At 67.0% G+C, this 57,088-nt stretch carries 49 protein-coding genes, 3 tRNA genes, 1 pseudogene and 1 riboswitch (1 of these 54 cut by a window edge); of the genes and pseudogenes, 12 read left to right on the top strand and 41 right to left on the bottom strand.

Annotation, left to right across the window (positions count from 1 at the left end; genetic code table 11):
- Positions 1-169: 169 nt before the first annotated feature.
- On the bottom strand, positions 170-1,063 hold the full coding sequence (gene rpsB / locus ACWF5H_RS15535) for a 30S ribosomal protein S2 (RefSeq protein ID WP_364652327.1): 894 nt from the start codon (positions 1,061-1,063) through the stop codon (positions 170-172).
- Between the two features lie 377 nt (positions 1,064-1,440).
- Here rpsB and ACWF5H_RS15540 point away from each other — a divergent pair, with 377 nt between their 5' ends.
- On the top strand, positions 1,441-1,950 hold the full coding sequence (locus ACWF5H_RS15540) for a murein hydrolase activator EnvC family protein (protein WP_452037944.1): 510 nt from the start codon (positions 1,441-1,443) through the stop codon (positions 1,948-1,950).
- Here ACWF5H_RS15540 and ACWF5H_RS15545 read toward each other — a convergent pair.
- From ACWF5H_RS15545 to ACWF5H_RS15575, 7 genes are all read right to left on the bottom strand, one after another.
- On the bottom strand, positions 1,947-3,137 hold the full coding sequence (locus ACWF5H_RS15545; RefSeq protein WP_452037945.1) for an acyl-CoA dehydrogenase family protein: 1,191 nt from the start codon (positions 3,135-3,137) through the stop codon (positions 1,947-1,949). The two genes, ACWF5H_RS15540 and ACWF5H_RS15545, sit on opposite strands and share 4 nt — an antisense overlap.
- A gap of 485 nt (positions 3,138-3,622) precedes the next feature.
- Complete coding sequence (locus tag ACWF5H_RS15550) at positions 3,623-3,973, bottom strand: hypothetical protein (protein WP_452037947.1); 351 nt, start codon at positions 3,971-3,973, stop codon at positions 3,623-3,625.
- Between the two features lie 247 nt (positions 3,974-4,220).
- Positions 4,221-4,294: transfer RNA gene (locus ACWF5H_RS15555), tRNA-Ile, on the bottom strand.
- A gap of 64 nt (positions 4,295-4,358) precedes the next feature.
- Complete coding sequence (locus tag ACWF5H_RS15560; protein WP_452037949.1) at positions 4,359-5,555, bottom strand: glycosyltransferase; 1,197 nt, start codon at positions 5,553-5,555, stop codon at positions 4,359-4,361.
- Positions 5,556-5,608: 53 nt separating this feature from the next.
- Positions 5,609-6,523 carry a DMT family transporter gene (locus ACWF5H_RS15565; protein WP_364652331.1) on the bottom strand — a complete coding sequence of 305 codons (915 nt, stop codon included), beginning with the start codon at positions 6,521-6,523 and terminating at the stop codon, positions 5,609-5,611.
- 42 nt (positions 6,524-6,565) lie between these two features.
- Positions 6,566-7,195 carry a CDP-alcohol phosphatidyltransferase family protein gene (locus ACWF5H_RS15570; protein WP_452037951.1) on the bottom strand — a complete coding sequence of 210 codons (630 nt, stop codon included), beginning with the start codon at positions 7,193-7,195 and terminating at the stop codon, positions 6,566-6,568.
- A 90-nt stretch (positions 7,196-7,285) separates the two neighbouring features.
- A complete protein-coding gene (locus tag ACWF5H_RS15575; RefSeq protein WP_452037953.1) occupies positions 7,286-8,068 on the bottom strand; it encodes a phage holin family protein in 783 nt (260 codons plus the stop codon).
- 204 nt (positions 8,069-8,272) lie between these two features.
- Here ACWF5H_RS15575 and ACWF5H_RS15580 point away from each other — a divergent pair, with 204 nt between their 5' ends.
- Positions 8,273-9,694: a GH1 family beta-glucosidase gene (locus ACWF5H_RS15580; protein ID WP_452037955.1), complete on the top strand. Its 1,422-nt coding sequence runs from the start codon at positions 8,273-8,275 to the stop codon at positions 9,692-9,694.
- A 47-nt stretch (positions 9,695-9,741) separates the two neighbouring features.
- Here ACWF5H_RS15580 and ACWF5H_RS15585 read toward each other — a convergent pair.
- The 10 genes and pseudogenes from ACWF5H_RS15585 to ACWF5H_RS15630 form a co-directional block, all read right to left on the bottom strand.
- Positions 9,742-9,814 (bottom strand) — tRNA-Asn (locus tag ACWF5H_RS15585).
- 190 nt (positions 9,815-10,004) lie between these two features.
- Positions 10,005-10,077 (bottom strand) — tRNA-Asn (locus ACWF5H_RS15590).
- 146 nt (positions 10,078-10,223) lie between these two features.
- On the bottom strand, positions 10,224-12,335 hold the full coding sequence (gene dnaG / locus ACWF5H_RS15595) for a DNA primase (protein ID WP_452037956.1): 2,112 nt from the start codon (positions 12,333-12,335) through the stop codon (positions 10,224-10,226).
- A gap of 107 nt (positions 12,336-12,442) precedes the next feature.
- Complete coding sequence (locus ACWF5H_RS15600) at positions 12,443-13,747, bottom strand: deoxyguanosinetriphosphate triphosphohydrolase (RefSeq protein WP_452037958.1); 1,305 nt, start codon at positions 13,745-13,747, stop codon at positions 12,443-12,445.
- Positions 13,731-14,912 (bottom strand): tRNA dihydrouridine synthase DusB, encoded by a 1,182-nt coding sequence (dusB, locus tag ACWF5H_RS15605; protein ID WP_452037960.1) that lies wholly within the window; start codon positions 14,910-14,912, stop codon positions 13,731-13,733. The genes ACWF5H_RS15600 and dusB overlap by 17 nt, the downstream gene beginning before the upstream one ends.
- Before the next feature lie 113 nt (positions 14,913-15,025).
- On the bottom strand, positions 15,026-15,694 hold the full coding sequence (locus ACWF5H_RS15610) for an HAD family hydrolase (protein WP_452037961.1): 669 nt from the start codon (positions 15,692-15,694) through the stop codon (positions 15,026-15,028).
- Positions 15,695-15,716: 22 nt separating this feature from the next.
- Positions 15,717-16,625 carry an N-acetyltransferase family protein gene (locus ACWF5H_RS15615; protein WP_452037963.1) on the bottom strand — a complete coding sequence of 303 codons (909 nt, stop codon included), beginning with the start codon at positions 16,623-16,625 and terminating at the stop codon, positions 15,717-15,719.
- 64 nt (positions 16,626-16,689) lie between these two features.
- Complete coding sequence (locus tag ACWF5H_RS15620) at positions 16,690-18,078, bottom strand: glycine--tRNA ligase (RefSeq protein WP_452037965.1); 1,389 nt, start codon at positions 18,076-18,078, stop codon at positions 16,690-16,692.
- 173 nt (positions 18,079-18,251) lie between these two features.
- A pseudogene (locus ACWF5H_RS15625) lies at positions 18,252-19,155 on the bottom strand (DMT family transporter).
- Positions 19,156-19,231: 76 nt separating this feature from the next.
- The gene (locus tag ACWF5H_RS15630; RefSeq protein ID WP_452037967.1) at positions 19,232-20,245 is read right to left on the bottom strand and encodes a DMT family transporter; all 1,014 of its coding nucleotides are present in this window, start codon (positions 20,243-20,245) and stop codon (positions 19,232-19,234) included.
- A 42-nt stretch (positions 20,246-20,287) separates the two neighbouring features.
- Here ACWF5H_RS15630 and ACWF5H_RS15635 point away from each other — a divergent pair, with 42 nt between their 5' ends.
- Positions 20,288-20,515 (top strand): RNA-binding S4 domain-containing protein, encoded by a 228-nt coding sequence (locus ACWF5H_RS15635; protein ID WP_364650838.1) that lies wholly within the window; start codon positions 20,288-20,290, stop codon positions 20,513-20,515.
- A gap of 76 nt (positions 20,516-20,591) precedes the next feature.
- Here ACWF5H_RS15635 and ACWF5H_RS15640 read toward each other — a convergent pair whose 3' ends face one another.
- Complete coding sequence (locus ACWF5H_RS15640) at positions 20,592-21,242, bottom strand: alpha/beta hydrolase (RefSeq protein WP_452037968.1); 651 nt, start codon at positions 21,240-21,242, stop codon at positions 20,592-20,594.
- 90 nt (positions 21,243-21,332) lie between these two features.
- Positions 21,333-22,397, bottom strand: coding sequence for an alpha/beta fold hydrolase (locus tag ACWF5H_RS15645; RefSeq protein WP_452037970.1), 1,065 nt, complete (start codon positions 22,395-22,397; stop codon positions 21,333-21,335).
- 153 nt (positions 22,398-22,550) lie between these two features.
- Here ACWF5H_RS15645 and ACWF5H_RS15650 point away from each other — a divergent pair, with 153 nt between their 5' ends.
- Both ACWF5H_RS15650 and ACWF5H_RS15655 read left to right on the top strand, forming a co-directional pair.
- Positions 22,551-23,393: an SGNH/GDSL hydrolase family protein gene (locus ACWF5H_RS15650; RefSeq protein WP_364650847.1), complete on the top strand. Its 843-nt coding sequence runs from the start codon at positions 22,551-22,553 to the stop codon at positions 23,391-23,393.
- Positions 23,394-23,403: 10 nt separating this feature from the next.
- Positions 23,404-24,567, top strand: a complete 1,164-nt coding sequence (locus ACWF5H_RS15655; protein ID WP_452037972.1) for a winged helix DNA-binding domain-containing protein — start codon at positions 23,404-23,406, stop codon at positions 24,565-24,567.
- Between the two features lie 10 nt (positions 24,568-24,577).
- Here ACWF5H_RS15655 and ACWF5H_RS15660 read toward each other — a convergent pair whose 3' ends face one another.
- From ACWF5H_RS15660 to ACWF5H_RS15685, 6 genes are all read right to left on the bottom strand, one after another.
- On the bottom strand, positions 24,578-27,661 hold the full coding sequence (locus tag ACWF5H_RS15660; RefSeq protein WP_452037973.1) for an alpha-mannosidase: 3,084 nt from the start codon (positions 27,659-27,661) through the stop codon (positions 24,578-24,580).
- A gap of 31 nt (positions 27,662-27,692) precedes the next feature.
- On the bottom strand, positions 27,693-28,547 hold the full coding sequence (locus tag ACWF5H_RS15665) for a carbohydrate ABC transporter permease (protein ID WP_452037975.1): 855 nt from the start codon (positions 28,545-28,547) through the stop codon (positions 27,693-27,695).
- 4 nt (positions 28,548-28,551) lie between these two features.
- A complete protein-coding gene (locus tag ACWF5H_RS15670) occupies positions 28,552-29,472 on the bottom strand; it encodes a carbohydrate ABC transporter permease (protein WP_452038132.1) in 921 nt (306 codons plus the stop codon).
- A gap of 23 nt (positions 29,473-29,495) precedes the next feature.
- Complete coding sequence (locus ACWF5H_RS15675) at positions 29,496-30,863, bottom strand: extracellular solute-binding protein (RefSeq protein WP_452037977.1); 1,368 nt, start codon at positions 30,861-30,863, stop codon at positions 29,496-29,498.
- A 131-nt stretch (positions 30,864-30,994) separates the two neighbouring features.
- Positions 30,995-32,065 (bottom strand): homoserine O-acetyltransferase MetX, encoded by a 1,071-nt coding sequence (gene metX / locus ACWF5H_RS15680; protein ID WP_452038133.1) that lies wholly within the window; start codon positions 32,063-32,065, stop codon positions 30,995-30,997.
- Between the two features lie 80 nt (positions 32,066-32,145).
- Positions 32,146-33,471, bottom strand: coding sequence for a bifunctional o-acetylhomoserine/o-acetylserine sulfhydrylase (locus tag ACWF5H_RS15685; RefSeq protein ID WP_452037978.1), 1,326 nt, complete (start codon positions 33,469-33,471; stop codon positions 32,146-32,148).
- A 67-nt stretch (positions 33,472-33,538) separates the two neighbouring features.
- Positions 33,539-33,653, bottom strand: a riboswitch (SAM riboswitch).
- A 193-nt stretch (positions 33,654-33,846) separates the two neighbouring features.
- On the opposite strand from ACWF5H_RS15685, the gene ACWF5H_RS15690 reads away from it, so the two are divergent.
- Entirely contained in the window at positions 33,847-34,494 is a 648-nt protein-coding gene (locus ACWF5H_RS15690) for a VOC family protein (protein ID WP_452037980.1), read from the top strand.
- Between the two features lie 159 nt (positions 34,495-34,653).
- Here ACWF5H_RS15690 and ACWF5H_RS15695 read toward each other — a convergent pair whose 3' ends face one another.
- From ACWF5H_RS15695 to ACWF5H_RS15725, 7 genes are all read right to left on the bottom strand, one after another.
- Entirely contained in the window at positions 34,654-35,433 is a 780-nt protein-coding gene (locus ACWF5H_RS15695; RefSeq protein WP_452037982.1) for a CPBP family intramembrane glutamic endopeptidase, read from the bottom strand.
- Positions 35,434-35,553: 120 nt separating this feature from the next.
- Positions 35,554-36,507, bottom strand: a complete 954-nt coding sequence (locus tag ACWF5H_RS15700) for a PDR/VanB family oxidoreductase (protein WP_452037983.1) — start codon at positions 36,505-36,507, stop codon at positions 35,554-35,556.
- A 21-nt stretch (positions 36,508-36,528) separates the two neighbouring features.
- Entirely contained in the window at positions 36,529-37,323 is a 795-nt protein-coding gene (locus ACWF5H_RS15705; RefSeq protein ID WP_452037985.1) for an amino acid ABC transporter ATP-binding protein, read from the bottom strand.
- The gene (locus ACWF5H_RS15710) at positions 37,320-38,258 is read right to left on the bottom strand and encodes an amino acid ABC transporter permease (protein WP_452037986.1); all 939 of its coding nucleotides are present in this window, start codon (positions 38,256-38,258) and stop codon (positions 37,320-37,322) included. Before ACWF5H_RS15710 ends, ACWF5H_RS15705 begins: the two co-directional genes overlap by 4 nt.
- Before the next feature lie 19 nt (positions 38,259-38,277).
- A complete protein-coding gene (locus ACWF5H_RS15715) occupies positions 38,278-39,222 on the bottom strand; it encodes an ABC transporter substrate-binding protein (RefSeq protein WP_452037987.1) in 945 nt (314 codons plus the stop codon).
- A 151-nt stretch (positions 39,223-39,373) separates the two neighbouring features.
- The gene (locus ACWF5H_RS15720) at positions 39,374-39,823 is read right to left on the bottom strand and encodes a hypothetical protein (RefSeq protein ID WP_452037989.1); all 450 of its coding nucleotides are present in this window, start codon (positions 39,821-39,823) and stop codon (positions 39,374-39,376) included.
- A gap of 9 nt (positions 39,824-39,832) precedes the next feature.
- The gene (locus ACWF5H_RS15725) at positions 39,833-40,912 is read right to left on the bottom strand and encodes a Rieske 2Fe-2S domain-containing protein (protein ID WP_452037991.1); all 1,080 of its coding nucleotides are present in this window, start codon (positions 40,910-40,912) and stop codon (positions 39,833-39,835) included.
- A gap of 157 nt (positions 40,913-41,069) precedes the next feature.
- Between ACWF5H_RS15725 and ACWF5H_RS15730 the strand changes: the two genes are divergently transcribed.
- Complete coding sequence (locus ACWF5H_RS15730) at positions 41,070-41,726, top strand: GntR family transcriptional regulator (RefSeq protein ID WP_452037993.1); 657 nt, start codon at positions 41,070-41,072, stop codon at positions 41,724-41,726.
- A gap of 40 nt (positions 41,727-41,766) precedes the next feature.
- Here the strand turns inward: ACWF5H_RS15730 and hutI are convergent, their stop codons facing one another.
- The 5 genes from hutI to ACWF5H_RS15755 form a co-directional block, all read right to left on the bottom strand.
- Entirely contained in the window at positions 41,767-42,996 is a 1,230-nt protein-coding gene (hutI, locus tag ACWF5H_RS15735) for an imidazolonepropionase (protein ID WP_452037995.1), read from the bottom strand.
- On the bottom strand, positions 42,993-44,384 hold the full coding sequence (locus ACWF5H_RS15740; RefSeq protein WP_452037997.1) for a formimidoylglutamate deiminase: 1,392 nt from the start codon (positions 44,382-44,384) through the stop codon (positions 42,993-42,995). The genes hutI and ACWF5H_RS15740 overlap by 4 nt, the downstream gene beginning before the upstream one ends.
- Complete coding sequence (locus ACWF5H_RS15745) at positions 44,381-45,580, bottom strand: allantoate amidohydrolase (RefSeq protein ID WP_452037999.1); 1,200 nt, start codon at positions 45,578-45,580, stop codon at positions 44,381-44,383. The genes ACWF5H_RS15740 and ACWF5H_RS15745 overlap by 4 nt, the downstream gene beginning before the upstream one ends.
- Before the next feature lie 182 nt (positions 45,581-45,762).
- On the bottom strand, positions 45,763-47,460 hold the full coding sequence (hutU, locus tag ACWF5H_RS15750) for a urocanate hydratase (protein ID WP_452038000.1): 1,698 nt from the start codon (positions 47,458-47,460) through the stop codon (positions 45,763-45,765).
- Between the two features lie 61 nt (positions 47,461-47,521).
- Positions 47,522-48,190, bottom strand: a complete 669-nt coding sequence (locus ACWF5H_RS15755; RefSeq protein ID WP_452038002.1) for an IclR family transcriptional regulator — start codon at positions 48,188-48,190, stop codon at positions 47,522-47,524.
- A 154-nt stretch (positions 48,191-48,344) separates the two neighbouring features.
- Here ACWF5H_RS15755 and ACWF5H_RS15760 point away from each other — a divergent pair, with 154 nt between their 5' ends.
- The 3 genes from ACWF5H_RS15760 to ACWF5H_RS15770 all read left to right on the top strand — a co-directional run bounded on the left by ACWF5H_RS15760 (position 48,345) and on the right by ACWF5H_RS15770 (position 52,169).
- A complete protein-coding gene (locus ACWF5H_RS15760) occupies positions 48,345-49,397 on the top strand; it encodes an ABC transporter substrate-binding protein (RefSeq protein ID WP_452038003.1) in 1,053 nt (350 codons plus the stop codon).
- 46 nt (positions 49,398-49,443) lie between these two features.
- Positions 49,444-51,024, top strand: coding sequence for a histidine ammonia-lyase (hutH, locus tag ACWF5H_RS15765; RefSeq protein ID WP_452038005.1), 1,581 nt, complete (start codon positions 49,444-49,446; stop codon positions 51,022-51,024).
- A 107-nt stretch (positions 51,025-51,131) separates the two neighbouring features.
- Entirely contained in the window at positions 51,132-52,169 is a 1,038-nt protein-coding gene (locus ACWF5H_RS15770) for a sialate O-acetylesterase (RefSeq protein ID WP_452038006.1), read from the top strand.
- A gap of 15 nt (positions 52,170-52,184) precedes the next feature.
- Here ACWF5H_RS15770 and ACWF5H_RS15775 read toward each other — a convergent pair whose 3' ends face one another.
- Genes ACWF5H_RS15775 through tdh form a run of 3 tightly spaced genes read right to left on the bottom strand, consistent with a single transcriptional unit; the run spans position 52,185 to position 55,548 of the window.
- The gene (locus ACWF5H_RS15775; protein WP_452038008.1) at positions 52,185-53,276 is read right to left on the bottom strand and encodes an NAD(P)/FAD-dependent oxidoreductase; all 1,092 of its coding nucleotides are present in this window, start codon (positions 53,274-53,276) and stop codon (positions 52,185-52,187) included.
- Positions 53,273-54,490 carry a glycine C-acetyltransferase gene (locus ACWF5H_RS15780; protein WP_452038009.1) on the bottom strand — a complete coding sequence of 406 codons (1,218 nt, stop codon included), beginning with the start codon at positions 54,488-54,490 and terminating at the stop codon, positions 53,273-53,275. Before ACWF5H_RS15780 ends, ACWF5H_RS15775 begins: the two co-directional genes overlap by 4 nt.
- An 11-nt stretch (positions 54,491-54,501) precedes the next feature.
- Entirely contained in the window at positions 54,502-55,548 is a 1,047-nt protein-coding gene (tdh, locus tag ACWF5H_RS15785; RefSeq protein WP_452038011.1) for an L-threonine 3-dehydrogenase, read from the bottom strand.
- Between the two features lie 189 nt (positions 55,549-55,737).
- Here tdh and ACWF5H_RS15790 point away from each other — a divergent pair, with 189 nt between their 5' ends.
- The gene (locus ACWF5H_RS15790; protein WP_452038013.1) at positions 55,738-56,943 is read left to right on the top strand and encodes a cytochrome P450; all 1,206 of its coding nucleotides are present in this window, start codon (positions 55,738-55,740) and stop codon (positions 56,941-56,943) included.
- 91 nt (positions 56,944-57,034) lie between these two features.
- On the top strand, positions 57,035-57,088 hold the beginning of the coding sequence (locus ACWF5H_RS15795) for a GAF domain-containing protein (RefSeq protein WP_452038014.1). 1,236 nt of this gene lie beyond the right edge of the window; only the first 54 of its 1,290 coding nucleotides appear in the window; it begins with the start codon at positions 57,035-57,037; the stop codon falls past the right edge of the window.

Consider the following 57,088-nt stretch of genomic DNA (forward strand, 5'->3'; position numbering starts at 1 on the left):
GGGGAGGGGGGGGAGGGGGTTGGGGAGAGAGGGGGGGGGGGGGTCGGTGGTTGGACCCCCGTTCCCCGTGGAGGAGGGGGGGGGGGGGGTGGGGGGGGGGGGCCCCCAAGTGGCCCCGCCCCCAACCGCAAGTCCGGCGGCGCACAAGGCGCCGCCGGTTGAGTCGGATTTACTTCTCGGTGTCCGCGGCGGGTGCGTCGGCAGCCGGGCTTTCTGCAGCCGGTGCTTCGGCGGCGGCAGCGTCAGCGGCCGGTGCTTCGGCGGCGGGTGCTTCGGCGGCGGCGGCCGGTGCTTCGGCTGCGCCCTCGAGCAGTTCGCGCTCCCACTCGGCCATCGGCTCGGCCGGAGCTTCGGCGTTGCCTGCGGCGCGGTTGTTACGGGCGATGAGGCCCTCGGCAACGGCGTCGGCGACCACGCGGGTCAGCAGGTTGACGGAGCGGATGGCGTCGTCGTTGCCCGGGATCGGGAAGTCGACCTCGTCCGGATCGCAGTTGGTGTCCAGGATGGCCACCACGGGGATGCCGAGCTTCTGGGCCTCGTCGACGGCCAAGTGTTCCTTCTTGGTGTCCACAATCCAGATGACAGAGGGGGTCTTGGTGAGGTTGCGGATGCCGCCCAGCGTGGTTTCGAGCTTGTTCTTCTCGCGCTGCAGCAGGAGCAGTTCCTTCTTGGTGCGGCCGGAGGCAGCAACGTCGTCGAAGTTGATCTCTTCGAGTTCCTTCAGGCGCGAGATGCGCTTGGAGACGGTCTGGAAGTTGGTCATCATGCCGCCGAGCCAACGCTGGTTGACGTACGGCTGGCCAACGCGGGTGGCCTGCTCGGCGATGGCTTCCTGAGCCTGCTTCTTGGTACCGACGAAGAGCACGGTGCCGCCGTGGGCAACAGTGGCCTTGACGAACTCGTAGGCGCGGTCGATGTAGGACAGCGACTGCTGCAGGTCGATGATGTAGATGCCGTTGCGCTCGGTGAAGATGAAGCGCTTCATCTTCGGGTTCCAACGGCGGGTCTGGTGACCGAAGTGCACGCCGCTGTCGAGCAGCTGGCGCATGGTAACGACTGGCATGTCGTCACTCCTTCCGGCAGCATCCGGCTGTGCCTGGTCTGCTGCCTCATAGACGGTTATTAGCTTCTCGCCCGGCGGGCGAAGCTCCTGGCATCTGTAGGCTCCGCCTGGACGGCGGTGCATGCGCCCGGACCGGGTTTCCGGACCGCCTGGGCACATTCCATCGCAGCAAAATTGCGGCGGTGGATTTCAGACACGCGTAGTCAGCCTCAGTCCGGACATGCGTCATGGACGGAAAACTGCTTCGCCCAGTGTACTACAGGAGGGGAGCCGTTCCCGCCCGTTCCGGTCCTCCACAGCCGCAGATCCGAGCGGATTAGCGCACACCTTGGGCGAGGGCCGCTACCGAGCCTGTACGTGCGGTGACGATGGGTGGCATGACCCCCTTCACTCGCTGCGCAGCCTCCACGGCCTGGGCCATGCTGCTGCTGCTGGCGGCCGGTCCGACCGACCCGCCCGCAGACCCAGTCGATCCGCTATGGAGCTGGCCAGTGTCACCGGCGCCCGCCGTGCTGCGCAGCTTTGACCCGCCGCCCGAACCATGGTTGAGCGGCCATCGCGGGGTCGACTTGGCCGTTCCGGCAGGGACCACGGTCCGCTCCCCCGCCGACGGCCGAGTCAGCTTCTCCGGCTGGGTCGTGGACCGCCAGGTGATCACGGTGGACCATGGCAACGGGCTGCGCAGCAGCTTGCTGGCGGTGGAATCCGAGCTGCAGACCGGCGACGCCGTCTCCGCCGGCGATCCGGTAGGACAGGTCGCCGACAGCGGACACTGCCCGTCGGCCTGCTTGCACTGGGGCGTGCGGCGCGGCGAGACCTATATCAATCCCCTGCAGTTCGTCATGGACCTGCGCCCGTCGGTGTTGCTGCCGGTGCCCGATGGTTAGACGAACGCCGCCACTCCGGTGATAGCCCGTCCGGTGACCAGGGAATTGATTTCGTGGGTCCCTTCGTAGGAGTAGATGGCTTCGGCATCGGCGAAGATCTTGGCCATCTCGTAGTCGGCAACGATGCCGTTTCCACCCAGGATGCCGCGGCCCAAGGCGACGCTTTCGCGCATCCGCGCCGTAGTGAACGCCTTGGCCAGCGCCGAGTGCTCGTCCTTGGCTTGGCCGGCATCCTCCATCTGTGCCAACCGGACCATCATGCCCATCGAGGCCACGGCGTTGCCGAGGATCTGGACCAGCTGATCCTGCACCAGCTGGAAGGACGCCAGCGGCTTTCCGAATTGGTGCCGCTCCACTGCATAGCGCCGCGCTACATCGAAGGCAGCCAACTGCTGCCCTACCGCCTGCCAGGCCACCCCGAGCCGAGTTACCTTCAGAACCTTGTTGGTGTCCCGGAAACTGTTGGCGCCCTTGAGATGGAAGTCATCGGAGACCACCAGGTTCTCCAGGGTGATGTCCGCGTTCTGCACCGTCCGCAGGCTGATCTTGTTCTCAATTTTCGTAGCGCTGTAGCCGGGCGTGGAGGTGTCCACCAGGAATCCCTTCACCTGATTGTCGGCCACGTCGCGGGCGTAGATGACCACCCAATCCGAGAAGGTCGCGTTGCCGATCCAGCGCTTGGCGCCATTGAGGATCCAGTTGTCTCCGTCGCGCAGGGCGGTGGTGCGGGTCCCGCCTGCGACGTCGGAGCCGCCCAGCGGTTCCGTCAGGCCGAAGGCGCCGATCTTCTTCATGGCGTAGATGTCTGGCAGCCAGGCGTCCCGCTGCTCTTTCGACGCCAGCGCTTCAATTGACCCGGTGAACAGCCCGTCGTGGACTCCCATGAAAGTGGCAATCGAGGTGTCAGCGCGGGTGAATTCAGCGTGCATCAGACCGGCGAACAGATTCGAATAGCCCTGCCGGCGGACGGGGCTGACGATGTCCAGATCCGCCAGCTTCGGAATGATGTCCATCGGAAACTCGGCCCGGTTCCAATAGTCCACCGCGATCGGGCAGACTTCCTTGGCCAGCCAGTCGCGCACGTCGCGCAGACGTGCACGTTCCGACTCGGAAAGCAGGGACTCGAAAGCATAGAAGTCGCCGTCGGCGTAGGGAAGATCGTTCGGATCGATAACGCGCTGGCCCATAGTGGCTTCCTTTTCAGTCAGGCAGGCGCCGTGCAAATGGTAGGACCGGACGCCGCGAAGTTACTGAGCAGTAACATAGCGCACGAACGAGTCGGCAGGCAACGGTTTCCCTGCTTTCCGCCCTGAGGCGCCATACGCCCTTCTCCTTCGTCCCGGACACCGGCCCCCCGTCCAGCAGCGGCATCCACTAACACCCGGGGCGCGCGGCGGAACTGCCGGCCACCACCGCCGGGTTCCGCCAGCGGGCCCCGCTGCCAGGTCGCCGAAGGGAGGCAACAGCGATGCCGCGGTTTCGGCCCGGGACGAGCGCCGGAGGTTGCCTGATAGAACGTTAATATTCGGATGAAGTTTGTACGTTTCAGCAACCATGCCGATGCCATTATTTGCGCCCCTCACGGACGATGTCGCACGTTTAACCGCGCGTCTCATGACCGGCGTGTCGTGACGGTTCACCACGTAACAAATGCTTCTTGGGGTGACGCAGATCACAGGGCGAGTAGCGTTTTTCTTGTCCGGAACTGCAGCGAAAAATCCCATTCGCTGTAGAGGTAAAACTGGAAAAGAGAAACACCATGTACAACACAAAGCTGCGCATTGTCGGGTCCTCGCTGCTTGTTGCTGCATTCGGCTTCACTGGCTTGGCAATGACCGCCGCTCCTGCGTCGGCCAGCACGGTTCAAAGCGTGTCGACCAATTACCATCATGATCGGGGCGACCACCGTGACCGCGACCATCGAGGCGACCATCGGGACCACCGTGACCGTCACGACCGCGGACACCGTCGGCATCACGATCGGTGCGAGTGGAACTACGGCTGGTACCGCCACCACGATCACTGGGATTACGGCTGGTACAGGGACTGCGACTACCGGCACCACGACCGTTACTAAAACTGGCACTAGTTACCCGGGGTGAGGCTCCGGACCAGATGTGCGGAACGGCGGGATCATCCACCCGCTGCTCCGCACATTTCTGTGAGCGGGCACCGTCGACTGGGGGCCGCTGCACTCACGTTCCGTCGCACAAAAGAGCGGACCGGGTTCGGGAGCGCTGGCTCCCGGACCCGGTCCGCGTTGCACACTGTAGGGCGGGTGGGGCTTGAACCCACGACCGAACGATTATGAGTCGTTTGCTCTAACCGACTGAGCTACCGCCCCGTGCCCTACGATGTTACTGAATGCAGGCCGCGATGTTGAAACCGGCGCTGCCGGCCGCGGCGGCCTACTTGAGGTAATCGTCCGCAGAACCGCCGCGGTAGAGCTGCTCAAAGGTGTCCATGGTCTCGTCGATGCCGTGCCGTACCGCCTTCGCATGGCTTGCCTCGCCCATCGCCTCGATCCGCTCCGGGCTCTGCCCGAGGACCGCGTTGAGCTTGGCCGCCAGGTCGGCAGGGTCGCGGGGAGCAAACAAGTACCCGTTGACTCCGTCCTCAACCAAATGCGGCAAGGCCATCGCATTGGCCAGCACCACCGGTTTGCTGGCGGACATGGCCTCCAGCGACACCAGAGACTGCAGTTCAGCGGTTCCCGGTTGGCAAAAAACAGTAGCGCGCAGGTAAGCCCGGCGCAGCTCGTCGTCGTCGACATGGCCCAGGAAGGAAACCCGTCGGCCCAGTCCCATGGCCGCGACCCGGCCTTCGAGGTTTTTCCGCTCGTCGCCGTCGCCGACTATTTCGAGATGGACATTCAGGGCGGGGTCCGTCATGGCCAGCGCCTCGATCAACGTATCCACGTTCTTCTCCACGGCGAGCCGACCGGCAAACAACACCGTCGGGTGCTCCGGCTTGTCGATCGTCTCCCCCGTCGCCAATTCATAGGCGGCGGCGTCGATACCGTTGGACAGGGGCAGCACCTTGTGCAGGAAGGCATGGTCCCGCATGGCCTTGGCAGCCAGCGGAGTCGGCGTCGTGACGACGGCTGCCTTGCCCATGATCTTGCCCATGTCGCGCCACGAATTCTTGGCGACGATGTTGAGGAACCACTGCGGGAATGGCAGGAACGGCTCCAGGTTCTCCGGCATGAAGTGGTTGGTGGCAATGGTGCGGATGCCGCGGCGCACCGCTTCGGCGATGGTCGCCTGGCCAATCATGTAATGGCACTGGATGTGCACCACATCCGGCTGCACCTCATCGAAGATCCGCTTGATGTCGCGCTTGATTTCCCAGGGCAGGCAGATGCGCCATGTCTCGTGCGTCGGCACCGAGTGCGAGCGCAGCCGGTGCACCTGCGCCTCCGGACGCTGTTCTACAAAGGTCGGGCCCTTGTCGCTTCTGCCGGCGATGATGTCCACGCTGTGACCGCGTTTGGTCATCGCTGTGGCCAACCGGAATCCGAAAACCGCCGCTCCGTTGACATCCGGCGGGTAGGTATCGGCAGCAATCAGGATCTTCAGGGGCTTAGGTCCGATGTCGTCGCTCACCTGCGGCAGGACTCCTTGGTTGGTTGTGACAGTTTTCTCCATCGGCACTTGGCCTACGGCTTCTTGCCCGAGGCTTGGGCCCGGCGCCGGGCTTCTTCTTGCTTTTGCAGGACGTCGGGATGGTGCCTCGAGAGGGCGATGACCCCAACAATAGCAACCAATCCCGCTCCCACCATGCCGATCGCGAAGACCGGCTCGACGTCCGGCCGGAGTTCCCCGAGGATGAAAATGCCGATCGAGATGCCCACCAGCGGATCGATGACGGTCAGTCCGGCGATCACCAGATCGGGTGGTCCGCTGGCGTAGGCGCTCTGCACAAACCATGACCCCAACCCGCCCGCGGCGGCAACGGCAATCAGGGTATAGATGGGCACGTTGGCTATGAAACCGCCGCCGGGTTCGAGCAACCGCAGTCCGATGATCCGCACCAGAACGGCGACGAAACCGAACAGCATGCCGGCGCCCAGGATGTAGGCGAAGGCGTTTAGCCGGTGCCGGAACATCAGTTCCAGCGAGAGGAAGACGGCAATAACAACAGCCAGCAGCAAGACTGCCGAGAGTTCCTCATCCGGCCGCACCTGATGGCTTTCGCCGGTGACATTGACGGCCAGCAGGACGAAGACGGCGCTGCCTGCCACGCAGGCGGAGATCGCCACGACGGTGATCCGGTTGAGCCGGATCCCCTGGTCCTTGGAATTGATGATGGTGGTGATCACCAAAGCAATGGCGCCGATCGGCTGCACCACGGTCAGCGGTGCGCTGACTAAGGCGAAGACGTTCAGGCCCATGCCGACGGCCAACATCAACAGGCCCAGGACCCAGCGGGGGTTGCGGAGCATCCGCAGCAAGCCTGACACGCTCATGGCCAGGCCGCCCGTGTTGGCCTGCACAGCACTGGCTTGGCGCTGCGTTCCGAGCGCGAGGAAGAAGGCGCCGAGCAGGGCGCAGAGGATCGCTAACCAGACCATGAGGCCCCGTCAGCAGAGGCCCGGTGCTGCACCGATCGTGGCTCAACCACGGCTGGGCCCGTCCCCGGCTGCGGCGGGCAGGGCCTTGTATTTCCGCCATGCAGCCCGCATATACCCCAGCCAGGCGAGCACGTGGCCGATGCACCCCGCAGCCAGGATGATGTAGGACACTGCCAGAAGCCAGTCGTGGCCAAAGCCTTCCACCCTGTGGAGCAGCAGCAACGGAGTCCCCACCAGCAGCAACGCGGTGCGGATCTTGCCGATGTTTGTGACGGGAAGATCCGGGCTGCCGTGGAAAAGGATCAGCGAAAACACCAGCAGGATGGCGTCCGGGATGATGATGGACAGCAGCAGCCACCAGGGTGCAATGCCTGCGGCAACGAAGGTGATGGCCACGATGATGAGCGCCAGCCGGTCGGCGACGGGGTCCAGCCACTTTCCAACGGAAGACATCTGGTTGAAGCGCCGCGCGATATAACCGTCGACCCAGTCAGTGGACCCCAGCACGACCAGTGTGATGGTCGCAGCGCCGTACGCTCCGCGGGCGATGAACCAGACGAACAGCGGCACCGCCAGAAAGCGCAGCACGGTGATGAGGTTCGGGATGGTCCAGAACGTGTGCAGTTCACGGTACTCGAAGTCGCGCCGCGTCCCGGCACCGATAATCCTCACGCTGTCCCTCCCCTCAGCCGTCGTTCCACGCTCGGCAGCCGGCTGCGCTGCAGCCGGCTACCATGCCGCTGTGCGGCACCACTGCATTGGTTATTTGTGCAGCAAGCGCCGGAGCATGACGCCAAGCGCCGTCAGCGAGACTGCCAGCGTCGCCAGCGGCTTCCAGCGCTCCTTCAACTCCGGGGCGGCCTCGCCGAACGAGTCCGCACCGGCTACCAGCCGCTCGGTGGCGGCATCTGCTGCATGCTTCGCGCGGGCCTTGGCCTGCTCCGCCCGGGGACGGAGGTCGACCCGGCGGCCAAGATCGTCCCTGAGTGTGGCCAGATGATCGCGGCGTTCGGATGTGCGGGCACGCAGTTCCTCCAGCGTCGGAGCCGGCGGCTTGGGTTCCTCCCGCTCCGCCTTCTCCGGCTTGGCCTCCTTCACCGGCTTCTCCTCCAGCGTCGCCGGATCGAAGCTGCTGCCCTCACGCAGCACACCGACGTCGTACCTGACGCCCCGGATGGCTTCTGCCGGCAGGAGGGGCACGGTCTTCTTCATCGCCAAGTATCCGATCAGTGCCAGGATGCTTCCCACGACCAGGAAGACCGCCGCCACGATCAGCGCCGCCAGCCACGCAGGCATGACCAGCGCCAGGCCCATGATCGCCGCCACCAGGATGGAAATGGCCATGGAGACCAGGAACACCACGGCCACCAGCAGGATCCCGGCGGCAACGCCGACTTTGACGCCCTTGCCTTTGAGCTCGAGCAGGGCCAGCGAGAATTCGTCTTGGAGCTGGCGCGGTGTCAGTTGGCCTGCGAGCTGTGCCAGTTCCACCGTCGACATCTTCGCACCGGTTGCGGTGCTCCTGGGGCCTTCCGGAGCGGTCATGGGCTCTGCCTCCATCATTGTCGGTAGTGCGCGAGTGTCCACACCATCAAATTATCATTCTGCCCCAGCTCGGCCCCTCAGTCGTAGGGAGGACATTCACAGAAGTGCCGTGGGACAAAAAATATGAGTAAACGCTTACGTTCGTCTGGCGCGCCATCTAGGCTGGCAGGCAGTCCGTGTCCGCACCCGCCGGGAGACAAACCGATGCGCAAGGTTCTGCAGTTTCCGAAGAGATTCCTTTGGGGTGCGGCAACGGCCGCTTACCAGATTGAAGGTGCGTCGGATCAGGACGGCCGCACCGACTCAATCTGGGATGCCTTCTGCAGGATGCCCGGAGCCGTGGTCGGCGGCCACACCGGCGCGACGGCGTGCGACCACTATCACCGGTACCGCGAGGATGTGGCCCTGATGTCCTCGCTGAATCTGGGCGCCTATCGGTTTTCCACCTCATGGCCGCGGATCAAGCCGAACGACGCCGCGGTGAATCCGGCCGGCCTGGATTTCTATTCGAGGCTCGTGGATGAGCTCTGCGCAGCGGGCATCAAGCCCTGGCTCACGCTCTACCACTGGGACCTGCCCCAAGCTCTGCAGGAACAGGGCGGGTGGGCCAACAGGGACACGGCCTACCGCTTCGCCGAGTATGCGCTCAACGTCCACGAGGCGCTCGGGGACCGGGTGCGGGTTTGGACCACCCTCAATGAGCCGTGGTGCTCGGCCTTCCTGGGCTACGGTTCAGGGGTCCATGCGCCTGGCATACAGTCACGGCCCCAGGCTCTGGCCGCCATGCACCACCTGCTCCTCGGTCACGGTCTGGTTGTCGACGAACTGCGCCGCCGTGATCCGGGCGCCAAGCTCGGCCTGACCCTGAACTTCACCGTGGCGGATCCTTTGGACCCGAACGACGAGGTCGACGTCGATGCCGCCCGGCGCATCGACGGCCAGTTCAACCGCGCCTTCCTCGACCCGATCTTCCACGGGGCGTATCCGCCCGATTTTCTGGCGGACGTGGAGCAGCACGGACTGGAGGCCAGGATCAGGGACGGAGACCTTGACCTGATCCGGACCCGGATCCACACGCTGGGGGTCAATTACTACCACGGTGAAGCGGTCACCGGGCATCCGCGTGAGGATGCCGCAAACGCCCATGCCGCCCCGGTGGACCGCCCTGTGGCGCCGGCCTATCCTGCAGCCGACCATGTCAGTTCGGTCTCCCGCGGCCTGCCGACGACGGCCATGGGCTGGGAAGTCCAACCCGAGGGGCTGTACCGGCTGCTCTTGCGGCTGCAGGACGAATACAGTGGACCGGCCGGGACGGCGCTCTACATCACCGAGAACGGCGCGGCCTTCGATGACGAGGTCGCCGGCGACGGCGCCGTCCACGACCCGCAGCGGCTCGAGTTCCTGCGCGCCCACATCGTTCAATGCCATCGCGCGATCCAGGCCGGTGTGGATCTTCGGGGCTACTTCGGCTGGTCCCTGATGGATAACTTCGAGTGGGCCTGGGGCTATCACAAACGCTTCGGATTGACCCGGGTGGAGTACAACACCTTGGAGCGGACGGTCAAGGACAGCGGGCGCTGGTATGCGCAGGTCGCAGCGAGCAACCAGGTAGACACCGCCCCATAAAAAAGATCCCGCAACCGGTCAACGGTGCGGGATCTTTTTCTCTCGAGCTCCCCCGACTGGACTCGAACCAGTAACCCTTCGATTAACAGTCGAATGCTCTGCCAATTGAGCTACGGGGGAATGAAGCGAATAAAACTCTAGCAGTCCGCCGACACAGAGAGAAATCGAACCTTCATCCCGGTCACGGCGGCCGGGTTTGCCCGGAGATCCCCGCCGACTAGGACGCGGTGATGATTCCCCGCCGCGCCTGTCAGGGCCCGAAGACAACGAATCCCCGCCTTCGGTTGAAGGCGGGGATTCGTTGTATCCGCTCCCCCGACTGGACTCGAACCAGTAACCCTTCGATTAACAGTCGAATGCTCTGCCAATTGAGCTACGGGGGAAAGCAGTCATCCGCGTGCGATCCGCGGTTTGACCTCAAACAGCATACTCAATGCAGTCCGGAACTTGCCAATCGAGGGCCCGCCGGGAAGCCGGCTTGTGGCACGCCTAACACGGCTGGCTCGACTGCCGGCCTTCCGCCCCGTTTCTATTCCGAGCGGAGGGCGCGGCGCTGCATCTCCAATTCCATGAGCTCACGGTTGATCCGCTGGAAGTCCTCGGGGTCTGCCGATGGATCCATCCGCTGCAATTGGCCCAGCTTTTCGGCCTTCAGGTGGGTGATCTGCAGGTCCTGCAGCCGATTGAGGATCCCCCGGCAATACAGCCGCAGCCCGTCGTCGTTCTGTGCCGGCAGCGGCGTCACCGCCAATTCGGAGACGAAGCTGCGCAGTTCCTCCGGCACCTCTTGGCGGATGGTCTCCACCCACTGCGACGGAGTGGCACCGGACACGCCTGCCGCGCGCACGGCGCCGTGAACTGCCACGTGCATCGGCGCCAGGAAGCGGGCCTGCATGAATTGTTCCCATTGGTTCGCATCCAAGAGCCCGGGTTGTTGGATCGCCACTTCCAGCGCTTGATGCTCCAGCCGGACGACGGGGTCCCTCAGGTCAGGTCTCGGGTAGGCCGGCTCAGGGGCAGCAGGCTGGCCGGATTCCGGCCCGTAGGACGGAGCGCCGTCGTAAAAACCGCCGTCGCCATAGGAGTGTTGCGCAGCCTGGCCGTAAGGTGTCCCGGCGCGGCCGTGGGGCTGCTGCCGGGAAGGAGCTCCCGAGCCCCAGCCGCCCTCCCGGTCTGACGGACGGTTGCTGCCCGGCCGGTCCCGTCCCGGAGACTGTTGCAGGCTGCGGTTCGATTCCTGTCCGCGGCCGTGTTGGTCCCGCTCGCGGCCCGTCTTCCCGGAGGCCCCGGACTGTCCACGTTTGACGGCACCGGCCACTGCCCGGGCGACATCGTCAACGTCCATGCCCAGCCAGCCGGCAAGCTCACGCGAGTAGCCCGGCCGCATCGCCGGGTCCTTGATCTCGGCGACCACCGGCGCTGCGGCCCGCAGCGCCGAGACCCGTCCTTCGACGGTATCCAGGTTGAACTTCTTCAGCGTCGCCTTGATGGCGAACTCGAACAACGGGCGGCGGGAACCGATCAGTTCGCGTACCGCGCCTTCGCCGTGGCTGAGGCGCAGGTCGCACGGGTCCGCGCCGTTCGGCTCCACCGCAACATAGGTCTGGGCGACAAAGCGCTGGTCTTCCTCGAAGGCCCGCAGCGCGGCCTTCTGGCCGGCCTCGTCACCGTCGAAGGTGAAGATCACTTCGCCACCGGTTCCATCATCGGACAGCAGGCGCCGGGCGATCTTGATGTGGTCAGTTCCGAAGGAGGTACCGCACGTCGCCACGGCCGTTTGGATTCCGGAGAGGTGGCAAGCCATCACGTCCGTGTACCCCTCCACGACCACCAGCTGGCGGCTGCGGGCGATGTCCCGCTTGGCCAGGTCAATCCCGTAGAGAACCTGCGACTTCTTGTAGAGCGCCGTCTCCGGCGTGTTCAGGTACTTCGGTCCCTGATCGTCCTCGTACAGCTTGCGGGCGCCGAAGCCAATGGTCGCACCGGTCAGATCGCGGATGGGCCAGATGAGCCGGCCGCGGAAACGGTCGTAGATCCGGCTGTTCCTGCCATCGGATCCATCCCCGCCGGAGAACATGCCGGTCAGGCGCAGTTCGTCCTGGCTGAAGCCGCGGCCGGTCAGATGCTTGAGCAGGCCGTCCCAGCCCTGCGGGGCGTAGCCCACGGCAAAATGCTCCGCGGCTGCCTGGTCGAAGCCGCGCCCGGAGAGGAACTCCCGCGCCGCGGCGGCGCCCGGGGTCTGCAGTTGCTCGCGGAAGAACTCAGCGGCGACTTTATGCGCATCCAGCAGGCGCTGCCGCTTGCCGACGTCCTCCCGGCGCGGGCCGGTACCCCCGTCTTCGTACCGCAGCGTGTAGTTGATCCGGTGGGCGAGCTTCTCCACGGTCTCGGAGAACGTGGTGTGGTCCATCTTCTGCAGGAACGAAATGACGTCCCCGCCTTCGCCGCAGCCGAAGCAATGGTAAGTCCCCACCTGCGGACGGACATGGAACGACGGCGAGCGCTCATCGTGGAAGGGGCACAGGCCCTTGAAGGAGCCGATGCCTGCCGACTTCAGCGTGACGTAGCCGTCGACGACTTCCTTGATGTCGGTGCGCTGGCGGACTTCATCGATGTCTTCACGTTTTATCAGTCCGGCCATAGTCCTATGTTATGCAGCAGCGCCAAATCGGCGGCTCCTCCCCCGCAGGCTGGTGACGGCGGAGCGAGGGCGGGCGCCTGTGGAGGAGGGCTCGGGAGCGCGCGGCATCAGAGCAGCGTGCGGTGGGCCCCCATCAGGCGTTCGTGCAGCGCCAGTGCGGACACATCCGTGAGCGAGGCGATCTGGTCGATCACCACGCGCAGGCGGGCACCGTCGTCGTCGGCATCCCGCCAATCGGAGGCAAAGGTCTCCTCCAGATGCTTCTCCCCGGTGGCGTGGAGCTCGCTGACCAGGTCGTGCAGGATTTCCTGCTGGTGCTCGTAGACCGGCTGGCGCAGCTCCGTGGTCATCACGAACGTGGTGGCCAGCCCCTTCATCACGGCGATCTCGGTGGCGGTCCCCTGCGGCACCACCAGCTCAGCCTCGTAGCGGGTCAGCTGCTGCGGGCCGTAGATGGAGCGGGTGGCCTCCATCGCGCTGGAGCAGAAGCGGCCGATCAGCTGGCTGGTCATGTCCTTCAGCGCTGCCATCGCCTTGCGGCTGCCGTCCGCCTCGCGCACCCAGACGCCGGAGTGCTCCAGCCGGGTGAGGGCGTCGTCCACTTCCTGGGCGTCGCTGGTAGGGAGATACCACTGCTGGGTGTAGCCGATCACCCTGCTGCGAGTGTCGGCGCTGTCCAGCCACTTGAGCTGGAGGCGCCCGGCCACAATGGCGTCTTCGACGTCGTGCACCGAGTAGGAGATGTCATCGGCCAGGTCCATCACCTGGGCCTCCAGGCAGGAGCGGCGCTCGGCGGCTCCTTGGCGCAGCCAGTTGAAGACGGGAAGGTCGTCCTCGTAGGCGCCGAATTTGCTGGTCCGTTTGCCGTGGATGATCGGCGCGTCGTCCGCGGACCACGGGTACTTGCAGGCGGCGTCGAGGCTGGCCCGGGTCAGGTTCAGGCCGGCCGGAGAGCCGTCCGGGCGCAGGATCTTCGGCTCCAGCCGGGTGAGCAGCCGAAGCGTCTGGGCGTTGCCTTCGAACCCTCCGATGGCATGCGCGGCGGCGTTGAGCGCGGTCTCCCCGTTGTGGCCGAACGGAGGATGGCCCAGATCGTGGGAGAGGCAGGCCGCGTCCACCACGTCAGGGTCGCAGCCCAGCGTCCGGCCCAGTTCGCGGCCCACCTGCGCCACCTCCAGGCTGTGGGTCAGCCGGGTCCGGACAAAGTCGTCCGTATCCGGGGACACCACCTGCGTCTTGGCACCCAGCCGGCGCAGCGCCGACGAATGCAGCACCCGGGCACGGTCCCGTTCGAACTGCGTGCGGTAGGTACTCTTCGGTTCCTCCGCGTACCAGCGTTCCTGGTCGAAGTCCGTGTAGCCCGGTGTAGGTGGCGCCGGGTGGCCGGTACGTGCCTCAGCCACCGGAGACATCCAGCTCGGCCGCGGCGATCATCGCCTTGTGGTCCGCGTTCAGTTCCCGGCTGGAGAGCCAGCCGTCCGGCAGCGCCGGGCGCTTGGGTGAACCGGCCCGGCCCCGCGGGCCCTCGGCATCTGCTCCCGGGTAGGGCGCATCGGCGTCCAGTTCGGCCAGCAGTTCGCGGAGCACCTCGAGCGTGGGCACCTGGGCCAGTGCGGCCCGCAGTTCGCCGCCCACCGAGTACCCCTTGAAGTACCAGGCCACATGCTTGCGGATATCCCGCAACGCCTTTCCTTCGTCCTCGAAATAATCCACCAACAGTTCGGCGTGCCGGTAAAAACTGTCCGCAACGTCCTTCAGCCCGGGGCGGAAACGCTTGTCCGTTCCCTCGAAGGCGGCCTGCAGGTCACCGAACAGCCAGGGGCGGCCCTGGCAGCCTCGGCCAACGACGACGCCGTCAACTCCGGTCTGCTGCACCATCCGCACCGCGTCCTCGGCGCTCCAGATGTCGCCGTTGCCCAGCACCGGGACGTCCGGCAATGCCTCGCGCAGTTCGGCAATGGCGTTCCAGTCCGCCTGGCCCGAATAGAACTGGCTGGCCGTGCGGCCGTGCAGGGCGACGGCGGCCACGCCGGCGTCGCGGGCGATCTTGCCCGCCTCGATAAAGGTGAGGTGGTCGTCGTCGATTCCCTTGCGCATCTTGATGGTCAGCGGGACGTTGCCCTTGCCGGCCTCGCGCGTAGCGGCCTGGACAATGGCGGTGAACAGCTCGGTTTTCCACGGGAGCGCGGAACCGCCGCCGCGGCGGGTGACTTTGGGCACCGGGCAGCCAAAGTTCAAATCGATGTGGTCGGCGCGGTCTTCCTGCACCAGCAGCCGGACGGCGGCACCCACCGTCTTGGGGTCCACGCCGTACAGCTGGACGGAGCGCACGTCCTCATCCTCGTCATGCGAGATGATCCGCATCGACTCGCGGTTGCGCTCCACGAGCGCCCTGGAAGTGACCATCTCCGCCACGTAGAGGCCGCCGCCGTACTCGCGGCAGAGCCGGCGGAACGCCTTGTTGGTGATGCCGGCCATCGGAGCCAAGACTACGGGGGTGTCAACGGTGATCGGCCCGAGTTTGAGCGGCGGGAGCTCCAGCTTGGCGGCCGATTCGGATGCAGCGGTAAGTGTCACCCGTCCATTCTCTCAAAACCGGGCAAATCCGCGTCACCGGCCCCTGCGTTTGTGGATCGCCGCGCGGGCGAAAAGCCCGGCCGCTGCCGGAAACGCCGCTCACCGGCGGGGATCTATGCGCGCAGCAGCCCGCCGAGGGCGCTTTCGGAAAAGTGCTCCAACAGGTCCTGCGGGTTCCGGTACACCTCGGCGGCTCCCGCCTGGGTCAGGACGCCCGCCGCGGTCCCGCCGCACTCGAGGCCAATGCAGGGAATCCCCAGGTCTCCGGCCGCCTGGATATCCCAGACCGCGTCGCCAACAAAGACCGCATCTTCGGCCCGCAGCCCGGCCGCGTCCAGCGCCGCCTGCAGGATGTCCGGCGCAGGCTTGCTGTTATCGGCATCCGCCGAGCTGGTGGCGGCGGTGATCGAGCCGTCGGCGTCGATCACCCGGCGCAGCACCGCCAGTTCGGCTTCCTCGGCAGAGGATGCCAGCACGACGGCGAGGCCCTCCGCTGCCGCGCGGTCCACCAATTCCCGGGCTCCGTCAAAGCGGCGCAGCGCCGGCCAGTAGGTGGAGAAGACGGCGCCGTGGGCCGCCTTGATCTGCTCGTCCCCGGACCGGTCGCGGCCGTCGTCGAGCAATTCCTCGATGAGCCGGCCTCCGCCCATGCCGACACAGCGGTGGATGGCAGCCATCGGAACGTCGAGACCTGCCTGCCGGAACGCTTCCCACCAGGCCAGTACATGCACGTAGTTCGAGTCCACCAGGGTCCCGTCGACGTCGAACAGCACACCCTTCATGACGGCTCCTTTGGTTGGGCGGTCAGTCGCTGACGATGGAGGTTGCCGGGCCCAGCTGGCTGGCCAGGCCGGAGTCCAGCAGCGGCTGCAGCACGGCCAGCACGGCGGTCATCGAATCGTCCACCTCCAGCTGCACGGGATACTGGGCCACCAGCATCGCCAGCAGCGCACGCACCGCGGCCTCGGCTTCCTCGGCCGGCAGCGCGGTGTCGTAGCCCAGCAGCACGTCCGCCGGCGCGTCGGTGCGCTCATGCGTGTAGCTCACGGCGAAAGCCTGGATGGTGCCGCCCTCGGCCTTGGGCGAGCTGCGCAGCACCACCGCGCCGCCGGCCCCCGCGGACTCGCTGAGCAGCATCTGCTGCGCCCGTCCCACGGTCATGTCCGCCCGGTCCCACACGTGGACCGAGTTGTAAAAGTCAGCCACCGCACGGGTCAGCTCCACCGACCCGGTGGCCGCCTCCTCCAGCTGCGGGCCGGTCTCGCCCAGGGCCGGCAGCGGCAGCGCCCCGGGCGAAACCTGCACCACGCGGGAGCTCTGGATCTGGGTCAGGCCGGCGGCCCGGGCGAACGCAGCACCGGACGTCTCCGGCTCCACCTTGGCCCGCAGCTTCCGCACGCCCGACGGCGCCTGCTCGGCTTCGGCGCGGAGCCTCGCCAGCAGGTCGCTGGCGACGCCCGCGCCGCGGTGCCCGCGGGCAACTTCGACGTAGACCCAGAGCCGGTCCGGGTGCAGGCTGGTCTCGTAGACCGCACCCGCGGCGACCGCTATCCCCTGGTCCTCCGCCACGATGCAGCGCGACCAGGGCTGGTCGGCGGACGGCCGGAGCATGGCCCGGAAATGGCCGGCCTGGCCGGTCTCCGGATCGCCCCAGATTTCCAGCAGGGCCAGGTCATCGTCCTCGCGCCAGTCGCGGTAGGTCAGCTGGGCCATGGTTCTCCTTCATCGGTGCGCTGCCCTGAGACGGGCGGTTCTAAGGCGGTAACGGGCGCCTGGCTTAGGCGCCGATCAAACGGGCCGCCAGATAGCCTTCCACCTTGTCCAGCGAGACGCGCTCCTGGGCCATCGAGTCGCGTTCACGGATGGTCACCGCCTGGTCCTCGAGGGTGTCGAAGTCCACGGTGATGCAGAACGGGGTGCCGATCTCGTCCTGGCGGCGGTAACGGCGGCCGATGGCGCCTGCGTCGTCGAAGTCGATGTTCCAGTTCTTGCGCAGCGCCGCGCCGAGTTCCTTGGCCTTTGGCGAGAGGTCCTCGTTGCGGGACAGCGGCAGCACCGCGGCCTTGACCGGGGCCAGTCGCGGATCCAGCCGCAGCACCGTGCGCTTGTCCACACCGCCCTTGGCATTCGGCGCCTCATCCTCGGTGTAGGCGTCCACCAGGAACGCCATGAAGGACCGGGTCAGGCCCGCGGCCGGCTCGATCACGTACGGGGTGTACCGCTCGTTGGTGGCCTGGTTGAAGTAGCTCAGGTCGGTGCCGGAGTGCTTGGTGTGGGTGGACAGGTCGAAGTCCGTCCGGTTGGCGACGCCTTCCAGCTCGCCCCATTCCGAGCCTTGGAAGCCGAAGCGGTATTCGACGTCGGTGGTGCCCTTGGAGTAGTGGCTCAGCTTTTCCAGCGGGTGCTCGAAGAGGCGCAGATTGTCCGGGTTGATGCCCAGGTCCACGTACCACTGCAGCCGGGCGTCGATCCAGTACTGATGCCATTCTTCGTCAGTGCCCGGCTCCACGAAGAACTCCATCTCCATCTGCTCGAATTCGCGGGTGCGGAAGATGAAGTTGCCCGGGGTGATCTCGTTCCGGAAGCTCTTGCCGATCTGGCCGATGCCGAACGGCGGCTTCTTCCGCGAGGTGGTCAGCACGTTGTTGAAGTTCACGAAGATGCCCTGCGCGGTCTCGGGGCGCAGGTAGTGCATGCCTTCCTCGTGGGCCACCGGGCCCAGGAAGGTCTTGAGCAGGCCGGAAAATTCCTGCGGTTCGGTCCATTGGCCCTTGGTGCCGCAGTTGGCGCAGGCGATGTCCTTAAGGCCGTTTTCCGGCGCCCTGCCCTTCTTCTCCTCGTATTCTTCTTCGAGGTGGTCGGCACGGTAGCGCTTGTGGCAGTTGAGGCATTCCACCAGCGGGTCGGAGAAGACGTCCACGTGGCCCGAGGCTTCCCAGACCTGGCGCGGCAGGATCACCGAGGAATCCAGCCCGACCACATCGTCGCGGCCGCGCACCATGGTCTGCCACCATTGGCGCTTGATGTTTTCCTTCAGCTCGACGCCGAGCGGCCCGTAGTCCCATGCGGAGCGGGATCCACCGTAAATCTCACCAGCCTGGAAAACGAAGCCGCGGCGCTTGGCCAGCGAGATGATCGAATCGAGGACTGATTTGGCTGCTGCCATGAGGTGGTTCTCCGTATCTCTCCAGGGCCGCTGGGTGCGGTCTGAGGCTTGTCATGGCACAGATCCGTCCGGCGGTTCCGGATACGGATCGGCGCATAGCGAAGCTACAACGTTAGCCTACCGAAAACGCTGCCCCGAACCCGAATGAGGCAGCCCCGGCGGCGATGGTGCCCTCAGCGGTTCCTGAACGGATGCCGTTGCCACGGCAGGGTGCCGAGCACGGCGGCCAGCAGGGTGAGCAGCGTCCCCAGCACCGTCGCCGTCGTAATCACGGTGCCCGGCGCCGGCACCGCCAGATCCAGCAACAGCGAGCCGAGGATCTGGCCGGAAATCATGCCCAGGCCGGTCTGGAGCACGCCCATTGCACGGACCAGCACCGCGGCCACCGCGATGAAAGCACAGCCGATGGGGTCCGCCCAAGTAGTACCACCACTCGGCGGGCAGCGGATTGCCCACGCCGGCAACCGCCACTTTGATGCCCCAAGCCGCCCACAGCAGCGCACCGCCCACCACGAAGTTGATCAACGTGGCCGGCCACGGAGATCCGTAGTGCATGGTCTGCACCCCGTTCAGGGCTTGCTGGAAGCTTTGCAGGAAGCCCGCGGCCAGCGGCAGCAATACCGGCAGCAGCCAGGCGCCGGCCGGGCCGCCGAGGGTGAGCTTGGGCGATACCGCCCAGGCCACCGCCAGCACGGTGAGCACCGCGCTGATGACGCGGATGCCGGTGACCGGGCTCCGTCCGCCCGGCCCCCAGCCCAGCCGGTCCACCAGCAAGCCGGAGACGGTCTGCCCGGTCACGGCCGCGACGGTGAACAGCGCGATGCCGATCAGCGCAACGGTTTCGGCCTGGCTCAGGACCAGGAAGGCGCCGCTGCAGCCTGCCAGCAGGTACCAGCGCGGGAACTTCCGGTCCCGCAGCGCCGGAACCACGCGGCGCAGTCCGCGGCGGGCCTTCGGCAGCAGCAGGCAGAGCACTGCCAGCAGCACCAGGCCGGTGCTGAAACTGACGACGGCTGCGGCCAGGCCGTCGTCGAGCCGAGCACCGAGGGCACCGTTGATCCTGCCCTGGATCGGCATGCAGATGCCTGCCGCGACCGCCAATGGCAGTCCAACGGCCAGCGGCAGACGATGGTGGAGGGGCACACCATCTACCTTAGGGCCGGGGCGCCGCCCCGGTGCCGGACGGCTCCGCCCGCCGCCCCTCCCGCAGGCCCGCCCGTCGGCGCGGCGCCGGCACGGTGGCCAGCAGCAGCGCGGCCATGGCCAGCAGCGTGCCCAGCACGGTGGCGGGCGCCAAGAAGGTCCCGGGCACGGGGAACCACGCATCCAGGGCAAGCGATCCGAGCAGTTGTCCGGCGATCATCCCGATTCCGGCCAGCAGCACGCCCAGCGAGCGCACCAGGATGTTGGCGAAGATGACGAACATGCAGCCCATCGGACCGGCCAGGTAGTACCACCACTGAGACGGCAGCGGATTGCCGGCGCCCGCCACCGCGAACTTCACCAGCCACGCCATCCACAGCGCGAGACTGCCCGCGGCGAAATTGATCAGCGTCGCCGTCAGCGGGGTGCCGTAGTGCACGCTGGCCGTTCCGTTCATCGCCTGCTGGAAGCTGCGCAGGAAGCCGGCCGCCAGGGGCAGCAGCACCAGCAACAGCCAGAGGCCGCCGGCCTCGACCGAGAACTTCGGCGACGCCGCCCAGACAACTGCCACCAAGGTGAGCGCCGCGCTGGCGATGCGCCGTGCGGTGATCGCCTTCCGTCCCGCCGGCCCCAGCCCCATCCGGTCCACCAGCAAGCCGCTGAGCGAGGTGCCGGCGACCGTGGCCACGATGAACAGGGCGATGCCGATCTGTGGGACGGTCAGGCCCTGGGACAACACCATGAAGCCGCCCAGGCACCCTGCCAGCAGGTACCAGCGCGGAAAGCGCCGTTCGCGCAGGGCCGGGGCAATACGGCGGACTCCGGCACGGCCGCCCGGCAGCACCAGGGTCACCACCATCATCACCGCCAGACCCACGCTGAAACTGACGACGGCGGCAGCCAGTCCGTCGTCAAGCTCGGCGCCGAGCGCACCGGTGATCCGACCCTGCACCGGGATGGCCAGGCCGGTGCCGACAGCCAGCGGCAGGCTCAGGATCAGCGGAAGCGGCGAGGTGCTGGACACACTGGACACCTTATGCCCGGCGGGGTCAGGCATGATGGAGGCATGGCTTCCGACGAAATGTATGACGTGCCGATCCGCGACGAAATGATCCGGCTGGGCCAGCTGCTCAAGCTGGCCAACCTGGCCGAGGACGGGATCCAGGCCAAGGAATTCGTCGAGAACGGGCTGGTGAAGGTGAACGGCGAGATCGAGACCCGCCGGGGACGCCAACTGCACGCCGGGGACACGGTCAGCTGCAACGGCGAAACGGTGCGCGTCAGCCGCGGCTGACGGCCGTCAGAAACCTCCGGTGGTCGGCAGGTCTCTACTCGGCGCCGGCGCGCCTCCACCGACCACCGGGTGAGTGCTACTGGGCGTTCAGCACCTTGTAGGTCAGGAATTCCTTCACGTGTGAGAGTTCCTGGGCGTTGATGCCGTGCCCGATGCCTGAATAGAGAACCTTAGTCAGGTCGACGTGCTCGTTCGCCCACTCATGGGTGAACTCGATCTTGTCAGCGGTGATGACCGGGTCCTCCTGGTCGCGGCCCCAGAAAACCGGCGGCTTGATGGCCTTGACGGCATCGTCGCGGAAGAAGTCGTTGCCATCGGCGGGCACGGCGAAGCCGGACAGCCCGACGACGGCGGCGATCTCCTCCGGCCGGTGGCGCAGCACCGACGTGGCCACTGCCATGCCCATCGAGAAGCCCAGCACCGAAACGCTGCTGTGCTGGCCCTTGACGCTGTCCAGCCAGGCCACCACGTCACCGACCGCCTTAGTCACCTTGTCCACGGAAAAGTCCGGTTCGTGCATCAGCGGGAACCAGGTGAAGCCCGGCCCCATCGCCACCGGCGCGCGGACGGCCGCCACGGTGAATTCCTCCGGGAGCCCGGGCACCAGGCCCATCAGGTCCTGCTCGTGGGATCCGTAGCCGTGGAAGAGCACCAGCAGCGGCGTGCCCGCCCGTTCCTGCTCAGGCTTGGACCAGGCAACCACGGGCTGATAAGTAGTTTCAGTCATGCCGTCCATGATCGCACAGAACGGTCATTACTTGAAAGTTTGAGTTTCTTCGGGTCAGTGGCTCTCGTCGTTCCCTCCGCGGTGCGCCGCCTACCCAGCGGTGCCGCCGCTTCGCGCGATGTGCGCCGTCAATTCGGCAACGAACCGGTCGGGGTATTCCAGATGGGGCGAATGCCCGCAGTTCTCCAGCAGGACCTCGGTGAAACGCCCGCCGTTGGCCGCATACTTCTCCAGCACCGCCCGGGTCTGCGAGACCATCGGCTGCAGCGGGGCTGTCTCCTCCCCCGGCCAGCCCGGGAGCACGCCGGCCTTGCCCAGGCAGTTCAGGTCAAAGAACGAAGCATCGGAGACGATGGCGTCGCTGTCGCCGTGGATCCACAGAATGTCCGGCTTCTCCGGCAGATCCACCAGAGCGCTGGTGTTGAAAACTCCCGGCGCCATCGTATTGAGCACGCCCCTGCGTCCTGGGGCGAAGCCGGGCCAGTTCTGCGACGGAACGGAGTCCCCGGGGTAGTTGTCGGGACCGGTCTTGGTGCTGAGCATCGACTCGACCCAGATGTGCTCGTGCGGGGACTCGAAACCGGCATGCACGTAGGTGGAGCGGTAGACAGAGAGCGGCGAAGCGGGTGCGTCGTCGCTCGTGTCGGCCGCCGCCAGCCGCGCCACGAAGTCCGGGTTGGCACCACCGCCGCCGGTTCCGGCGTCGTCCTCGGTCAGCCGCCGCCCCTCCGGACCTGCCGTGCCGCCGAAGCCGTACGGCGAGACCGGCGCCTGCAGCGCCAGGCTCAGGACCGGGTGCTCGAGTGCGTACTGCATCGCCACTCCCCCGCCCATGCTCCAGCCGACCACGTGCGCGGGGGCCAACTGCAGGGTCTCGAGCAGCCCGTGGAGGTCATCGGCGAAGTCGCGCAGCCCGCGGCCGGCGTCCACCGGGGCGGTGTCGGTCTGGCCGAACCCCCGCAGGTCCGGCGCCAGCACGCGGTATTCCGGCGGCAGCGCCTGCATGGTCTCCTGCCAGAACAGCGACGAGGAGACATTCCCGTGCAGCAGGATGACCGGAACACCGTCCGGCCGGTCGCCGGCGCGCTCCAAAACATTCACGGTCAGCCGCTTGGTCGGCACCCGCCGCGCAGTGATTCCCGCCAGCAATTCCATCTCAGCTCCTCGAGATCGTGTCAGCCGGGATGGCCGCTCCAGCTCACACATTAGCCAAAGAATCCGCCGCACGCCATGCTTTCCTGAAAGATGATTCAGGTATTGATTCGGCCAAATCTGTGCATCCGCAGCGGTTCTTGGGAGAATGTACCTGTGAGTAACTTGTCCCGTACCGAAGCACCGTCGGCAACTGCCGGCGCCGGCCACCCCTGGAGCCGCTTCGTAGCCATTGGCGATTCCTTCACCGAAGGAATCGGAGACCCCAACCCGGACAGCCCGGGCGGCTACCGCGGCTGGGCCGATCGGGTCGCCGAGGAGCTGGCCCGCGGCCATGAGGACTTTGCCTACGCCAACCTCGCCATCCGCGGCCGCCTGCTCCAACAGATCATCGATGAACAGATCGAACCGGCCCTGGCGCTGAAGCCCGATCTCATCTCGCTCTGCGCCGGCGGCAATGACGTGCTCCGGCCCCGCGCAGACCCGGATGCCCTGGCCGAGAAAATGGACCAGGCCGTCGCCCGGCTGGCCGCCTCCGGTGCGACCATCGTGCTGTTCACCGCGCCCGACGTCGGCGACACGCCGCTGCTCGGCAGTGTCCGGGCCAGGGCGGCCATCTACAACGAGAACCTGCGCACGGTCGCCGCCCGCCACGACGCCATCGTCGCCGACATGTGGGCGCTGCGGCAGCTGAAGGCGCCGCAGATGTGGGCGCCGGACCGGCTGCATTTTTCTCCGCTTGGGCACCACACCATCGCCGCCATGGTTCTGGACGCACTCAACGTGGAGCATTCGCTGCAGCCGGAGGTCCTCAAACCGCTGCCTCCCAAGCGCTGGCGGACCGCCCGCACCGAGGACTTGGTCTGGGCCCGCCAGCATTTCGTGCCGTGGGTGCTGCGCAGGCTGCGGCACCAGTCCTCCGGCGACGGGATCCTGCCCAAGCGTCCGGCGGCCGACCCCTTCTTCGGCCCGGGCATGCCTCCCGGCACCGCTGCCTAACGGACCTGCCGTGCGGCAACCCGGTCCCCAGGACATCCGCCGCCACCGCCTGCGGGCGCAGCGGCTCTGGGACCATCCCGCGGACGACGCCGAGGCAGCCTTGCGCTGGCTCCTGGCCTTCCAGTCGCAGGAGTATGCCTACGCCCGCTGGTCGCTGGCGCAGCGGACCGGCGGCCAGGCCCGAGACACCGCCGCGGACGTCGATGCTGCGATCGCCGCCGGAACCATTCTGCGCACGCACATCCTGCGGCCCACCTGGCACTTCGTGCACCGCGGCGATCTGCGCTGGCTGATGCTGCTGTGCGCACCCCGGCTCAAGGCCGGCAACAAGGGCCGGGACCGGCAACTCGGGCTGGATACGGCGACGGTCGCGCGCAGCAATGACGTGCTGGCCGCGGCGGTGGCCGACGGCCGGCACCGCAGCCGGGACGAACTCGCGTCCAAACTCACCGAAGCGGGGTTGCTTGAGGACGACGGGGTAAAGCTGAACGGTGCGCCGCTGCGCGGCCAGCGGCTGGGACATCTGGTGTTCCACGCCGAGATGGACCGGATCCTGGTCAGCGGGACGCCGCGGTCCGCTGACTCCGGCGCCGTGCAGCAAACCTATGCGACCTTCGACGAACGCGTGCCGCCGCTGAGTGCAAATTTTGAGCGGGACACGGCACTGGCGCGGCTGACCGCGCGGTACTTCGCCAGCCGCGGGCCTGCCTCGGTGAAGGACTGCTCCGACTGGTCCAAGCTGCCGCAGGCCGACATCAGGCGCGGACTGGAAGCCGGCGGGCAGGAAGGATTGGAACTGACCCAGGCCGATGGCGTGGAGCTCTGGTTCTCCCCCGCGGCCGGGTCCAACGGCGGCCTGGCCACGGCCGAGGACGTACCGCCCCGCGCCGACCTGATCCAGTGCTACGACGAATACGTGATGGGCTACAGCAAGACGCGCGGCTATCTGGGCGGGCCCGCGCCTGCGGCGCTGAGCAGCACGGTGCCGCAGCATGTCCTGCTGCTGGAAGGGAAAATGGCCGGCAACTGGAAACACGTGCTCAAGCCCGGCTCGGCCGAGCTGCGGCTCAAGCCGCTGCGCGCGTTCAGCGCCGCGGAGCGGCACGCCGTAGACGGTGCCGTGGAACGGTACGCGGCGTTCCTGCGCCGGCCCGTCACGCTGGAACTGGCCTGAACCGCCGTTCTCAGGCGCCGGTGGTGCTGCGGAAGCGGAGGGTTAGCAACTGGAACGGCCGCAGTTCGATGCCGACCGAGCGCTCCGCCGGCAGTTCCAGCCGGACATCCTCCACGTCGCGCTCCAACAGGTCCGTGGCCGAGACGCCCGCGAAGCCGAAGCCGGCGTTGATGGTGGCCTTCGCCCGGCCGCCGAAGGACTCGTAGCAGCGAAGGATCACGTCGCCGGAGCGGTCCTCCGCCAGCTTGACAGCCTCGACGACCACCGCCGGATGGTCCACCCGGAACAACGGGGCCACCGGGCCGGGCCCCACCCCGTGGACAAGGCGCGGAGGCAGATTGAGCCGGTAGCCGGCCCGCACCGCGTCCGGGATGCCGGCGCCGATCACCAACGACGTCCGGAACGTGTGCTCGCCTTGATCGGCCTGCGGATCAGGGAACAGCGGCGCCCGCAGCAGCGATTGCCGCACCACAGTAGCGGGCATGGTGGCCGGCTCGGTCCGGCGGATGTCGTGCCCGTAGGTGCAGTCATTGGCGATGGCGACGCCGAAGCCGGGCTCGCCCACCTGCACCCAGCGATGCGCGCAGGTTTCAAACCGCGCTGCGTCCCAGGACGTATTGCTGTGCGTGGGCCGGAAGACGTGGCCGAACTGGATCTCCGATGCCGCCCGGTCTGTGTGGAGGTCCAGCGGGAAGGCCAGCTTCAGCAGCTTCTGCCGCTCGTGCCAGTCGACGGTCGTCTCGACTTCCAGCGATCGGGATCCGGCGGCCAGCCAAACCGTCTGAACAACGCGGGAGGCGCCGAAGCTGCGGGTGACGCGGAGCCCCGCCCATCGGGGCGCGGCCGGCAGGGCCGTCGCGGCGTCCACCTCGCCGGAAAAGGCCTCGATGGCTTCGACCGCGCGCAGCTCCTGGCCAACTGACTTGTAGTGCTCGTCCAAATCCCAGGCGTCCCATCTGGCCGGGGTGTCGCGGAAGAGCTGCAGCAGGTTGGCTTGCGTGCCGGCGGGAATGACCTCCCGCCCGGTGTCCAAGTCCACCAGTGAGGAGATCAGGCCCTCGGAATCGATCAGCACCCGGAGCAGACCGTTGGCCAGCAGCCAGCCGTCGCCACTGGGTTCAACGCCGACGCCTGACTCTGCGCCCGGGTCGGGTGGGTCCGCGGCCCTCACGGCACTCAACGCGGGCACGCCGTCCACCGGATACGGGCCGGCATTGGCCACGGCGCTTCCTGCGCCGCGGCCCAACAGTGCACGCAGCGAGCCGTCGATCATACCCGCCAGTTCCGCCGCCAGCCGCACATAGTTGGCCTCAGCCTCGCGGTGCACCCAGGCGATCGAGGAACCGGGCAGGATGTCGTGGAACTGCTGCAACAGCACGGTCTGCCACGCCTGTTCCAGCGCATCGTACGGGTAGGGCGCGGCACCTCGCACCGCCGCCGTCGCCGCCCAGAGCTCGGCCTCGCGCAGCAGATGCTCGCTGCGGCGGTTGCCCCGTTTGGTGCGCGCCTGCGAGGTGTAGGTGCCCCGGTGGTATTCCAGATACAGCTCCCCCGACCACACCGGCGGCCGGTCGTATTCTTCCTCCGCGGCACGGAAGAACCGCTGCGGGCTGGAGAGCCGTACCCGCGGCGAGCCTTCCAGGTCGGCGGTGCGGTGTGCGGCAGCGAGCATCTCGCGCGTCGGTCCGCCGCCGCCGTCGCCGTAGCCGAAGGGCAGCAGCGAGGTATTGGCGGATCTCTTCTCCGCGAAGCGCCGTTCGGCCCGGGCGAGCTCGGCCGCGGTGATCTCCGCGTTGTAGGTATCCGCCGGCGGGAAGTGGGTGAAAATCCGGCTGCCATCGATTCCCTCCCAGCGGAAGGTGTGGTGCGGAAAGGTGTTGGTCTCGTTCCAGGAAAGTTTCTGGCTCAGGAACCAGCGGGACCCGGCGGCGCGGGCAATCTGCGGCATGGCGGCGGAGTAGCCGAAGGAGTCCGGGAGCCAGACCTCCTCCGGATCCACGTCGAACTCGGTCCGGAAGAACTTCTTCCCGGCGATGAACTGGCGGGCCAGCGCCTCCCCGCCGGGCATGTTCGTGTCTGCCTCGACCCACATCCCGCCGGCCGGGACAAATCGGCCGGCCCTGACCTGGTCCGCCACCCGTGCGAACAGCTCCGGATATCCCTCTTTCAGCCAGGCGTACTGCTGCGCGGAAGAGGCGGCGAAGACGAACTCCGGGTCCGAATCCAGCAAGGACAGGACGTTCGCGAAGGTCCGGGCAATCTTGCGCTTGGTCTCGCGGACGGGCCAGAGCCAGGCGCTGTCGATGTGCGCGTGGCCCACAGCGTGGATCCGGTGCGCGCTGCCGGCTGCCGGGGCGGCGAGCGCGGGCCCCAGCACGGCACGGCCGGCCGCGGCGGTGCCGGCGATGTCCGCGGGATCCAGCACGTTGAGTGCGTGCTCCAGCGTCCGCAGGATCTGGGCGCGGCGCGGCTGCCCCGGATCGAGCTGGAGCATGAGTTGCTCCAGCACCGTGAAGTCCTGCAGCAGTTCCCAGGCCGCGACGTCGCGCAGCGCAATGTCGGCCCGGCGGAAGGTGTAGCACGGGTTCCGCCCGATGGTGGCGGGGTCTCCCATCGGGGTGGGCTGGAAGTTGAAGTTCTCGAGCAGGTCCGGGTTGGCTGCCGCCTCCAGATACAGCTCGACGGCGGCGCCCGGCCGTGCGTCCAGAGGCACGTAGGCGTTGCGCGGTTCGATGGCCTTGATGATCCCGCCCTGCGGGGTGTAGACCAGCCCCTCCGCCTGGAAGCCCGGGATGCCGGGGGTGAACCCCGGGTCCAGCAGCAGCTCCGGCCGATGCCCGGAGTCCACGGTCCATTCCGCCGGGATCTGCCCGCTGAGCCGAAACCAGCTGGTGGACCAGGCCGGCCCCCAGGTGCTGCCCGCCGCAAACTCGGTGAAGCCGGCCGCCATCGCCTCCCGGAACGCGACCGGTTCGCCCGGTACATGCCAGGCCGCCAGCTGCACCGGGACCGCCGCCGGGTAGACCGCCGGGTGCAGCCGTTCGAGAATGAACCGGCGGATCCGCGCCTCGACCTGGGCCGCGTCGTCGTGCATGGCACCGTCCTTTTCTGCCAGAGCGGCTGGATCAGCCCTTCACCGCGCCGGCCATCGCGAAGGAACCGCCGATCCCGCGTGAGACCAGAATGTAGAGCAGCACCACGGGGACCGAGTACAGGACCGAGTATGCCGCCAACTGCCCGTAGGCGATGGCGCCATGCTGGCCGAAGAAGCTGAAAATGCTGACCGCCGCGGGCTGCTTGGCGGATGAGAGCAGCAAGATGAAGGGAACAAAGAAGTTCCCCCACGCCTGGATGAAGACAAAGATGAAGACCACCGCGAGTCCCGGACGCATCAGCGGCACCACGATCCTGGCCAGCGCGTTCATTGCCGAGGCCCCGTCCACCCAGGCCGCCTCTTCCAGGCTGACCGGGACCGAATCCATGAAATTCTTGGTCATCCAGATGGCCATCGGCAGGGATGATGCCGCCATGAACAGCGTGGTGGCCGCCAGCGAGTCGAGGAAGTTCAGCTGCACGAACAGGCTGTAGACCGGGACCATGATCGCCGTGATCGGCAGGCACGTTCCGAACAAAACGATGTACAGGAACGGCCTGTTGAAACGCAGCTGGTACCGCGAGAGCGGATAAGCCGCCAGCACTGCCGCCAGCACGGTGACCACCGCGGTCCCGCCGGACAACAGGAAGCTGTTAAGGAGCGGCACGAACGTCAATTCCGGCGTGAGCACCGCCGCGTAGTTGGCCGCGGACACCTCGGCCGGGAACTGTGTTTGATAGCTGGCCTCCGCATCCAGCGAGGCCAGGATCAGCCAGCTCAACGGCAGCAAGAAGCACGCCGCAATGACCAGCAGGGAGGTGTTCGCGAGCACCGCAACGGTACTGCGCCGGCCGGAAGCCACGGACAGCTGACCGGGACGGTTCATCAGCTCAGCCCTTCCTTTCGCGCAGCGCACGGATGTAGATGACGGAGAAGACCGCCCCGATCAACAGCATCACGACGGCGATGGCGGTGCCGTAGCCCACGTCGCTGTAGCGGAAGGCCTCTTCGTAGGCCATGAGCGGCAGCGTGGTGCTGGCTCCTGCCGGGCCGCCGGCCGTCATCACGTAGATCAGGGTGAAAACCGAAAGCGTCTGCAGGGTAATGAGCATCAGGTTGGTGGCAATGCTGCGCCGGATCATCGGCAGGGTGATGTACCACAACCGCTGTGATCCGCCGGCGCCGTCGATCATCGCCGCTTCCGTGATCTCCTCCGGCACATCGTTCAGCGCCGCCTGGTACACCATCATGGAAAACGCCGTTCCCCGCCAGATGTTGGCCAGGATCACCGCCAGCATGGGGACCGTAAACAGCCAGTCGGTCCCGTCGATGCCGAAGAGCGCGGTGAGCTGGTTCAAGGTTCCGTCCCGGTTGAAGAAAGCATAGGCCACGAAGCCGGCCACGATTTCCGGCAATACCCAGGCCGCCACCACGCAGACCCCCACGGCCGCGGAAACCGCCTTGCTTGCTTTCGTCATCAGCAGCGCGATGCCCAGGCCCAGCAGGTTCTGGCCGAGCACGGCGGAGACGAGGACGAAGATGACCGTCAGCCAGAGCGACTGCAGGAAATCCGGGTCGCTGAGCAGTTCGGTATAGTTTTCCAGCCCGACCCACTGCGGGTCCTTGGCGGCCACGCCGGTCAGTGCAGCATTGGTGAAGGACCCGTAGAAAGCCCACAGGATCGGGCCGGCCAGGAACACGCCCAGCAGCACCACGGCAGGGCCGAGCGGCAGCAGCCGCAGCACTGTCCTCCCCGGCGGGCGGCGCCGGCCCCGCTCAGTGCCGCCACGCGTTTCGGCGTCGCGGGCCACCACCTCGGCGGCTGTCACTGCTGCTACTTCTGCACTGTGTTTTCTGCGCCAACAAGGTCGGTGACGGCGGCGTCGAACTCGGCCGCGGCCTCCTCGGGTGTCTTCTTCCCCATCATCACCGCTTCGGTGGCTTCCTGGACAGCGGTCGAAATCTGCGGGTAGTCGGCTGTGGCAGGCCGGTAATTAGTCACCGAGACCAGTTCGGAAACCTCGCCCACGAACGGATTGGCTTCCAAGTAGGCGGGGTCCTTGGCCACATCGGTACGGACTGCGATCTGCGAATTGGCCACGGTGTACTGCAGCGAGTTCTCCTGGTTCATCACCTCCGTGAGGAACTCGAACGCGAGATCGGGATTCGCTGAATTGGCGCCTACCGCCAGTGTCCAACCGCCGGACATGCTGACTGCTCCCGGCTCCTGTCCGCTCTGGGTGGGGAACGGTGCCACGCCCATCACGTCGCCATATTCGGGCCAGTCCACCAACCCTCCCTCCTGCCAGAACGACGGCGAGTAGGAACCTTCCACGGTTCCGCCCAGTTTGTCCTCGGGAAACAGCTGGCCGAAGACCATCTGCCACACGTTCGGGTCCAAGGCCTCGGCCGGTGTGACGGCCAGGTCCTCTTGATAGAGCGTCTGCAGGAAGGCCAGCGAGTCAATGAAGCCTTGCGAGCCGACCACCCACTTGCCTTCAGCGTCGTCGTAGAGCGTGTCGCCGGTGCCATAGAGCAACTGGTAGAAACTCTGCATGACGGTGCCTTCGCCGGTGCCCGTGCCGGCGTAGAGGTTGAACGGGACCACGTCCGGCTGCGAGGACTTGATGGCCCGGGCCGCCTCCAGGATGGCGTTCCAGTCCTTCGGAGCCCAGGGGACGTCCACGCCGGCCTTTTGCAGGACGTTCTTGTTGTACCAAATGGCCCGAGTATCGGTACCCAGCGGGACAGCATAGATACTGCCATCGTCCGCGCGACCGGCTTCCTTGGCTCCGTCGTTGAAGTTCGCCCAGTCGTCCCACTCGGCCAGATACTGATCCAGGTTCAGGAGGTAGCCAGCATCCACGTCCGAACGGATCTTGAAGGTGTCCTCGTAGAACACGTCCGGGGCGGTGTCCGGCGACCGCTGGGATAAGGCGAGCTTGGTCGCATAGTCTTCGTCGCTGCCGGTGATGGGCTCCAAATTGACCGTCACGCCGTCGTGCGCAGCCTCAAAATCGGCCTTCGCCTTCTTCATCACCTCATCCATCGTGGCATTGGCCTCGGTGGTCTGGTACACGATCCGTAGTGCGGAGCTTTGCGGGGTATCGCCCTCCCCGCCCCCGCCTCCCCCGCCACAGCCGGCCAGCGCCAGCGCTCCAACGGCCAGCAATGAAACTTTGATTCGGTAATCACGCAGCATGGTTCCCCCCTCGTTTGGAGGCTTCCGGGCCAAACGCCGTCGGCGTGGGTCAGGGGCCTACCGGCATGCTACCGAGGGGCTCCATCGAATGGATTTATTCGTCCCAACCGTGATCAAACTGCAATGTGCGGTCAGACCTGCGGGAAAAACGCCTGCGTGAGCTCGTCATGCAACTGGTGGACGTCGGTCAGGAAACCGTCGTGGCCCAGCGGCGTTTCGATGGTGTGCACCTTGACCGATCCGGGCAGCGCCTCGGCCAACTGGCGCGACTGTTCCGGAAAGTAGAGACGGTCCGAATCCACCGCCGCAATGAAGAATTCCGTCCCCGCGAGACCGCCCAGGGACTGCTCCAGCGAGCCGCGGCCGCGGGACACGTCGTGGCTGACCAGGGCCTCTGTGAGCAGGATGTAGCTGTTGGCGTCGAAGCGGGAAACCAGCTTCTCCGCCTGGTAGTCCAGATAGCTTTCCACCGCATAGCGGCCGCGGGCGGAGGGCGTGATGCCGCCAAACGGCTGTTCCTCCGCCTGCGCCGAGCGGCCGAACCGATACTCCAGTTCAGGCTCCGAACGGTAGTTGATGTGGGCGATTCGCCGGGCAATACCTAGTCCGGCTTCGGGGGCGGGACCGCCGTAGTAGTCGCCGCCGGTAAAGTGCGGATCCAGCCGGATGGCTGCGACCTGCGCCTGGGCAAACGCGATCTGTTCGGCGGTGCTGGCCGCCCCGCACGCCATCACGGCGCACCGCGCCGTGCGCTCGGGGAACGTCGCAGCCCACTCGAGCGCGCGGGCCCCGCCCATCGACCCGCCGAGCACGGCGTGCCAGCGGCGGATGCCCAGCGCATCGGCGAGCCTCGCCTCGGCCCGGACCGAATCCCGGATGGTGACGAACGGAAACCGCGACCCCCACGGCTTACCATCTGGTGCCGGCGTCGCCGGGCCGGTGGAGCCGTAGCAGCCGCCAACCATGTTGGCGGCCACTACGAAATAACGCTCCGTGTCGATGGTGGCGCCGGGACCGACCAGGTCGTCCCACCAGCCCTCCTCGTTGGAGGCACCGCGGGCCACATGCGTGCTGCCGGTCAGGGCGTGCTCGATCAGGACGGCGTTGGACGCATCCGCGTTCAGGGTGCCCCAGGTTTCATATCCCAGGACAACCTCGGGCAGATAGCCGCCGGCCTCCAGCTCCAGCGCACCTACTGGCATCCTGCGCAGGACGCCATCCGTCGCCTGATCCACCAGTTCCTGCGGTTGCACGATCGTCACGCTGCGTTCTACCTGCTTGCCTAGTCGTCCGAGCCCTTGGCGGCGCGGAAACCGGCCTCCAAGTCGGCGATGATGTCGTTGACGTTCTCGATGCCCACGGAGAGCCGGACCAGTCCGTCGGTCACGCCGGCGGTCAGCCGTTCCTCGGCCGAAAGCTGGGCGTGGGTGGTCGACGCCGGGTGGATCACCAGCGAGCGCACGTCGCCGAGGTTGGCCACATGCGAATGCAGTTCAAGGCCGTCCACAAAACGCTTGCCGGCCTCGATCCCGCCCTTGATCTCGAACGACACGATGGCGCCCGTGCCCTTCGGACCGTATTTGCGGCCGCGGTCGTACCAGGGGCTCGACGGCAGGCCGAGGTACGCGACGGAAGCAACGTCGTCGTGCGCCTCGAGGAATTCCGCGACCTTCTGTGCATTGGCCACGTGGCGCTCCACCCGCAGGCTCAGCGTCTCCAGCCCCTGGGCGATCAGGAAGGCGTTGAACGGGGAGACCGCGGACCCCAGGTCGCGCAGCAGCTGGACGCGGGCCTTGAGGATGTAGGCGAGATTGGCGCCAAGCGCACTTCCGACGCCCAGGTCACGGGCAAAGACCAGCCCGTTGTAGGTCTCGTCCGGGGTGTTGAAGCCCGGGAACTTTTCCGGATCGGCAGCGAAGTCGAAGGTGCCGGCGTCCACGATCACGCCGCCGATGGCCGTCCCGTGGCCGCCCAAGTACTTGGTGGCCGAGTGCAGCACGATGTCTGCGCCCCACTCGATCGGGCGGATCAAGTACGGGGTGGCCAGCGTGTTGTCCACGATCAGCGGCACGCCATTCTCATGGGCGATGCTGCTGACCGCTTCCAGGTCCAGTACATCTTGGCGCGGGTTGGAGACCACCTCGCCGAAGAACGCCTTGGTGTTCGGCTGCACTGCGTCGCGCCACTGCTGCAGGTTGTCCGGATCCTCGACGAACGTCACCTCGATGCCGAACTTGGGCAGCGTGGTGCGCAGCAGGTTGTACGTGCCCCCGTACAGGCTGGGGCTGGCCACAATATGGTCGCCGGCCTCGGCCAAGTTCAGGATGGAGAACGTGGATGCGGCCTGGCCCGAGGCCAACAGCAGCGCACCGACACCGCCTTCCAGACTGGCGACCCGGGCCTCAACGGCCTCGCTGGTCGGGTTGCCGATCCGCGTGTAAATGGGCGCCAACTCGGACAGGGCAAAGCGGTCCGCGGCGCTCTGGGCGCTGGGGAACACGAACGAGGTGGTCTGATAGATCGGCAGTGCACGGGCGCCGGTGGCGGCATCCGGCTCCTGGCCGGCGTGGATCTGACGGGTTTCAAAGGACCAGTCTGCATTGGACATGGTGCAACTCCTTCATGGGAAGGGGTCATCCGGGATCCGGCCGTGCCGGCATGTCTATCCCGGGTGTGACCCGCGCTTGCGCACCGCCTGATGGCGGCTGCCTGGTCTTCACCCGGGGCACCCCACCGCGGTTGGAGGGTTGCCGGCCAGCAAACCGGGGTTTCACGCTGGCACTCATGACCTGCGTCCAGTCTCAGCGGAGAGCCCGCCCGGCCGCAACAATGTGACACCTTATGACCGCCCGCAGCGGCGCTTATTCCGCCCCAATCTGGTGGTGTGAGCACCTGCCAGACATGGATCTTCGAGCCACATCCGGCCGGATACTGGTGACTTAGGTCACCCTAAGTCGAGAGAGGGTTCACAAAGTGCCAAGATATGGCTATGCGCTTCGACCACGTTTCTTATGCTGTTGAGCCCGACGGTCTGGCTGCCACCTCAGAGCGGATCTCCAAAGCTCTGGGTATTGACGCAGTCAAGGGCGGGGTGCACCCCCGCTTCGGCACCCGCAATATGATCTTCCCGCTGACCGACCACCATTACCTGGAAGTGGTGGAGGTCCTGGCCCACCCCGCGTCCGACAAAGCCCCCTTCGGGCAGGCCGTGCGTGCCCGCTCCGAAGCCGGCGGCGGCTGGATGGGCTGGTGCGTGGAAGTGGACGATCTAACCCCGTTCGAAGAGCGGTTGGGCCGCCATGCGGTTCCCGGAAACCGCAAGTTCCCGGACGGCCAGGAATTGACCTGGCAGCAGATCGGCATCAAGGGCCTGATCGCCGACCCGCAGGTTCCCTACATGCTGCGCTGGGATGACGGCACCGAGGCGCTTCACCCGTCCAACGCCCGCCCGGCATCCGTCAAGCTGATCGGCCTGACCATTGCCGGTTCCTCGGATCGCGTGGCGGACTGGCTGGGCACCCCGGTGGATGACCTGCTCGACGACGTCAAGGTTGCGTGGACCGCGCCGAACGGCACGCCGGGCATCATGTCGGTCCGCTTCGAAACCGCGAACGGCATCGTCGAACTCTAAGTTTCCGGTCTCGTCCGGCCCGGTGCACGGCTCGCTTTTTTACGCAGGGCTCCCGTTCCGGCCTCTTGCTCCCACCCACGGTGGCGCAAGAGGCCGGAACGGGAGCCTTTTGCCTGTCCCCGGCAAGCATCCTCTCGGCTGGCCGTTAGGTACGCCGGCTTAGGTACCGATGCCGATGGCTGGACCCACCAGCGCGTAGCCGACGAAACCGGCGATATCCAAAAGTGCGTGCGCGACCACCAGGGGCATTACCCGCTTGACCTTCGTATAGACGTAGCCGAACACCAGGCCCATCAGGAAGTTCCCGATACCCGGGCCGATCCCCTGGTACAAGTGGTAGGTCCCGCGCAGGGCGGCGCTGACGAAGATCGAGGTCCAGATCCCCCAGCCGAACTTGGCGAATCGATCGAAAAGGTAGCCCACCATGACCACTTCTTCGAGAATGGCGTGGCGCAGGGCTGAAAGCACCAGTACCGGCACGGTCCACCAGTATTCGTCCAGGGCCGCGGGCACAATTGCGGTGGTGATTCCCAGCGCCCGGCCGGCGGCGTAGACCGCCAACGTGCCGGCACCCATCACCAGGGCCAGCAGGAAGCCCAGGCCGAAGTCCACCCGGGGCCGGGAGAAGGTGAAGCCGATCGACCGGAAGGCCGATTGGCCGGGCGAGGTCATCAGGAGCAGCACCAGTGCCACCGGCACCAGTGCAAAGCAGATGCCGAGCATCTGGTACACGAAATCGAAGATTTCCCGCGAGTTCAGTACCGGATTCAGCGTGGTGGTTTGCGAGGCCAGCGGCGCGCGGGTCATTTTCTCCAGCAGGTTCACCACGGCGTAGACCGCCGACTGCCCCAGCGAAACCCCGAGCACAATGAGCACTTCCGCCCGGTAGTAACTCAGCGTGCGCGGTGCGCTCGCGGTGATGGCCTTCTGCTTGTCCATAGCCACTATCTTGCCAAGTGAACCGGGGCTGGCGGCGACCGGAATCAATCCATGTCCCGCGCTCCCCCGCACGTCGCAACGGTTTCGCCTGCGGCGCCGGCGCACGCGACACTCCTTGGGCTACAAGTCCAACAGCAGGCGCTTGCCCTTGCAGCGGGAGACGCAGATCATCATGGTGTCTCCCGCCTCCCGTTCGGCTTCGGAAAGCAGCGTGTCGCGGTGGTCAATTTCGCCGCCCAGCACGGGCGTTTCACAGGTGCCGCAGATTCCCTCGCGGCAGGAATTCAGCGGACTGAGCCCGGCCGCTTCGAGGGCCTGCAGGATTGACTCGTCAGAACCCACCGGGACCTCCGTCCCGTCGGCGAGCTCGACCACGAAGGCCGACTCGCCGCCTTCAGGAGCTTCCGGGGCTTCGGCGGCGGCGAAGCGCTCACAGTGGAAACGTCCGGGATCCTCCCAACCGTCGGCAATCGACTGAATGACATTGAGCAGCGGCCCGGGACCGCAGGCATAGACGTGAGTCCCGGAGACCTGCTCTGCCAACAGTTCGGCCAGCGGGTAGAACCCGCTTTCGTCGTCGGCGTGGATATGGACGTCCCCTTCGAGTGCCTGGATTTCTTCGAGGAACGCCATCGAGGAGCGGCTGCGTCCCAGATAGACCAAACGCCACGGCACACCGAGTGCAGCGGCCTCCCGGATCATCGGCAGCACAGGGGTGATGCCGATCCCGCCGGCAATGAAGACGTAGCTGTCCGCAGGGGCCAGCACGAAGTTATTGCGCGGTCCCCGGACCTGGATCTTGGTTCCGGGCCTCAACAGGTCATGCACGTAGGCGGAGCCGCCGCGCCCCTCCGGCTCGCGCAGGATGCCCAGCCGCCAGACGGACCGGTCCGTCCGCTCGGAACAGAGCGAGTACTGGCGCAGCAATCCGTTAGGCAGGAGCACGTCGATGTGCGATCCGGCGTCCCACTCCGGCAGCTCTTCGCCGAGCGGATGCTCCAACTGCAGGGAGAGAACGCAGTTGGATTCGCGGCTGATCGACCGGACTTCGACGTCGAAAAAGTCTTCGTTCATGATTGCATTCATCCCCGGTAATCAGGCGGCGGCCGGTTCAGCGAGAACCGAAGCCAGGAAGGCCTTGGTGCGTTCGTTTTGAGGGTTGGTAATGATGTCCCGAGCCGGGCCCTCTTCGACCACGTAGCCGTCGTCCATGAAGACCACCCGGTCGGCGACGTCGCGGGCGAAGTTCATTTCATGCGTGACCACCACCATCGTCATGCCGGAGGTGGCCAAGTCCTTCATGACTTTCAGAACCTCGCCGACCAGTTCGGGATCCAGCGCGGACGTCGGCTCATCAAACAGCATGAGTTTTGGTTCCATGCACAGGGCGCGGGCAATCGCCACCCGCTGCTGTTGGCCGCCCGAAAGCTGGCGGGGATAGGCATCCGCCTTCTCGCTCAGACCGACCTTTTCCAGCAGCGACATGGCCCGCGCGACGGCTGTTGCTTTCCGCTCCTTCCGGACCAGCCGCGGTGCTTCGATCAGGTTCTGCAGCACGGTCATGTGCGGGAACAGATTGAACTGCTGGAAGACCATGCCGACGTCCGAGCGGCTGTGGCAGATCTCGTTGTGCGATTGCTCGTAGAGCCTGTTGCCCTTGAGCTCGTAGCCGACGATCTTGCCGTTGACCCACATCCTTCCGCCGTCAATGGCCTCGAGATGGTTAATGCAGCGCAAGAAGGTGCTCTTTCCGGATCCGGACGGGCCGATCAAGCAGACCACCTCGCCCTGCTGGACGTGCAGGTCAATGCCCTTCAGCACCTGGTTCGAGCCGAAGTTCTTGCATACCGCGTTCGCTTTGACCATCGGTTCGGCGTTCATTGCCGTCATTTCTTGCTGCCTTTCAGCGAGAGTGCGTCGTGCGTCGCGAAGAAGCGCCTGAGCTGCTGCAACGGCGTCGGCGGCAGGTTCCGCTGGTTGCCGCGCGCAAAGCGCCGCTCCAGGTAGTACTGGCCGATGGTGAGGACGGAGGTGATCAGCAGGTACCAGAGGCTGGCCACGATCAGCAGCGGGATCGTCTCGAACGTGCGTGCGTAGATGATCTGCGCGGAATACAGCAGTTCCGGCACAGAGATCACGCTGACCAGGGCGGTGGTCTTGAGCATGCCGATGGTTTCGTTGCCGGTGGGCGGAATGATCACCCGCATCGCCTGCGGCAGCACAATCCGGCGCATGGTCTGCAGCTTGGTGATGCCCAGGGCCCCGGCAGCCTCGGTCTGACCGTGATCAACGGAGAGAATGCCGGCCCGAACAATCTCGGACATGTAGGCACCCTGGTTCAGGCCGAGGCCAAGAATCGCCGCCGTCATCGGCGTGATCAACTGGTTCGCATCCAGATGGACACCCGGGATGCCCAGCGTGATGACCGGATACAGCGCCGCCAGGTTGAACCAGAACAGCAATTGAACCAGCACCGGCGTTCCGCGGAAGAAGTGCACGTAGGCGAAGGCGGCACCGCGCACCACCGGATTGACCGAGAGCCGCATGACGGCCAGGACCACGCCGAGCACGATCCCGATCGCCATGCTGATGACGGTGAGGCCCAGCGTCACGAGGATGCCGTTGCCGATGGAGATATCGCGCAGGTACATGGCCACCACGTCCCAGCCGAAGTTGGGATTGGTGAAGATGGAGTTCAGCAGCAGTCCACCCACCAGGAAGATCACGGCTGCGGCGAGCCAGCGGCCGGGGTGCTTCGCCTTGACGATGGTGTAGCCGTCTGCCGATGCGGCCACCGGTTCGGTTTGCGTAGTCACGGCTGTCATGGGGTTGATCCCTCTTTCGCTACTTGGCCTCGACCGCGTCGGCCGTGATCAGCACGGACTCCGGGAAGTCCCATTTGTCGCCGATTTCCTGGTAGCTACCACCGGCGATGACTCCCTTCACCGCTGCAGCTACGGCTTCGGTCATCCCGGCGTCCTTGGCCAGGGCAATCCCGAACGGTACGGCGTCGTAGTCCTCGCCCTCGGCCAACTCGAACTGGCCATTGGCTTCCTTGCCCTGGTAGACCAGCGGCACGCTGTCGGCGATCACTCCGTCAACCCGCCCGGACGCCAGCGCCAGGTTGGCGTCGGTCTGTCCGGGGAAGTTCTGGATCTTGATCGCTTCCTTGCCGTTGGCCGTGCATTCCTCGGAGAACTTGGGAAGGTATTCCATCGACTGGATCGACCCCTTTTGTCCGGCGATCTTCTTCCCGCACATGCTCATGGGGTCCATGGAGATGCCGAGCGGATTTCCCGGTGCGACGGCGATGCCCGTGCCGGTGTGGAGGTACTCGACGAAGTCGACAATCTTCTCGCGTTCCGGCGTGACGGAGAAGGCGGAGAGGGCCATGTCGTACTTGCCGGAGGCCAGGCCGGCCAGAATGGTGTCAAACGTCGCCGGCACGTGCTCCACCTTCAGCCCCAGGGCGGCACCGACGGCGTCGGAGAAGTCCACGTCGAAGCCGATCATGGTCTTGTTGTCGGTGTCGTAGTACTCGAACGGGGCGTAGGTCGGGTCGGAAGCGACTTTCAGCGTACCGGCGGCCAGGACGTCCTCCGGCAGCAAATTCCGGGCCGCTTCGTTGACCTGGATGGTCGCTCCGGCGCCCGGCGCCGCCGGAGCAGCAGTGTCCGCGGGTCCCGTAGCCGCGCCGGAGGCGTTGGTGCACGCGGTCAGGGAGACGGCCAGCAGGACGGATCCGGCCAGGAGGGAAGAACGGGTGGCACGGTGGCGTGAATGACGCATGGACTTTCCTTTCATGGTCCGGACGGCATTGTCCGGGTCTGGATATCCGCACTGATCAGGAGACGACCAGTGCCTCGGTGCTAGAAAATTCGGTTTCGATGTACAGCAGGGAGGTGCGTCCGGCGGCGAGTGGCGAAGACGTTGGCCGCGGTCAAGGGACCCACCGCAGGACCTTGGCTTTCCGCGGCGCGAGGGTGATGACCTGGACGGCGGCTTCCCCGGCGGCGAGCGAGAGCCGGATGCTCTCCGCGTCCTCGCCTTCGACGATGAAGACGTCGCCGGCCCGCAGCCAGCGTTCCCAGGGGCCGTCCGCCGCCGCGACCAGTGCTTCGCCGCCGAGTCCGGTGACGATCAACTGCTCGCCCGGCCTGCGCTGCAGCGTGCCCGTGTAGCTGCCGGTGTAGCGGTGGCTTTCGGAGGCGATATAGCGAGCATCAGCTTCGAGTTCAACGGTGGGTTCGGGGCCGGTTTCGTCCAGCTGCACCGTCCACCGCCAGGGGTCGCCGCGCTCAGCCGAGTCCGGGCATGCGGCCAGGATCTTGGCGCCCGTTTCGGCGGCCGTTTCGCCGCCCAGCGGGTTGGCTCTGATCAGCATCCACATGGGCGGAACCTATGCCGTCCTGGGAGCGACCGGCTCCCGACGGACGGCTGGCCGGGCCGCATCCTTCGCCTGCTGTTCCTGCTTCAGCAGCGCCCCCAGGATGCGCCGGGCCCTGGCCACGCCGCCGTCTTGGGCGATCAGCACGTCGAACTCGCCCTCGGGGCGAGTCTGCATGCCAATCTCCTGCGCCTCCAGCGCGGAAGCGTCCTCGTCCAACACCGTGGCCAGGCCGACGCGCAGGTCTTCGGTTGCCTGCTCATTGTCGACCGCGAAGTTGCGGCTGAAGGCGTAGTAGTACCAGGAGTTGTGCGCGTCGATCGGCGTGATGCCGTTCAGCACCTTGATCAGGAAGCCCTCTTCGCGCGGCTTGCCCTCGCCGGTGATGCCCGAATGCAGCACATGCAGGTTCGGGACGAAGAACTCCGTGCAGTGGAAGCGGTCGAACAGTCCACGGGCGTCCATGGTTTCGGCGTACAGCGGCGGCGCTTCAACCGAGGGCATCAGGCGGTCGACGCTGACCACGTTGCCGTCGACCTCGACGGTGATTCCGTGTTCGTAGATGTAGTCGTCACCCACCGTGGTCTGGTGCAGGAAGGATTCATGGGTCAGGTCCAACAGATTGTCGTGGATCAAGTCGGCCCGGCACTTGAAGTGGTACGAATGGGTGACGGTGGCCCACTCCGGGTCCACCATCCAGTGCGTGTCCGGGACGTCGGCGGGATTGGCCAGCTCCGGATCGCCGGTCCAGACCCAGATCCAGCCGTCCTGCTCCACCACTGGGTACTTGCGCACCTTGGCGCGTTCCGGGATCGACGTCTGCGCCGGCACCTTAGTGCACATGCCGTCCGGGCCGTAGGTGAAACCGTGATAGCCGCACTCCACCGAATCGCCGATGGTTCGGCCCTCGGAGAGCGGGAAGGCGCGGTGCGCACAGCGGTCCGCCAAGGCAATGGCTTCGTTGTCCTGGGTCCGGAACAGCACGATCGGCTGCTCGCAGATGACCCGGCGCACCGGCTTGCGCGTGACCTCCGTTGACCACGCAGCCACATACCAAGTGTTCAGCACATACATTTTTGGGTTCTCCTCCATCACGTGTGTATACACTGTATTCAGAGCACGGATGTGACGTCAAGCACTTTTCGCAAAAGCATCAGCAAGTTACCGTTTCACCGGTTTTCCGGCCCGCCGCGCGTCCTGCTGCCCACTGAACGCTAGAGTGCACAAAGAACAATAGAAGGAGGCCCCCGTGGCTGCGATACCGAATGACGTGAGACCGCTGGCCGTCCGCGTCCATGAGCAGCTGAGCGCCGACATCATCAGCGGGGCCATCAAGCCAGGCTCCGCTTTGGCCCAGGAAGGGGTGGCTGCGCAATACGGCGTGTCCCGCACACCTGTCCGCGATGCGCTCACCCAACTGACGCTGGAGGGACTGACCACTCTTGTCCCCGGCAAGGGCTACATCGTCAACCAGCTCGACGAGCGCGAGATTGAGAACGTCTTCGAGGTCCGCTACGCCTTGGAGTCCCTCGCGGTGCGGAATGCCATCGGTTCCTACACACCCCAGCAGCTGGTGCGGCTGGGCGGCCTCATCGACGAGACGGAGATCGTTGACCCGCAGGACAGCGGCGAACTGTTCCGGCTAGGCCGCGCGTTCCATCTGGCCCTGGTGGAACCCGCTGAAAATGACTATCTGCGCGGCGTCATTTCCTCCATCTGGAACCACCCCATCCAGCACAGGATTACCTTGACCTACCGGCAGGGACCGGACCACCAGGCCAAGGTCATCCATGATCACCGCAGCATTCTGCAGGCACTCAAGGACCAGGATCCGGACCGCGCCGTCGAGGTGCTGGCGCATTGCCACGACGTCAAAGACCCAAACCGCTACGAACACATCGGCTGACTACCCGCGCCCTGTCCCGCCCCCTGCGTCGGAACCCGGCTCAGCCCCTCCCGGCCGAGCGCACGCCGGCCCGCCACACCGCCGCCGTCAACGGCATGCCGGGGCGGTAGGCAAGATGCGTGGCTGAGGGGGCGTTCAGTAGGTGCAGATCGGCGCGGTGCCCGACGGCGATGGAACCCACCGCCCGCTGCCCGTCCTCGTCCCGGCCTACGTGCCGGCCCAATGCCAGGGCACCGCCGTAGGTCGCCGCGCGGACCGCTTCCTGAACGCTCAATCCCATCTGCAGCACCGCCGTCGTCACGCAAAAGTTCATGGAACTGGTGAAGGAGGTGCCGGGGTTGCAGTTGGAGGCGAGGGCAATTTCCGCGCCGGCATCCAGCAACTGCCGGCCCGGCGCCAGCGGCTGCCGGGTGGACAGATCGCAGGCCGGCAGGCAGGTGGCCACCGTGCCGCGCTCCCCCGTGCCGCTGGCGCGGTCCCAGCCCGCCCAGGTTCCGGCGAGCGCCGCGACGTCGTCGTCGGAGAGGTAGTTCACGTGGTCCACGCTGGCCGCGCCGAATTCCACCGCCAGCCGTACGCCGGGCCCCTCGCCCAGCTGGTTGCCGTGCACGCGCAGGCCCAGGCCGGCGTCGCGGCAGGCAGCGAGGACCCGGCGCGACTGCTCCTCGTTGAAGGCGCCGCGTTCGCAAAACACGTCCGCCCACTGCACGTACGGCCTGACCGCAGCCAGCATCTCCCCGCAGACCAGGTCGGTGTACTCGTCCGCGTCGATGCCGGCCGGCACCAGATGCGCGCCGAGGTACGTCACCTCGTCGGCCACGGTGGACGCGATCCGGGCACTGCGGGCCTCCTGCTCCACGTCCAGGCCGTAGCCAGTCTTGGTCTCCAGGTAGGTGGTGCCGCCGGCCGCCGCCTCCGCGACGCGGGCCAGCAGCAGCCGGGTCAGCTCATAGTCGCTGGCCTCGCGGGTGGCGCCGGTGGTTACCGCAATCCCGCCGGCCTGGTAGGACTGGCCGGCCATCCGGGCTTCAAACTCGGCGGTGCGGTCGCCGGCGAAGACCAGATGCGTGTGCGAGTCCACCCAGCCGGGCAACAGAGCTCGTCCGCCGGCATCGAACTGTTCGTCGGCGTCGGGTGCCTGCGTCGAGGAGCCGAGCCAGGCAATGCGCTCCCCCTCGATGATCACCGCGGCATCGCGGAGCACTGCATCAGTGCCACGGGCCGGGTCCTGCGTGTGCAGTTCGCCGATATTGGTGATGACGGTGCTCATGCGATCTCCTTCAGTGCCGCGGACAGCAGGTCGGCGGGCCGGCCCAGCCGCGAGTGGATGCCGTTGACCGCCAGCAGTTCCCCGCCGACGACGACGGCCGTGACATCCGCCGACGTGGCCGTCAGCGGCAACTGGCCGGGTTCCGAGCCCACAGTGCGCATGGAGGCCGGGTTGACCGCGGCCAGATCGGCTGCCATGCCGACGGCGATCCCCGCGGTGGCGGTCGCCATCGCGGCCGCGGCTCCAGCCGACGCGGCGTGCAGGAGTTCGTCAGGCGTGAACCGTCCGCGCTGCCCGCTGGCCAGACGTTCGCCGTGCTCCAGCGCCCGCATCTCCAGCCACGGGTCCACGACGGCGTGCTGGTCGGTGCCGAGTGCAATCAGTGCGCCGGCATCGGCCAGGGCCCGGGCCGGGCCGATCCCATCGGCGAGGTCGGCTTCCGTGGTTGGGCACATCACCACGGTGGCTCCGGCGCTGCCCAGCAGCTCGATGTCCTCGGCGGTCAGATGGGTGGCGTGGACCGCGCTGAGGCGTGCCGACAGCAGGCCGTGCCGCGCCAAGAGCCCGGCCGGCGTGACGCCATACTCCGCCACGCAGGCCTCGTTCTCGGCCGGCTGCTCGGACAAATGGATGTGCAGCGGCAGCTCCGGCGACAGCCGGTCGGCAATGACCGGCAGCGCGGATTCGGGCACGCCCCGCACCGAGTGCAGCGCCGCGCCCACGGTGATGTGGGCCGGGTCGAACCGGGCTGCAACCGTCTTCCGGAGCGAATCCAGCCGGTCCAGCCAAGCGTGCACGTCGCCATCGCCGAACCGCTGCTGTTCTGGGGCCAGCGGCTTGCCGATGCCGCCAGCCAGGTAACAGGTGTCCAGCAGGGTCAGGCGGATCCCGGCGGCGGCAGCAGCCCGGCACAGGGCCAGTTCCATCGCGTGCTCGCCGGCTAGGTCGTCGCCGTCGTGGTCATCGGCTCCGTCAGCACCCAAACCACCGCCGTACGCGGCGCCGTCCGGTCGGTGATGGACGTAGTGGAATTCGGCCACGCTGCTGAAACCGGCAGCCACCATCTCGGCGAACACGGCCGTGGCCAGCCGCTCATACTTTCCGGGGGTCAGCGCGCCGGCCGCCCGGTACATCTGCTCGCGCCAGGTCCAGAAATCGCCCCTGCCGGCATGTGTGCGGCCGCGCAGGGCACGGTGGAAGGCATGCGAATGCGCGTTGGCCGCTGCCGGGAAGACCGCGCCGTCCAGCACCAGCACACCGGACGCGGGATCCGGCCGGGGTGCCGTGCCCACCTGGGTGATAGCACCGCCGTCGTCGGTTTCCAGCAGGATGTTATCCGCCATGCCCTCCGGCCCCAGCCAGGCGCGTTCGCACCAGATGCTGCTCACAGCAGGGCCTCCAGGACATCGGCGAGCGCGGTAGCGCCGGCGTCGGCGTCCCACGGTTCAACGTATTCCTCCGGCGAGTGAGAGATGCCGGAGGGGTTCTTCACGAACAGCATGCCCGAGGGCACCCGGGCGGCCAGCACGCCGGCGTCGTGTCCGGCACCGGTGGCGAGCACCGGAGCACCGGGCAGGGCATTCTCCAGCTGGCGCTGCAGGGCCGGATCGAAGTGCACCGTGCCGCTGTAGGACTCTTCCGTCAGGGACACTGAGCAGCCTTCGAAGGCTGCGATCTTCTGCGCCTTGCCGTGAATGGTCTCGACCAGCTGCGCGGTGACGGCGTCGTCCGGGTGCCGGGCGTCCAGCCACAGGTCCACCCGGGAGGCGATCACATTGGTGCCGCCGGGAACCGGCTGGATCCGGCCGACCGTGGCCCGCGCGTCAGCCTGCTTGGCTGCGATCTGCTGCACGGCCAGGATGATCTGCGCGGCGGCGACCATCGGGTCCGCGCGGTCGGCCATCAGCGTGGTGCCGGCGTGGTTGCCCTGGCCGGCGACGCTGATCCGCCACCGCCCGTGACCCAGGATGGAACTGCCGACAGCGATGGCCGGCCCGTCCTCACCGAGGCCGCGGCCCTGCTCCACGTGCAGCTCGATGAAGTCGCCGATCCGTGCCAGCGCCTCGTCGTCGCGACCGAGGTGCGCCGGGTCCAGCCCATTGGCCCGGGCGGCATCGGCGAAGGTGGTGCCGTGCTCATCGCGCAGGTTCCGGGCCTTGTCCGGGTCGATGGCCCCGGCCAGCAGCCGCGAGCCGAGGCACGCCACACCGAACCGCGAACCTTCCTCTTCCGGAAAGACCGTGACGGCCAGCGGCCTGTTCGGCTGCACGCCGCGCTGCTTGAGCACGTCGACTGCGGCGAGCGCCGAGGCGACACCCAGCGGACCGTCGAAAGCACCGCCGCCGGGCACCGAATCCAGATGGCTGCCGGTGACCAGCGCGCCGCGCTGCGGCTGACCCCACCACGCCCAGATGATGCCGTTGCGGTCCGTCTCCACCTCCAGACCGCGGCGCCCGGCCTGTTCGATGAACCAGCCGCGCAAATCCAGCTCCGCGCTGGAGAACACCGGGCGCGAATACCCCCCGCGCTGCCCATCCCGCCCAACATCGGCAATGGACTCCAGGAGTGACGTGACCGTTTCCATGATCAAACTTTCCTTCGTTAGCTGTAGTCGCCGGAGCCCGGCTTTCCCATAGAGCACGCGTCCCGGCAGCCCAGTGCAGATGTGGGACGACCGGAGGCCGGCTTTCGTGTAGGCGCGCCTCGCCGAGCGAGGAACGAGCGAGGTGTCGAAGCGCCGGCGAAAGCCGGCCCCAGGCCGCCTACCTAGTCGTTCATCGGGATCCGGACACCGCGCTCAGCCGCCACCTCGACCGCCCGGTCATAACCCGCGTCCACATGCCGGATCACGCCCATGCCCGGGTCGTTGGTCAGCAACCGCTCCAGCTTCTGCGCCGCCAGTTCCGTACCGTCCGCCACCGAGACCTGGCCGGCGTGGATGGAACGTCCGATGCCGACGCCGCCGCCGTGGTGGATGGAGACCCAAGTGGCCCCGGAGCTCGCCGCCGTCAGCGCGTTGAGCAGCGGCCAGTCGGCGATCGCGTCGGAACCGTCGGCCATGGCCTCGGTCTCGCGGTAGGGCGAGGCGACGGAACCGGAGTCAAGGTGGTCGCGGCCGATCACGATCGGGGCCGAGACCTTGCCTTCGGCGACCAGCCGGTTGAACAGCAGGCCGGCCTGGTGCCGCTCGCCGTAGCCCAGCCAGCAGATGCGCGCCGGCAGCCCTTCGAACTCCACCCGTTCGGCGGCGGCGTCCAGCCAGCGGTGCAGGTGTTCGTTCTCCGGGAAGAGTTCCTTCAGCGCGGCGTCGGTGACCTCGATGTCCTTCGGGTCGCCGGACAGCGCCACCCAGCGGAACGGGCCCAGCCCCTCGCAGAACAGCGGACGGATGTAAGCCGGGACGAAACCGGGGAACTCGAAGGCCCGGTCATAGCCGCCCTTGCGTGCCTCGTCGCGGATCGAGTTTCCGTAGTCGAAAACTTCGGCGCCGGCATCCTGGAACTCCACCATCGCCTGCACGTGACGGGCCATCGAGGCCTGCGCCTTCTTGGTGAATCCCTCGGGATCGGCCTGGGCCTCCTGCTGCCAGTCCGCCACCGAGATTCCTTCGGGCAGGTAGGACAGCGGATCGTGGGCGGAGGTCTGGTCGGTCACCACGTCCACGGTGAGCTCACCGGCCTGGTGCCTGCGCAGGATCTCCGGGAACACCTCGGCGGCATTGCCCACGTAGCCCACGGACCAGCCGCGGCCTTCTTCCTTGGCCTTCATGACCTTGGCGATGGCCGTGTCCAGATCCGTCTCCACCTCGTCCAGGTAGCGCTTGCCCACGCGGCGGCGCAGCCTGGCCTCGTCCACGTCGACGATCAGGCAGGCACCGTCGTTGAGCGTCACGGCCAGCGGCTGCGCGCCGCCCATGCCGCCGCAGCCGCCGGTCAGGGTCAGCGTTCCGGCCAGCGTAGGCGACCCGGTCCTGCCTGCCTCATGCAGCTTGGCGCCGACGGCGGCGAACGTCTCGAAGGTGCCCTGCAGGATGCCCTGGGTGCCGATGTAGATCCAGGAACCGGCGGTCATCTGGCCGTACATCATCAGGCCCTCGGCTTCCAACCGGCGGAACTCCGGCCAGTTGGCCCAGTCCCCCACCAGGTTCGAGTTGGCCAGCAGCACCCGCGGCGCCCACGGGTTGGTCCGGAGCACGCCCACCGGTTTGCCCGACTGCACCAGCAGCGTCTCATCGTCTTCCAGGTCCGCCAGCGTCTTCACGATCGCGTCATAGGCCTCCCAGGACCGCGCGGCGCGGCCGGTTCCGCCGTAGACCACCAGGTCCTCGGGGCGCTCGGCCACTTCGGGATCCAGGTTGTTCATGAGCATCCGAAGCGGCGCCTCGGTCTGCCAGCTCTTGGCGGTCAGCGTGGTGCCGCGGGGAGCGCGGATGCTGCGGGAGGGATCGTGCTGGGTGAACGTCATTGTTGTGCCCTTTCTGGCTGGGACGAATCTGGCTCGAGGTTTCTGGCTGGGTGGTTTCTGGCTAGGACGTTGTTTCCGGCTCGGTGAAGAGGGTGCCGGCCTGTTCGGCCAAGAGCAGGCCGAATTTTTCTGCTGCCTCGGTGGTGGTGCGGTAGCTGGGAGCGACGACGCTCAGCGCCGCCACGACTTTGTCTCCGGCGAAGACGGGGGCCGCGACGGCGGTCACGTCGGCCTCCACGCTGTCCGCCATCACGGTGAAGGTGCCGCGGCCCAGCTGTCCGCTCAGCGCCGCTCCGGCCGCGCTGCCCGCGATCGGGAAGGTCCGGCCCACCCAGTTCACGTGCCGCACGGAGTGGGTGCCTTCTTCGATGGCCACGTAGAGCCCGTGCTCGTTGCCGGCGGTCACGCTCAGGTAAGCCGATTCGCCGGTCCGGTCCACCAGCGTGCGCAGCACGTCCCGGCCGGCGTCGACCAGCGACTCGTGGCTGAGCGCCTGCACGCCCAGCTGCACCATCCGAAACCCCGGACGGTACAGGGAGTTTCCGCGTTTGGCGGCGAATCCGTTGGCTTCCAGCGTGCGCAGCAGGCGCAGTGCCGTCGAGGCGGACAGGTCGACGGCCTTGGCCGCGTCGGCGAGCTTGACGCCGTCGTTCTCGCAGACGATCCGCAGCAGTGCCAGCGCGCGGTCGGCCGCCCTGGTGGTGGGATCCGCACCTGTTTTTGGCACCATGCTGCTCCTCCGCTGAGACCGGTTTTATTGCAGCCAGTAAAACATCAATTTCATCCAGCGGCAAGAATTTTGACGAAAGTATTGACCCCCGACACATCCCCTAGGTAGTTTCGGGTAACAGCCGATTCGTTTTACTCCTCGAAACGAACATGCCATGCATCGGCAGACCAAGGAGACCTTCATGCGCCAACTGATGTCCGCGGCCACCACCGCCCGCCGCCCCCTTCTGGCCACCGCTTCGGCAGCTGTGCTGGCCGGCACCCTGCTGCTGACCGGGTGCGGCTCCGGCAGCCCCTCCTCGACCGGCGGGACGCAGCCCGCTGCACCGTCGGCGGACGGTTCGTTGGATCAGGTGAATCTGGGGCTGATCCCGATCACGGATGTGGCCCCGGTGTATCTGGGCATTCAGGAGGGCTACTTCGAGGACGAAGGCATCCAGCTCTCGGTCCAGCTGGCCCAGGGCGGTGCCGCAATCGTGCCGGCGGTGATGACCGGCGAATACCAGTTCGGCTACTCCAACGTCGTCTCGCTGCTGATCGCACGGGACAAGGGTTTGCCGATCACCGTGGTGTCCAATGGCTCCAGCTCCACCAACGAGCCGGGCAAGGACGTGACCGAAGTCGCCGCCCTGCCGGAAGCCGGGATCGAGAACGCGGCCGATCTGGTGGGCAAGACGGTGGCCGTGAACGCACTAAACAACTTTGCCGATGTCACCATCCGGAATGCCGTTGAGCAGGCCGGCGGCAACCCGGACGACGTCGACTTCGTGGAAATGCCCTACCCGAACATGCCGGCGGCGCTGGAGCGGGGCGACGTGGATGCCGCTTGGACCACCGAGCCGTTCCGCACCCAGATCCTGGAAGCCGGCGGCGAGATTGTGGCCAGCCCGATGACCGACCTCACCGAGGACTTCGACTCGGCCTTCTACTTCACCTCCGAGCAGACGATGCAGGAGAACCCCGAACTCGTGGAGCGGTTCCGTCGGGCGCTGGATAAGTCCTTCCAGTTCGCGGCGGAGAACGACGACGAGGTGCGCTCCGTCATCCAGGATTACGCCAAGATCACGCCCGAACTCGCAGAGACGGTAGTGATGTCCCGCTGGTACCCGGAGATCAATCAGGAGGGCCTGCAGAAGCTGGGGTCGGCCGCCGTCAAGTACGGCGTCCTGAAGAACGACCCCGACTATGACGCACTGATCGCCGACTAACCCCCGCGCCCAAACCCGTCCAGCCCGTCACCGCTTGAAAGGCACCATGTCCCAGTCCCAGCTCCAGACCGTATCCGTCTCCGTCTCCGTCGGGCCGCTCTCCCCCGCCGACGTCGTTGCCGTCGCCCGTCACGGCGCCGCGGTGGAACTCAGCGAGGAGTCGCTCGCCGCGATGGCCACCTCGCGAGAGGTGATCGAGGCGCTGGTGAACGACGACGTGCCGCACTACGGGGTCAGCACCGGCTTCGGCGCCCTGGCCACCAAACAGATCCCGGTTCAGCTGCGCACGCAACTCCAGCGCAGCCTGATCCGCAGCCACGCCGCGTCCTCCGGCGCCGAAGTGGACCGGGAGGTGATCCGCGGGCTGATGCTCAACCGGCTGTCCACCATGGCCACCGGCCGCACCGGCGTCCGGCCCCTGGTGGCCCAGGCCTATGCGGGGATCCTCAATGCCGGCATCACCCCGGTGGTCGGCGAATACGGCTCCCTGGGCTGCTCGGGCGATCTGGCTCCGCTGGCCCACTGCGCGCTCGCCCTGATGGGCGAAGGCCAGGTCCGCAACAACCAGGGCGAACTGGTGCCCGCGGCCGATGCGCTGGCCGCCGCCGGGCTGGAACCGGTGGAACTGCGGGAAAAGGAGGGCCTGGCACTGATCAACGGCACCGACGGCATGCTGGGCATGCTGATCATGGCCTCGGCGGACCTGCACCGGCTGCTCAAGACTGCCGACCTCGCCGCCGCCATGAGCATCGAGGGCTTGCTGGGCACGGACGCCGTGCTGGCCGAAGACCTGCACGCGCTCCGGCCGCATCCCGGCCAGATTGCCGCCGCTGCCAACATGCGTGCCGTGCTCGCCGGCTCCGCCCTGATCGAGGAGCAAAAGCACGGCCAGCACCGGTTCACCCGGGTCCAGGATGCGTACTCGCTGCGCTGCGCCCCGCAGGTGCACGGCGCGGCGCGCGCCACGCTGGCCCACGTGGAATCGGTGGCCGGCTACGAGCTGTCCTCCGCCGTCGATAATCCGGTGGTCACCGTGGACGGCAGGGTAGAGTCCAACGGCAACTTCCACGGCGCGCCCGTTGGCTATGCACTGGATTTCCTGGCCATTGCCGTGGCCGACCTGGCCTCGATGAGCGAACGGCGCACCGACCGGTTCCTCGACAGCGCCCGCAGCCACGGGCTCAACGCCTTCCTGGCCGACGATCCGGGCGTGGATTCCGGCCACATGATCGCCCAGTACACCCAGGCCGGGATTGTCAGCGAGCTCAAGCGGCTGGCCAATCCCGCGTCGGTGGACTCGATCCCGTCCTCGGCCATGCAGGAGGACCATGTCTCGATGGGCTGGTCGGCCGGGCTGAAGCTGCGCCGGGCACTGGACGGCCTGACCCGGGTGCTGGCCATCGAACTGCTCACCAGCGCCCGCGCCCTGGATATGCGCGACGGCGGCGTGGACAGTTCCCGGAGCGCCCCCGCGGTAACCGCCGTGCGCCGGGAAATTCGCACGGTGGTGGAAGGACCGGGCACCGACCGCTATCTCTCCCCCGAGATCGAGGCCGTCCGTGTGCTGGTGGACAGCGGTGTACTGCTGGACGCCGTCGAGCAGGCCGCGGGCAGGGCACTGAACTGACCCGAACGGCACTACACTGGTGCCCGGAAACACCGTTGGTTCCGGATCGCCGGGCCGGAACCAACGCCGGGAAAACCGGGGGCCGGCGCCGGAGAAGGACCTGCCGCATGGGCGCCGACACACCCGAGTCCCGGCCGAGCCGCCGGAAGCTGCTGCAACGGACCGTCCCCGTCCTTGCCGCCGGAATCGGCGCCGGGATCCTCGGGACGGCAGGTGCCGCAGCGGCGGTGCGCCCGGATGCCGTGCCCGGCGACGAGCAGCTCGCGCGGCTGGTCGCCGATCCGACCTCGGCCACCCACCGAGCGCTGGTCCAGCTCCTGGCCCCTTCCGCCACCGCCGCAGCGCGAACCGCGCCGAACGGGCGGGTGGACCCCCGGCAGGCCGGCTACGACGTGGTCCTGTTGCTGGGCCAGTCCAACATGCAGGGCTGCGGCCTGCCCTTTGATCCCGCCATCGATGTGGAGCTGGACGGCATCGACCAGTTGGCCGCGTCCGGCCCCCTCACCGGCCAGGTGATCACGGCCAGCGAACCGCTCTGCCACGTCGCCAGCGTGCGGGTGGAGGGCCAGCCCGCCGTCGGCCCCGGGTTCGAATTCGCCCGCCAGCTGTGGCTGGCCCAACCGGCCGGCCGCAAGGTGCTGCTAGTACCCGCGGCCATGGGCGGCACGTCCATCATCGGCAACGCCGACTACGCCTGGGATCCGGACAACACGGGCGCGCAAACCAATCTGTTCCATCGCGCGCTGGAGGCCGGCGGCCGCGCGCTGGCGCTGAATCCGCACAACCGGCTGGCCGCAGTCCTCTGGCACCAGGGCGAAGCGGACGCCGTGTTGGGCTCCTCCCAGACGTGGTACCAGGCCAAACTGCTGCAGATCATCGACCTGGTCCGCGAGGCCCTGGGGCCGGCGCCGTTCCTGATCGGCGGCATGGTGCCGGAGTGGCTCCCCGGCGATCCGGGACGCCGCGGCATCGATGCCGCCCACCGCGCCATCCCGTCGCTCCGGCCGCGGACGGCGTTCGTCGAAGGCCCCTCCGGCACCGGCCAAGATGAAGGGCAGATCCACTACAACGCCGCCGGCGCGCGGGAACTGGGACTGCGCTTCTACAGCGCTTTCGAGGCGGAGGCCGCCGGACAGCCCGTCTAGCCGCGTCCCGTCCCGCTACAGCGGAAAGCTACGACGGCGGGGGCTGAGGGCGGCGGGAACGTCGCCGGCGCCGTCGTGCTCGCCCAGAATCAGCCCCGCCGCAAGCTCGGCGATCCCGGCCGAGGTCTGGAATCCGTAGGCGCCCTGCCCGGCCAGCCAGAAGAAGCCTTCGGCCTCGGGATCGAAACCCACCACCGGATGCCCGTCGGCCGGCTCCGTCCGCAGCCCGGTCCAGGCCTTGGCCACACCCGTGATGGTCAGCGTGGTGCTCCTGCCGATGTGCGCGATGGCCCGCTGCACGTCGGCCTCCCGCGGACGGGCGTCTTCTGGTTCGCTCCGCTCGGTTTCGGATGGGGAAATCAGCACCTGGCCGTTCTCCGGCCGGTAGTAGAAGCTGTCATCCGCCGCGGCCACCATGGGATGCCCCGGCGCCAGCGGCCGGGGCACGTCCACCACCGCCGCGGTCCGCCGGTACGGCACCAGCCCCCGCGGTTTGGCCCCGAACAGCGCCGCAACCTGGTCCGCCCACGCGCCGGCAGCGTCCACCACTATGGGGGCCACGATGGTCTCCCGGCCCGCGGCCAGTTGCCAGCCGCTGCCGTGCCGCCGGGCTGCGTGGACACGGGATTCCGTCAGGAACACTGCCCCTGCGGCCTGCGCCGTGCTCTGGTGGTGCTCGAGCAGGACGTCGGTGCGGCAGCCGAACGACGTCCGGTCCAGTCCGGCGGCTTCAAACGCTCCGGGCCGCAGTTCCGGGCTCAGACCATACGCACTGCCCGGGTCAATGAACTCCATCTGGCCGCTCGCGTGCTCCTTCACCGCAGCTTCGGATCCGATCAGCAGGAACGACCGGTGGCTGAGGATCTGCAGGCCGGCCGCGCCTTCGAGGTGGTGCAGCAGGTCCAGGGTCCGGACCGTGAGCTGCTGGATGGCCGGCGGGCCGTAGCTGGGCACCAGCTGCCGGGCCGACCGGCTGGAGGTGTGGTAGCCCAGCGTGGGCTCGGCCTCCGCCAGCACAACGCGCACCCGGCCGGCGAGTTCGGCGGCCAGCGACAGCCCGGCGATGCCGCCGCCGATGATCAGGACGTCGCAGCTGATCGCGCTCATGCCGGCTGGACCGCCCGCCGGGAGGCGACAAACGCGGCGACGCAGGCTTCGATGTCCTCCGCCGTGTGGGCCGCCGACAACTGAACGCGGATCCGCGCCGCGTCCTTGGGTACCACCGGGTAGCTGAAGGCGGTGACGAACACGCCGTTCTCCAGCATGGCCTCGGCCATCCGGCCGGCGAGGACCGCGTCGTGGAACATCACCGGGACAATCGGGTGGACGCCTTCCAGCAGGTCGAAGCCTTCCTCGGCCATCCGGCGCCGGAACAGCGCGGTGTTTTCCTGCAGCCGGGACCGCAGCTCGGCCGAAGCACCGACCAATTCCAGCGCCTTCAACGTGGCGGCCACGATGGCCGGGGCCACCGAATTGGAGAACAGGTACGGCCGGGCCTTCTGCCGGAGCATGGCCACGATTTCGCGGCGCCCGGAGACGTAACCGCCGGAGGCGCCGCCCAGGGCTTTGCCGAAGGTGCCGGTGAAGATGTCCACCTTGTCCGAGACGCCTGCATGTTCCGGAGTGCCCGCCCCGCTGGCTCCCATGAAGCCGACGGCGTGCGAGTCGTCCACCATGACCAAGGCTCCGTAGGTGCCGGCCAGCTCGCAGATGTGTTCCAGCGGGGCCAGGTAGCCGTCCATGGAGAAGACGCCATCGGTGACGACGACCGTGCGCCTGGCGCCCGCGCCGTCGTTCAGTTGCGCGGCCTGGCGCAGCCTGGCTTCGAGTTCGGACATGTCCCGGTTCGCGTAGCGGAAGCGGACCGCCTTGGAGAGCCGGATGCCGTCGATGATCGAGGCGTGGTTCAGCGCGTCCGAGATGATGGCGTCATCGGGGCCAAACAGGGACTCGAAGACCCCGCCGTTGGCGTCGAAACAGGACGAAAAAAGAATGGTGTCCTCGGTTCCGAGGAAGCGGGAGACCTGCTGTTCCAGCCGCAGGTGCAGATCCTGCGTGCCGCAGATGAACCGCACGCTGGCCATGCCGAACCCGCGCTCGTCCATCGCGGCCTTCGCGGCGGCGATGATCTCCGGATGGTCCGCCAGCCCCAGGTAGTTGTTCGCGCAGAAGTTCAGTACCTCGCGGGCGGACCCATCCGGCGCGCTGGCCGCAATGTGGCTGGACTGCGGCGTGGTGATGCGGCGCTCCGCCTTGAACAGTCCGGCGTTGCGGATCTCCGCCAACTCGGCGGTCAGCTGGTCCTTCAGCGTTCCGTACATGCGTGCCTCCCCTAGATCCGGGTCCAGTCGAGGACCACTTTGCCGCCTTCGCCGTGCCGGGCGGTCTCGAACCCGCGCTCCCACTCGGCGGCCGGCAGCACGTCCGTGATCACCGAGGATATCGCCGCGTGCAGTGCGGGGCTGGACGAGAGCATGGCGCTCATCGCGTACCAGGTTTCGAACATCTCGCGGCCATAGATGCCCTTCAGGGTGAGCATGTGCGTGACCACCTTGGCCCAGTCGATGCTGATCTCTTCGGCCGGCAGCCCCAGCAGCGCAATCCGCCCGCCATGGGTCATGTTGTCGATCATCGCCTGCAGCGCCGAGCCGCGGCCGGACATCTCCAGTCCGATGTCGAAGCCTTCGGCCAAATCCAGCTGCCGCTGTGCCTCCGCCACCCCGGTCTGGCTGACGTCCACGCACATGTCCGCGCCCATCTGTTTGGCCAACTCCAGCCGGGACGCAGACACATCGGTGACGGCGATCTTGCGCGCGCCGGCGTGGCGGACCACGGCAATCGCCATCAGCCCGATGGGCCCGGCGCCGGTGATCAGGACGTCTTCGCCGACCAGGGGAAAGCTCAGGGCGGTGTGCACGGCGTTGCCGAACGGATCGAAGATGGCGCCCAGTTCCGGCGTGACGGCGGGATCGGTGTGCACCCAGACGTTGGTTTCCGGTATCACCACGTACTCGGCGAAGGCACCGTCGCGCTGCACTCCCACGCTGATCGTGCGGATGCACATCTGCCGCCGGCCCGCCCTGCAGTTGCGGCACGTGCCGCAGACTATGTGTCCCTCGCCGGAGACGCGGTCCCCGATCTGCACATCCCGTACTCCGGTGCCGGTGGCCACGACTTCGCCATAGAACTCGTGACCGGGGATCAGCGGACTGGCCACCGCGCCCGCGGCCCAGTCGTCCCACGCCTGGATGTGCAGGTCCGTGCCACAGATACCGGTGGTCATCACTTTGATCTTGACCTCGCCGAAGCCGGGTTCCGGTTCCGGCCGGTCCACCAGCTCAAAGCCGGCCTGTGGGCCGGGCTTGAAGAGCGCCTTCACGCGTTGTCCTTATCTCTTGGTCCGGCCGGGATCACGCGGCCGCCCGGACGGTGGTCCGGGTCACTAGGCCAACTCTACGTAAGTGCCCCGTCAAAGTGGAGCGCGTCACACTACGCGTCCGGCGCGCGGCGCTGTAGTTTGGCTGGCAAGCACTTCTTCCTTCCCTTTCGACGTGAGCGAGACCTGCCCGTGGCAACCAGGACCCACCAGATGATTCCGGCGATCACCGACGATCCGTACGCGGATGACGTGCTGGCCGACCCGTACAACCTCTTCGGCCGGATGCGTGCGGCCGGCCCGGCGGTCTGGCTGGAGAAGTACCAGGTGCCGGCCTTCGCGCGCTACGCCGAGTGCCGCGACATTCTGGCCGACCACGGGACCTTCATTTCCGCCGCCGGCGTGGGGCCCAAGGACCTGCTGAAGGAACCAAACTGGCGGCCGCAGGGCATCCTCGAGTCCGACCCGCCACGGCACACCGTGATGCGGGACGCCATGGCCGGAGTAATCTCGCCCAAGGGGACGCGCGCGCTGCGGGCCGGCTTCGAAGCCTACGCCGGCCAACTGCTGCCTGAACTGCTGTCGCGAGGTTCGATCGACGGCGTCAAGGACCTGGCCGAGGTGTTCCCGCTCCGGGCATTCGGCGACGCCGTGGGCATTCCACGGGAGGGTCGCGAGGAGAACCTGCTGACCCATGGGGCGATGAACTTCAGCCACTTCGGCCCGGAAAACGAACGCCACCGCTACTACTTCGAACAAGGTGCCGGAACGCCGGAGTGGGTGATGGACCGGACCCGCCGGGAAAACCTCATCCCCGGTGGAATGGGGGAACAACTCTGGCAGTACGTCGACCGCGGCGAACTGCCCGCGGACATGGCCCCGCTGGTGGTCAGGGCCCTGCTGTCCGCGGGCCTGGACACCACCGTGATCGGCATCGGCAACGCGCTCAAGCTCTTTGCGGAGCATCCCGAGCAGTGGCGCATCCTGCGGGAGAACCCGCAGATGGTCTCGCTGGCCATCAACGAGGTGCTGCGCTTCGAGTCCCCGTTCCAGTCCTTTTACCGGACCACGTCGGCCGACACCGAGATCGCCGGGGTCAGCTTGGCGGCCGGCAGCAAGCTGGCCCTGTTCCTGGGCTCGGCCAACCGGGACGAGCGCCAGTTCGGGCCGGATGCGGGCGCCTTCCGGATTGAACGCGACGCCGCCAGCATGATCGCCTTCGGCAACGGCATCCACCGGTGCGTCGGCCAGCCCATCACCCGGCTGGAGATGCACGTTGTCCTGACCTGGCTGGCCCATCATGTGGAGCGGATCGAACTCACCGGCGACCCCGTCCCCTATCTGCACAACACGCTCAAGGGCTACACCTCGCTCCCCCTGCTGTTGCATCCGGCCTGAGCCCCCGGTTGGCTCGTCCCGACCGCCGCAGGCTAGACTGTGACTTCTGCCACAGATCCGTGGCAGTGATCCGGTACAAGGGGGATCTCCAGTGCCGCACTCCGCCCAGCCAACGTCCCGGCCCGTACAGGATCTGGCCTACCAG

The sequence above is a fragment of the Arthrobacter sp. NPDC055138 genome (assembly GCF_053607305.1).

What these genes read in the sequence shown, in the direction of transcription:
- ACWF5H_RS15725 (WP_452037991.1), bottom strand. Translation starts at nt 40,912, where the DNA reads ATGGAGGAGAACCCAAAAATGTATGTGCTGAACACTTGGTATGTGGCT.
- ACWF5H_RS15720 (WP_452037989.1), bottom strand. Translation starts at nt 39,823, where the DNA reads ATGTGGATGCTGATCAGAGCCAACCCGCTGGGCGGCGAAACGGCCGCC.
- ACWF5H_RS15620 (WP_452037965.1), bottom strand. Translation starts at nt 18,078, where the DNA reads ATGGCAGCAGCCAAATCAGTCCTCGATTCGATCATCTCGCTGGCCAAG.
- ACWF5H_RS15545 (WP_452037945.1), bottom strand. Translation starts at nt 3,137, where the DNA reads ATGGGCCAGCGCGTTATCGATCCGAACGATCTTCCCTACGCCGACGGC.
- ACWF5H_RS15775 (WP_452038008.1), bottom strand. Translation starts at nt 53,276, where the DNA reads ATGAGCGCGATCAGCTGCGACGTCCTGATCATCGGCGGCGGCATCGCC.
- ACWF5H_RS15600 (WP_452037958.1), bottom strand. Translation starts at nt 13,747, where the DNA reads ATGTCTCCGGTGGCTGAGGCACGTACCGGCCACCCGGCGCCACCTACA.
- ACWF5H_RS15640 (WP_452037968.1), bottom strand. Translation starts at nt 21,242, where the DNA reads ATGACTGAAACTACTTATCAGCCCGTGGTTGCCTGGTCCAAGCCTGAG.
- metX (WP_452038133.1), bottom strand. Translation starts at nt 32,065, where the DNA reads ATGCCAGTAGGTGCGCTGGAGCTGGAGGCCGGCGGCTATCTGCCCGAG.
- ACWF5H_RS15695 (WP_452037982.1), bottom strand. Translation starts at nt 35,433, where the DNA reads ATGGACAAGCAGAAGGCCATCACCGCGAGCGCACCGCGCACGCTGAGT.
- ACWF5H_RS15745 (WP_452037999.1), bottom strand. Translation starts at nt 45,580, where the DNA reads ATGGAAACGGTCACGTCACTCCTGGAGTCCATTGCCGATGTTGGGCGG.
- ACWF5H_RS15690 (WP_452037980.1), top strand. Translation starts at nt 33,847, where the DNA reads ATGGCTATGCGCTTCGACCACGTTTCTTATGCTGTTGAGCCCGACGGT.
- ACWF5H_RS15645 (WP_452037970.1), bottom strand. Translation starts at nt 22,397, where the DNA reads ATGGAATTGCTGGCGGGAATCACTGCGCGGCGGGTGCCGACCAAGCGG.
- ACWF5H_RS15755 (WP_452038002.1), bottom strand. Translation starts at nt 48,190, where the DNA reads ATGGTGCCAAAAACAGGTGCGGATCCCACCACCAGGGCGGCCGACCGC.
- ACWF5H_RS15770 (WP_452038006.1), top strand. Translation starts at nt 51,132, where the DNA reads ATGGGCGCCGACACACCCGAGTCCCGGCCGAGCCGCCGGAAGCTGCTG.
- hutU (WP_452038000.1), bottom strand. Translation starts at nt 47,460, where the DNA reads ATGACGTTCACCCAGCACGATCCCTCCCGCAGCATCCGCGCTCCCCGC.
- ACWF5H_RS15675 (WP_452037977.1), bottom strand. Translation starts at nt 30,863, where the DNA reads ATGCTGCGTGATTACCGAATCAAAGTTTCATTGCTGGCCGTTGGAGCG.
- ACWF5H_RS15760 (WP_452038003.1), top strand. Translation starts at nt 48,345, where the DNA reads ATGCATCGGCAGACCAAGGAGACCTTCATGCGCCAACTGATGTCCGCG.
- ACWF5H_RS15685 (WP_452037978.1), bottom strand. Translation starts at nt 33,471, where the DNA reads ATGTCCAATGCAGACTGGTCCTTTGAAACCCGTCAGATCCACGCCGGC.
- ACWF5H_RS15575 (WP_452037953.1), bottom strand. Translation starts at nt 8,068, where the DNA reads ATGACCGCTCCGGAAGGCCCCAGGAGCACCGCAACCGGTGCGAAGATG.
- ACWF5H_RS15635 (WP_364650838.1), top strand. Translation starts at nt 20,288, where the DNA reads ATGGCTTCCGACGAAATGTATGACGTGCCGATCCGCGACGAAATGATC.
- ACWF5H_RS15705 (WP_452037985.1), bottom strand. Translation starts at nt 37,323, where the DNA reads ATGACGGCAATGAACGCCGAACCGATGGTCAAAGCGAACGCGGTATGC.
- ACWF5H_RS15665 (WP_452037975.1), bottom strand. Translation starts at nt 28,547, where the DNA reads ATGAACCGTCCCGGTCAGCTGTCCGTGGCTTCCGGCCGGCGCAGTACC.
- ACWF5H_RS15615 (WP_452037963.1), bottom strand. Translation starts at nt 16,625, where the DNA reads ATGGCCCAGCTGACCTACCGCGACTGGCGCGAGGACGATGACCTGGCC.
- ACWF5H_RS15780 (WP_452038009.1), bottom strand. Translation starts at nt 54,490, where the DNA reads ATGTACGGAACGCTGAAGGACCAGCTGACCGCCGAGTTGGCGGAGATC.
- ACWF5H_RS15710 (WP_452037986.1), bottom strand. Translation starts at nt 38,258, where the DNA reads ATGACAGCCGTGACTACGCAAACCGAACCGGTGGCCGCATCGGCAGAC.
- ACWF5H_RS15610 (WP_452037961.1), bottom strand. Translation starts at nt 15,694, where the DNA reads ATGAAGGGTGTGCTGTTCGACGTCGACGGGACCCTGGTGGACTCGAAC.
- rpsB (WP_364652327.1), bottom strand. Translation starts at nt 1,063, where the DNA reads ATGCCAGTCGTTACCATGCGCCAGCTGCTCGACAGCGGCGTGCACTTC.
- ACWF5H_RS15660 (WP_452037973.1), bottom strand. Translation starts at nt 27,661, where the DNA reads ATGCACGACGACGCGGCCCAGGTCGAGGCGCGGATCCGCCGGTTCATT.
- ACWF5H_RS15700 (WP_452037983.1), bottom strand. Translation starts at nt 36,507, where the DNA reads ATGAACGAAGACTTTTTCGACGTCGAAGTCCGGTCGATCAGCCGCGAA.
- ACWF5H_RS15540 (WP_452037944.1), top strand. Translation starts at nt 1,441, where the DNA reads ATGACCCCCTTCACTCGCTGCGCAGCCTCCACGGCCTGGGCCATGCTG.
- hutH (WP_452038005.1), top strand. Translation starts at nt 49,444, where the DNA reads ATGTCCCAGTCCCAGCTCCAGACCGTATCCGTCTCCGTCTCCGTCGGG.
- dnaG (WP_452037956.1), bottom strand. Translation starts at nt 12,335, where the DNA reads ATGGCCGGACTGATAAAACGTGAAGACATCGATGAAGTCCGCCAGCGC.
- ACWF5H_RS15715 (WP_452037987.1), bottom strand. Translation starts at nt 39,222, where the DNA reads ATGCGTCATTCACGCCACCGTGCCACCCGTTCTTCCCTCCTGGCCGGA.
- ACWF5H_RS15565 (WP_364652331.1), bottom strand. Translation starts at nt 6,523, where the DNA reads ATGGTCTGGTTAGCGATCCTCTGCGCCCTGCTCGGCGCCTTCTTCCTC.
- ACWF5H_RS15580 (WP_452037955.1), top strand. Translation starts at nt 8,273, where the DNA reads ATGCGCAAGGTTCTGCAGTTTCCGAAGAGATTCCTTTGGGGTGCGGCA.
- hutI (WP_452037995.1), bottom strand. Translation starts at nt 42,996, where the DNA reads ATGAGCACCGTCATCACCAATATCGGCGAACTGCACACGCAGGACCCG.